Annotated in this window: 46 protein-coding genes and 1 riboswitch (1 of these 47 only partly in view); of the genes, 29 read left to right on the top strand and 17 right to left on the bottom strand. The window is 47.0% G+C overall.

Annotated features, from left to right (window positions below; all coding sequences use genetic code 11):
• Positions 1-182: 182 nt before the first annotated feature.
• Positions 183-707, bottom strand: coding sequence for a DUF3087 domain-containing protein (locus H735_RS13375; protein WP_020195167.1), 525 nt, complete (start codon positions 705-707; stop codon positions 183-185).
• A gap of 158 nt (positions 708-865) precedes the next feature.
• On the opposite strand from H735_RS13375, the gene trmY reads away from it, so the two are divergent.
• Positions 866-1,465, top strand: a complete 600-nt coding sequence (gene trmY, locus H735_RS13370) for a tRNA (pseudouridine(54)-N(1))-methyltransferase TrmY (RefSeq protein ID WP_005374282.1) — start codon at positions 866-868, stop codon at positions 1,463-1,465.
• Between the two features lie 66 nt (positions 1,466-1,531).
• Here the strand turns inward: trmY and H735_RS13365 are convergent, their stop codons facing one another.
• On the bottom strand, positions 1,532-2,875 hold the full coding sequence (locus H735_RS13365) for a TldD/PmbA family protein (RefSeq protein WP_020195166.1): 1,344 nt from the start codon (positions 2,873-2,875) through the stop codon (positions 1,532-1,534).
• Positions 2,875-4,260, bottom strand: a complete 1,386-nt coding sequence (locus H735_RS13360) for a TldD/PmbA family protein (RefSeq protein ID WP_020195165.1) — start codon at positions 4,258-4,260, stop codon at positions 2,875-2,877. Before H735_RS13360 ends, H735_RS13365 begins: the two co-directional genes overlap by 1 nt.
• A gap of 481 nt (positions 4,261-4,741) precedes the next feature.
• A riboswitch (TPP riboswitch) is annotated at positions 4,742-4,852 on the top strand.
• A gap of 109 nt (positions 4,853-4,961) precedes the next feature.
• On the opposite strand from H735_RS13360, the gene thiD reads away from it, so the two are divergent.
• From thiD to H735_RS13320, 8 genes are all read left to right on the top strand, one after another.
• A complete protein-coding gene (gene thiD / locus H735_RS13355) occupies positions 4,962-5,834 on the top strand; it encodes a bifunctional hydroxymethylpyrimidine kinase/phosphomethylpyrimidine kinase (protein WP_020195164.1) in 873 nt (290 codons plus the stop codon).
• The gene (locus H735_RS13350; protein WP_020195163.1) at positions 5,824-6,579 is read left to right on the top strand and encodes an ABC transporter ATP-binding protein; all 756 of its coding nucleotides are present in this window, start codon (positions 5,824-5,826) and stop codon (positions 6,577-6,579) included. Before thiD ends, H735_RS13350 begins: the two co-directional genes overlap by 11 nt.
• Complete coding sequence (locus H735_RS13345) at positions 6,572-7,372, top strand: ABC transporter permease (protein ID WP_020195162.1); 801 nt, start codon at positions 6,572-6,574, stop codon at positions 7,370-7,372. Before H735_RS13350 ends, H735_RS13345 begins: the two co-directional genes overlap by 8 nt.
• A gap of 47 nt (positions 7,373-7,419) precedes the next feature.
• Positions 7,420-8,370 carry an ABC transporter substrate-binding protein gene (locus tag H735_RS13340; protein WP_020195161.1) on the top strand — a complete coding sequence of 317 codons (951 nt, stop codon included), beginning with the start codon at positions 7,420-7,422 and terminating at the stop codon, positions 8,368-8,370.
• 54 nt (positions 8,371-8,424) lie between these two features.
• On the top strand, positions 8,425-9,093 hold the full coding sequence (gene tenA, locus H735_RS13335) for a thiaminase II (RefSeq protein ID WP_020195160.1): 669 nt from the start codon (positions 8,425-8,427) through the stop codon (positions 9,091-9,093).
• A gap of 12 nt (positions 9,094-9,105) precedes the next feature.
• On the top strand, positions 9,106-9,897 hold the full coding sequence (gene thiM / locus H735_RS13330; RefSeq protein ID WP_020195159.1) for a hydroxyethylthiazole kinase: 792 nt from the start codon (positions 9,106-9,108) through the stop codon (positions 9,895-9,897).
• A 64-nt stretch (positions 9,898-9,961) separates the two neighbouring features.
• The gene (gene thiE, locus H735_RS13325; protein ID WP_020195158.1) at positions 9,962-10,576 is read left to right on the top strand and encodes a thiamine phosphate synthase; all 615 of its coding nucleotides are present in this window, start codon (positions 9,962-9,964) and stop codon (positions 10,574-10,576) included.
• A 188-nt stretch (positions 10,577-10,764) separates the two neighbouring features.
• Positions 10,765-11,490, top strand: coding sequence for a phosphatase PAP2 family protein (locus H735_RS13320; protein WP_020195157.1), 726 nt, complete (start codon positions 10,765-10,767; stop codon positions 11,488-11,490).
• Between the two features lie 77 nt (positions 11,491-11,567).
• Here the strand turns inward: H735_RS13320 and H735_RS13315 are convergent, their stop codons facing one another.
• The gene (locus H735_RS13315) at positions 11,568-14,015 is read right to left on the bottom strand and encodes a molybdopterin guanine dinucleotide-containing S/N-oxide reductase (RefSeq protein WP_020195156.1); all 2,448 of its coding nucleotides are present in this window, start codon (positions 14,013-14,015) and stop codon (positions 11,568-11,570) included.
• A gap of 23 nt (positions 14,016-14,038) precedes the next feature.
• Positions 14,039-15,133 (bottom strand): NapC/NirT family cytochrome c, encoded by a 1,095-nt coding sequence (locus H735_RS13310; RefSeq protein ID WP_020195155.1) that lies wholly within the window; start codon positions 15,131-15,133, stop codon positions 14,039-14,041.
• Positions 15,134-15,364: 231 nt separating this feature from the next.
• Between H735_RS13310 and H735_RS13305 the strand changes: the two genes are divergently transcribed.
• From H735_RS13305 to H735_RS13280, 6 genes are all read left to right on the top strand, one after another.
• Positions 15,365-15,916, top strand: a complete 552-nt coding sequence (locus tag H735_RS13305; protein ID WP_042979977.1) for a GNAT family N-acetyltransferase — start codon at positions 15,365-15,367, stop codon at positions 15,914-15,916.
• 28 nt (positions 15,917-15,944) lie between these two features.
• Entirely contained in the window at positions 15,945-16,676 is a 732-nt protein-coding gene (locus tag H735_RS13300) for an SDR family oxidoreductase (protein ID WP_020195153.1), read from the top strand.
• A 9-nt stretch (positions 16,677-16,685) separates the two neighbouring features.
• A complete protein-coding gene (locus H735_RS13295) occupies positions 16,686-17,150 on the top strand; it encodes a GNAT family N-acetyltransferase (RefSeq protein WP_020195152.1) in 465 nt (154 codons plus the stop codon).
• A 118-nt stretch (positions 17,151-17,268) separates the two neighbouring features.
• Entirely contained in the window at positions 17,269-17,739 is a 471-nt protein-coding gene (locus H735_RS13290; RefSeq protein ID WP_020195151.1) for an HAD family hydrolase, read from the top strand.
• 60 nt (positions 17,740-17,799) lie between these two features.
• Positions 17,800-18,300, top strand: a complete 501-nt coding sequence (locus H735_RS13285) for a GNAT family N-acetyltransferase (RefSeq protein ID WP_020195150.1) — start codon at positions 17,800-17,802, stop codon at positions 18,298-18,300.
• A 74-nt stretch (positions 18,301-18,374) separates the two neighbouring features.
• Positions 18,375-18,824, top strand: coding sequence for a GNAT family N-acetyltransferase (locus H735_RS13280; RefSeq protein WP_020195149.1), 450 nt, complete (start codon positions 18,375-18,377; stop codon positions 18,822-18,824).
• 14 nt (positions 18,825-18,838) lie between these two features.
• Here the strand turns inward: H735_RS13280 and H735_RS13275 are convergent, their stop codons facing one another.
• Together H735_RS13275 and H735_RS13270 are read right to left on the bottom strand one after the other, a co-directional pair.
• Positions 18,839-19,498 (bottom strand): hypothetical protein, encoded by a 660-nt coding sequence (locus H735_RS13275; RefSeq protein ID WP_020195148.1) that lies wholly within the window; start codon positions 19,496-19,498, stop codon positions 18,839-18,841.
• A 68-nt stretch (positions 19,499-19,566) separates the two neighbouring features.
• Complete coding sequence (locus tag H735_RS13270; RefSeq protein WP_020195147.1) at positions 19,567-20,010, bottom strand: c-type cytochrome; 444 nt, start codon at positions 20,008-20,010, stop codon at positions 19,567-19,569.
• A gap of 132 nt (positions 20,011-20,142) precedes the next feature.
• Between H735_RS13270 and H735_RS13265 the strand changes: the two genes are divergently transcribed.
• Positions 20,143-20,784: a cytochrome b/b6 domain-containing protein gene (locus tag H735_RS13265; protein WP_020195146.1), complete on the top strand. Its 642-nt coding sequence runs from the start codon at positions 20,143-20,145 to the stop codon at positions 20,782-20,784.
• Positions 20,785-20,794: 10 nt separating this feature from the next.
• The gene (locus H735_RS13260) at positions 20,795-21,223 is read left to right on the top strand and encodes a MarR family winged helix-turn-helix transcriptional regulator (RefSeq protein ID WP_020195145.1); all 429 of its coding nucleotides are present in this window, start codon (positions 20,795-20,797) and stop codon (positions 21,221-21,223) included.
• Positions 21,224-21,319: 96 nt separating this feature from the next.
• Here H735_RS13260 and H735_RS13255 read toward each other — a convergent pair whose 3' ends face one another.
• From H735_RS13255 to H735_RS13240, 4 genes are all read right to left on the bottom strand, one after another.
• Positions 21,320-21,847 (bottom strand): hypothetical protein, encoded by a 528-nt coding sequence (locus tag H735_RS13255; RefSeq protein ID WP_020195144.1) that lies wholly within the window; start codon positions 21,845-21,847, stop codon positions 21,320-21,322.
• A 278-nt stretch (positions 21,848-22,125) separates the two neighbouring features.
• A complete protein-coding gene (locus H735_RS13250; protein ID WP_020195143.1) occupies positions 22,126-22,497 on the bottom strand; it encodes a c-type cytochrome in 372 nt (123 codons plus the stop codon).
• A 67-nt stretch (positions 22,498-22,564) separates the two neighbouring features.
• The gene (locus H735_RS13245; protein ID WP_020195142.1) at positions 22,565-22,852 is read right to left on the bottom strand and encodes a hypothetical protein; all 288 of its coding nucleotides are present in this window, start codon (positions 22,850-22,852) and stop codon (positions 22,565-22,567) included.
• A gap of 62 nt (positions 22,853-22,914) precedes the next feature.
• A complete protein-coding gene (locus H735_RS13240) occupies positions 22,915-23,832 on the bottom strand; it encodes a DMT family transporter (protein ID WP_020195141.1) in 918 nt (305 codons plus the stop codon).
• 109 nt (positions 23,833-23,941) lie between these two features.
• Between H735_RS13240 and H735_RS13235 the strand changes: the two genes are divergently transcribed.
• A complete protein-coding gene (locus H735_RS13235; RefSeq protein ID WP_020195140.1) occupies positions 23,942-25,378 on the top strand; it encodes an aminotransferase-like domain-containing protein in 1,437 nt (478 codons plus the stop codon).
• 112 nt (positions 25,379-25,490) lie between these two features.
• Here the strand turns inward: H735_RS13235 and H735_RS13230 are convergent, their stop codons facing one another.
• Both H735_RS13230 and H735_RS13225 read right to left on the bottom strand, forming a co-directional pair.
• Positions 25,491-26,624 carry a glycerate kinase gene (locus tag H735_RS13230; RefSeq protein ID WP_020195139.1) on the bottom strand — a complete coding sequence of 378 codons (1,134 nt, stop codon included), beginning with the start codon at positions 26,622-26,624 and terminating at the stop codon, positions 25,491-25,493.
• A gap of 148 nt (positions 26,625-26,772) precedes the next feature.
• Positions 26,773-27,903 carry a sugar diacid recognition domain-containing protein gene (locus tag H735_RS13225; RefSeq protein WP_020195138.1) on the bottom strand — a complete coding sequence of 377 codons (1,131 nt, stop codon included), beginning with the start codon at positions 27,901-27,903 and terminating at the stop codon, positions 26,773-26,775.
• 237 nt (positions 27,904-28,140) lie between these two features.
• Between H735_RS13225 and H735_RS31385 the strand changes: the two genes are divergently transcribed.
• Positions 28,141-28,314, top strand: coding sequence for a hypothetical protein (locus H735_RS31385; RefSeq protein ID WP_009706819.1), 174 nt, complete (start codon positions 28,141-28,143; stop codon positions 28,312-28,314).
• 58 nt (positions 28,315-28,372) lie between these two features.
• Here the strand turns inward: H735_RS31385 and H735_RS13220 are convergent, their stop codons facing one another.
• Positions 28,373-30,061, bottom strand: a complete 1,689-nt coding sequence (locus H735_RS13220; protein WP_020195137.1) for an amidohydrolase — start codon at positions 30,059-30,061, stop codon at positions 28,373-28,375.
• A gap of 130 nt (positions 30,062-30,191) precedes the next feature.
• Between H735_RS13220 and H735_RS31900 the strand changes: the two genes are divergently transcribed.
• A complete protein-coding gene (locus tag H735_RS31900) occupies positions 30,192-30,326 on the top strand; it encodes a hypothetical protein (protein ID WP_020195136.1) in 135 nt (44 codons plus the stop codon).
• 10 nt (positions 30,327-30,336) lie between these two features.
• Here the strand turns inward: H735_RS31900 and H735_RS13215 are convergent, their stop codons facing one another.
• Entirely contained in the window at positions 30,337-30,708 is a 372-nt protein-coding gene (locus H735_RS13215) for a hypothetical protein (protein WP_020195135.1), read from the bottom strand.
• Positions 30,709-30,950: 242 nt separating this feature from the next.
• On the opposite strand from H735_RS13215, the gene H735_RS13210 reads away from it, so the two are divergent.
• The 9 genes from H735_RS13210 (at position 30,951) to H735_RS13170 (ending at position 39,839) form a co-directional block, all read left to right on the top strand.
• Complete coding sequence (locus H735_RS13210) at positions 30,951-32,798, top strand: M3 family metallopeptidase (protein WP_020195134.1); 1,848 nt, start codon at positions 30,951-30,953, stop codon at positions 32,796-32,798.
• A gap of 58 nt (positions 32,799-32,856) precedes the next feature.
• Positions 32,857-33,393, top strand: coding sequence for a DUF924 family protein (locus H735_RS13205; protein ID WP_020195133.1), 537 nt, complete (start codon positions 32,857-32,859; stop codon positions 33,391-33,393).
• 143 nt (positions 33,394-33,536) lie between these two features.
• Positions 33,537-33,827 (top strand): putative quinol monooxygenase, encoded by a 291-nt coding sequence (locus H735_RS13200; protein ID WP_005435368.1) that lies wholly within the window; start codon positions 33,537-33,539, stop codon positions 33,825-33,827.
• Between the two features lie 204 nt (positions 33,828-34,031).
• Positions 34,032-34,742, top strand: a complete 711-nt coding sequence (locus H735_RS13195; protein ID WP_020195132.1) for an HAD family hydrolase — start codon at positions 34,032-34,034, stop codon at positions 34,740-34,742.
• Positions 34,743-34,913: 171 nt separating this feature from the next.
• A complete protein-coding gene (locus tag H735_RS13190) occupies positions 34,914-35,231 on the top strand; it encodes a DUF4144 family protein (protein WP_020195131.1) in 318 nt (105 codons plus the stop codon).
• A 315-nt stretch (positions 35,232-35,546) separates the two neighbouring features.
• Positions 35,547-36,755 (top strand): NupC/NupG family nucleoside CNT transporter, encoded by a 1,209-nt coding sequence (locus H735_RS13185; RefSeq protein ID WP_020195130.1) that lies wholly within the window; start codon positions 35,547-35,549, stop codon positions 36,753-36,755.
• Positions 36,756-36,906: 151 nt separating this feature from the next.
• Complete coding sequence (locus tag H735_RS13180) at positions 36,907-38,097, top strand: hypothetical protein (protein WP_020195129.1); 1,191 nt, start codon at positions 36,907-36,909, stop codon at positions 38,095-38,097.
• A 154-nt stretch (positions 38,098-38,251) separates the two neighbouring features.
• Positions 38,252-39,190, top strand: coding sequence for a LysR family transcriptional regulator (locus H735_RS13175; protein WP_020195128.1), 939 nt, complete (start codon positions 38,252-38,254; stop codon positions 39,188-39,190).
• 157 nt (positions 39,191-39,347) lie between these two features.
• Positions 39,348-39,839 carry a VOC family protein gene (locus H735_RS13170; protein ID WP_005428296.1) on the top strand — a complete coding sequence of 164 codons (492 nt, stop codon included), beginning with the start codon at positions 39,348-39,350 and terminating at the stop codon, positions 39,837-39,839.
• Positions 39,840-40,169: 330 nt separating this feature from the next.
• Here the strand turns inward: H735_RS13170 and H735_RS13165 are convergent, their stop codons facing one another.
• Positions 40,170-40,961 carry a hypothetical protein gene (locus H735_RS13165; RefSeq protein ID WP_020195127.1) on the bottom strand — a complete coding sequence of 264 codons (792 nt, stop codon included), beginning with the start codon at positions 40,959-40,961 and terminating at the stop codon, positions 40,170-40,172.
• A protein-coding gene (locus H735_RS13160; RefSeq protein WP_020195126.1) for an NAD(P)-binding protein crosses the window boundary here: on the bottom strand, positions 40,958-41,096 show its final stretch. 1,424 nt of this gene lie beyond the right edge of the window; 139 of the gene's 1,563 nt are visible here — the last part of the coding sequence; its start codon lies beyond the right edge, outside the window; the stop codon is at positions 40,958-40,960. Before H735_RS13160 ends, H735_RS13165 begins: the two co-directional genes overlap by 4 nt.

Below are 41,096 nucleotides of genomic sequence, written 5' to 3'. Positions count from 1 at the left end.
TATTGTTAAAGAGCTTGCTTCGTAAGCTTTGCTACCGAAGCGGAGGCGTATTTTAAGGAATTAATTTTTAGTGTCAAACACTTTTTTAGAAAAAAACCTAAAAAAAAGCGTCGAGTGGTGAAATCTCACTCAAACGCTTATTTTTAGCACTTAGTTGTTAATTTAACGTAGCAAATAGGCAATCAATATGTGTCAATCCAAGACTCTTCAAAGCTTGTGATATCAAGCTCCAATGACTTCGCTGCTTCTATTTGCTCAATTGCCTCTAATTCTTTATTTACACTGCTCATCGTCAATGTGTTGTTGTCTAACTCAAACACCTGGCTTTGAGTCGTATAGTAGAACTTAAGGATCGTCAGCGCTTTTACATCGTGCTTAGCAGAAGCGGCTTTAATGCTTTTCAGTTTGCGAAAGATCTTGTTGTGCAGCTGCTTGAGTTTCCAGACATACAACACTTCTTCCATATAAGGGCGTGTTTTGAATTGGTTCAGCAAAGACAGTGAAGTAGCTAAGGCAAGCACAACACCAATTAAGTTCCAGTGAAAGTTCCCCGTCGACTGTTCAGGTACTACATCTGTATTACCGAACAAAACGATCAATAGCGTACTAAAAGCAAGAGAAGAGATAGCAAGCAAGGCAACAAAGCCACCAATCACTAGGTTGACCTTCTTTCTATAGACTTGTTTGTTTATTTTTTTGATTTCCATATACCGCTCCTAACAGGTTGCCTCTATTCTAACCAGCACACTCCGCACGACAATCGAAGCTTTGTAAGTAAGTTCACATTTGCTATTAAACTCGCATCCCTTCCCTGCTTGGGTATATACTTCCGCGCATTCACTCTTCCTATATAGAGGCTAAATTCATGCGCTCTTTTGTTTTACGAGCTCGCGCGGCGCCAACCACCAGCAAAGCACTGTTAGAAGGTGTTGGTAATGAAGCGCATACAGAGATTCTTGCTCATACCATGATGAACACTATGTTCGTTGCTCAATCACACCGTGAAGATGTGGTTGTTCACTTGGTTTTAGAAAGCACAAAAGACTTCTCACGCACCATTACTATTCGCTCCAATGACATCACTAACATTGGCGGCTTCCATGAGTCAACCTTGATTGCAGCAGTGGCTCGCGCTTTGGATGCATCGGTTGGTATGGGCAAAGAGCAACTTCGTGAAGTCGAACCTGGTATCACCGTTCGTACTGTCAGCTTTGAACGTCTAGTGCAAGAACTGGCAGAAGATCACCAACTATATATGTTGGATAAAAAAGGCGAATTTGTTCGTGATGCAGAAATCGGTGGAAACCCATGTTTCTTGCTAACCGACCATATTCCGATGCCGAAGAAGTCTTTTAACAGCTTAAAGCGCCTTGGCACAGAGAAGATCAGCTTAGGTCCTAAGATGCTGTTCGCTTCTCAGTGTGTGGTATTGATCCACAATGAGTTAGACATTCGCGAATTTTAATTCTCACGAGTTAAAAGAAAGAGGACTCCATTGAGTCCTCTTTTTGTTTCTATAGGAATGCCGGAGTTATTTACCGCCAATGCTCAAACGAGCAAAACGAACGTCTGGCGAGAAGAAAGTGCGGCTATCGTTAATTAACTGAGCATCACCCACAGCCTCAACTTCTTGCAGCATCTTGTAGAAGTTACCCGCTACAGTGATACCACGCACTGGTTGAATGCGCTCACCATCACGGCACAAGAAGCCACTCGCACCAAACGAGAAATCACCACTCACCGCATCCGCGCCAGAGTGAACACCCTGCAGTTCGACTAACTCTAGGTACTCACCCGCTTTTACTTCTGACGCACTACTGTTGCCTGTCGCAATCACTTTGTGATTCGCTGATACTTCTAGGCTCGATTTTGCACCGCGAGCGGCACTTGCTGTCGAGACTGCACCCAAGTAACTTGCGGTCTGGCTGTTGTGTAGCAAGGTTTTCAACTCACCATTAGCAATCATCACATTGTCTTGAGTAGCAAAGCCTTCACTATCAAAACTTGCGATTGCCATACCATTTGGCATGTAAGCCGTATCACTAAAGGTAATTAAATCACTCGCAACACGTTGACCAAGCTTATCACCCAGTGGCGTAATGCCTTTCATCGCGCTTACGCCAGAGAAAGCACTGCCGAAAGCACCGAATAAACTTGCTAGCGCATTGATATGGAAGATAGCAGGGTAGTTACCCGTCGCAACCGGTGCACCTTCAAGAAGATCTCGAGCAAGGTTGTAACCGCCTTCTATACAGTAAGCTGGATTCAACTCATCAAAACGGCGACCAAGTGACATTCTCCCCGCCATTGACTGTTTGCCGTCTTTTTCAAACAAGGTATACGCGTAACAAGTGAACGAGCGCTCGAAGTGTTGACACAATGTGCCTTGAGTATTGGCAATGATTAGTTGTGTTTCGCCATCGCTGTAACCATTGTAAGGTGCGCTAGAGGCGTGAGGCAGAGCTACTACGCCTTGTTCAAGTGCGAGAGACAGTTCAATTTTTTCATCAACAGAAGTCGTATCTTCTTGTGAAATCTCAGCAACATCAGTCGCAATTTGGCTGTTCACGCAACTAATTGTCTGATGTTCATCTTGCTTGGAAAAGCGAGCGCTTTGCAGTGCGTTGGTCAGCATCAAATCTAAGCTTGGTTGCTCTAACGACTCAGAATAGCTTGTTGCAACACGCGCATCTTTCACAACACGAACACCCAGAACTTGGCTTGAGCTTACTTTGTACTCATCCAGCTTTCCTTGGTTCGCTTTCAAAGAAAAGCTGCTGTTGCGGTTTACAATGACGTCCGCTTCTGCACCTTGGCGTTTTGCTTCTGATAGGACGTAATCAACCGCATTAAGAAGTTGTTGTTCTTGGCTCATTAGTTACCGCCTCCTACCAGAATGTTATCTACTTTCAGCGTTGGCTGACCGACTGTTGTTGGCACTGAACCACTCACGGAACCACACATGCCCGGCGCAAGCGCCATGTCTTTGCCGACCATGCTGATTTCTTTCAGCACTTTTGGACCCGTGCTGATCAGCGTTGCAGTTTTCAGAGGTTTGGTGATTTTGCCATTTTCAATGAGGTAAGCTTCACGAACGGCAAAGTTGAACTCCCCCGTACCCGGTTGAACCGAGCCGCCGCCCATCTTCTTCGCATAGATACCACGCTCGATGCCTGCCAGCATGTCATCAAGTGAATGCTCGCCTTCTTCGATAAAGGTGTTACGCATACGCGAGGTTGGTGCGAACTTGTAGTTTTGACGACGACCTGACCCCGTAGGCTCATAACCTGTCTTCATACCACCCATTTGATCGACCATAAAGCTGGTTAGCTTACCGTCTTTGATCAATTGGGTGCGCTGAGTCTTCATGCCTTCATCATCAACATGAATCGAGCCCCATTCGTTGGTCATGGTGCCATCATCGACTGCATTCACTGCGGTGTGAGCAACCATTTCGCCCATCTTGTCGTGGAAGACTGATGCTTTCTTCGCAACTGAAGTGGTTTCTAGTAAGTGACCACATGCTTCATGGAAGATAACACCACCAAAGCCGTTACCAATCACCACCGGCATTTCACCCGATGGACAAGCATCGGCGCCAAGTTTAACCAACGCTTGCTGCGCGATAGTTTGACCTAGCTCTTTGGCATCAAGCTGCTCACTAAACTCCCAACCAGCAAGAGCGCCAGGACCTTCCATACCAGAAGACTGCTCATTACCTTTTTGAGCCACGGTATTACCAGCAACTCGTATGTAGTGACGAGTATCGTCAACGTGTAGACCTTCTGAGTTGAAGATAGACACTTGTTGTTCGCGCTGAAGCACACTGCCGATGAACTGGCTGATATGTTCACTCTCTGCGCGTGCGGCTTGGTCAACTTGCAATAAGAAAGCAATTTTAGAATCTAGGTTAGCGTCTTTGCCAAGTGGCATACGACAACCATGTTGAATTGGGTAGCGGTTCAGATTGAGAGAACCTGCTGACACGATTTGCTCACGCTTGTCTTTTGCTGCAAGCAGTGAGGTTACGCGTTTAAGCTCGGCTTCATCGGTGCTGTTGGTGTAACCGTAAAGCACTTTATGACCGAAGAAGAGACGAATACCGATACCAAAATCGATACCCGAGTTCACCTTGTCCACCTCACCAGATGCGATCTGGACAGTGTTGGTTTGATGGTGTTCAACGAATAGCTCAGCGAAATCAGCCCCTAAAAAGAGGGCATGATCGATCACCGCTTTCGCTGTTACAGAATTAAGCATGAAATCTCCTTGCTCGTTGATCGTCCTAGCCTTCCCCACCTTTGAGTTAGACTTTGTGTATAACAGTCACAACCTAAATTGGATGACTCAAAAGCATATTGGCAACGCGTTAAATATTAACACTTTTTTAACCTTGTTTTATGCTAATCCTTGCTAAATCAAAGAACGAATCGTTACGTATTATGTCGACATCTCACTATTAGATAGTGTCTTGAACTGCCAGTTTCAATGCAGCACGTTATTTACACTAAATTCTGCCACCACATTGCTGTTGGATTCACAAAATAATAAGGGTTCCAGCTAGGCAACAAGCGAAAGAGTCCCATGAGCATAGTTAGCCTATGTGATTGGGCGAGTGAGCGCAGTTAACAACGCTGGGGCTCTAATTACGAAGAGAATCCAGTTCTCATATTTAAATGATGACTCTCTCTAGCCATAAAAAAACACGTGCACCGTAACTGAGTGAACTGCTATTATCTTGACGAAATAGTCGGGGGGCCCATGCAGTGAATGCATCGGCTGAGATCGAAATTCGAGACCCGTTGAACCTGATTCAGTTAGCACTGACGTAGGGAACTATCATCACTTTGCCACTAGCTTGCCTTGAGTCTCTACCAGTGCAGCTAGCCCAATGGATCCGATCACCGATCTTCCCTTGCTTGGCCAAGTCAGTTCCTGTACGTCTTGTAATAGGAGCGACCATGGCGCAGCAGTCAAGCCAAGAAAAACCATCAACACAGCCACAAGCAGCAACTTCAACAGACACACCGATTGTGTTAACGATTGCAGGTTCTGATAGCGGTGGCGGCGCAGGCATTCAAGCCGACATAAAAGCGATGTCCGCAACCGGCAGTTTTGCTTGCTCGGTAATCACGGCGATTACTTCGCAAAATACCCAAGGCGTTTCTGCGATTTTCCCAATCCCTCTCGACCATGTAGAGAGCCAACTTGATGCGGTATTTACCGACCTCAACATCGTTGCAGTTAAAGTGGGCATGCTGGCCGATTCCAATATCATCAAAGTCGTTGCAGACAAAATTAAACAATACCAGCCAAAATACCTCGTGATTGACCCTGTTATGGTGGCCACCAGCGGCGATCTATTACTGGAACAGTCGGCAATCAGCACTTTAAAAGAAGAATTGATTCCGCTCGCAGACATCATTACCCCTAACCTACCTGAAGGTGCTGCATTGACAGGTAAACCAGTTCCTCAATCAGAATCTGAAATGAACGATATGATTGCTGACTTGCGCGCATTAGGGGCAAAAGCGGTGCTGTTAAAAGGCGGCCACTTGGAAAAAGATGAAAACAGCAACGATCTGCTGATCATGCAAGACAGCGCCGAGTTAATCAGCGCTAAACGCTTTCCAACCAAAAACACCCATGGCACAGGCTGCACGCTGTCTTCTGCTATCGCGTCTTACCTTGGCCAAGGCAACAATCTGCACAAAGCGGTGCACCTTGGTAAGCAGTACATCAGCCAAGCTATCGCGCACGCTGACGAATTGGATGTCGGTAAAGGTCATGGTCCTGTGAACCATTTTTTTGCAGGTCACACGCATGTGCGCTAATGCACTCGGCATTCAGCTTAACGAAGCAAGTCTGCAATACAAAGACAGCCAAACACCAACATTAGCAGGGTTGAGTATGACTATCCCTGCTAATCAATGGACTGTGTTACTTGGTCGCAGTGGTTGCGGAAAAACGACGATCCTTCGTTATCTAGCTGGGTTGTTAGACGACAAAGTCGAATGGCATGGTGAATTAACCACAACGGATGGCATCGCCCTAAACGAACGTACTGCCTACATGGCGCAGCAAGACTTGTTGCTGCCGTGGTTAAATGTGTTAGACAACATCTGCCTAAGTTCTCGATTTTCTCAAGATCAAGCACCAGAACAAAATAAACAACGTGCACTGACTTTACTCAGCCAAGTGGGACTCGCCGATTACGCGGATGCTAAGCCAGCTCAGCTCTCTGGCGGCATGAGACAACGTGTTGCCCTTGCTCGCACTCTGATGCAAGACAAGCCTCTGGTTCTGATGGATGAGCCTTTCTCTGCGTTGGACGCGGTTACTCGCCATAAGTTGCAAACCTTGTCTGCCGAATTATTGAAAGATAAGACGGTTGTTCTTATTACCCACGACCCACAAGAAGCGGTGCGATTAGCTCACCAACTCTATGTATTGCAAGGCACGCCTGCACAAGCTCAGCACTTGGTTGTTCCGGATTCCAAGCCACCACGAGTTCTCGATGGAGAGTGCGCCGCGCTTCAACAAGCGATTTTGGATCAATTGGAGAAAGACTATGAGTGATATGACTCAGTACAACTCCGTTTCGGCACGTATTAATAAAAAAGAACGCGTGACCCATCCGGCTCTGCGCTTGGTCATAAGCACTGCGGTGATCTTGGGATTGTGGCAGTTGGTCGTGGTGATATTCGATATGCCAAGCTTCATCTTACCTTCACCTATTGAAGTGCTGGATAGATTGGTGGCTCGTTACGATGTCTTGCTCAAACATACTTGGGTTACCGCGCAAGAGATCTTACTTGGCTTGGCGCTTGGATTGTCGATGGGTTTGCTGTTCGCATTGCAAATGCTGATGTTTGAGCCGCTGAAGCGTTGGTTACTGCCCGTTCTGATTGCTAGCCAAGCGATCCCTGTGTTCGCCATCGCGCCAGTGCTCATGCTTTGGCTTGGTTACGGCATTGCGTCGAAAGTTGTTATGGCGGCGATCATCATCTTTTTCCCCGTCACGATATGTTGCTACGACGGCTTACGCAATACACCAACAGGTTACCTCGATCTTGCCAAGACCATGGGCGCGTCTAAATGGCAGCTACTTCGTCATATTCAATTGCCAGCCGCACTACCAACTTTAGCCTCAGGTATTCGTGTTGCCGTCGTTATTGCGCCAATTGGAGCAGTGGTCGGTGAGTGGGTAGGTTCAAGTGAAGGCTTGGGTTATCTGATGCTCCAAGCTAACGCTCGCATGATCATTGATGAGATGTTTGCGGCGCTGTTTATCCTCGCCGTGCTGTCTATCGCACTCTACTTCATCACCGATAAATTATTGAAAAAAGCCATCCCTTGGGAAAGCAAGTAATTGCCGAAAATAACCAAAGGAAATTGGGAAAGAAAAGGAAGAACCCCTTGAATAAAAACAAACTTATGAGCGCTGCTGCTCTACTCGCTTCAGTGGTATCAACCAACGTCCTTGCCGCTGAAAAAGAGATGACACTGATGTTGGATTGGTTCGTCAATCCAAATCATGGTCCTATCGTGATTGCCAAAGAGCGCGGTTACTTCAAAGAGCAAGGTTTGAAGGTCAACATTCAAGAGCCGGCAGATCCAAGTACACCACCTAAGTTGGTCGCAGCTGGCAAGGTCGACATGGCGATTTCTTACCAACCAAGCCTGACCATCGATGTCGCGGCTGGTTTGCCACTAATCCGCTCTGCGACTTTGATTGCTACGCCACTCAACACGTTGATGGTGTTGGACAACGGTAAGAATGAAAACCTTGGCGACTTGAAAGGCAAGAAGATCGGTATTGCGATCGCAGGCAACGAAGAAGCAACAATCGGCACCATGCTAGCTCAAGAGAACGTGAAGTTTTCTGACGTACAAATCATCAACGTAGGTTGGGCGCTTTCTTCGTCTCTTGCGTCTGGCAAGGTGGATGCGATTTGGGGCGGTCTACGTAACTTCGAAACCAACCAACTTGCACTAGAAGGTTATAAAGCTAAAGCCTTCTTCCCTGAAGAACACGGAGTACCAGCGTATGACGAGTTAGTCTTCGTAGCCAATGCAAAAACCTACGACAAAGAAGCCATCAAGGCATTCAACAAAGCACTAGAGCAAGCGACCACTTACATCGTTAACCATCCAAAAGAGTCGTGGAAAGAGTTTGTGGCTTATTCACCAGACACACTCAACAACGAGCTTAACCAACGCGCTTGGAATGACACGCTAACTCGTTTCGCTCTTCGTCCATCTGCAGTGGATCTGAAACGCTACGATGATTATGCCGAATTCATGTATTCACAAAAAATCATCGAAACACTGCCAAAAGCGAAAGATTACGTACCGAGCTTTGACTAATTCTACTGACCTTAGGCTCTAAGCCTAGGGTCTTTTGATAACGAGATACCCATAATGAAATACCAAGATTTGATCGACGCTTGCCGCCAAGATTGGCAAGAATACACTGAGCATGCTTTCGTGCAGCAATTGGCGCAAGGCACTCTGGCTCAGCCTTGTTTTCTGCATTACCTAAAGCAGGATTTTCTTTTCCTAAAACAATACGCACGAGCTTACGCATTAGCGATCTACAAAGCACGTACTTTGGATGACATGCGCCGTGCCCTACCAAGCGTACATGCATTGCTCGATTCTGAAATCGCCCATCACGTGACTTACTGTGAGCAATGGGGACTGACGGAATCCGACCTAGAAAACGAGCCAGAAGATTTCGGTACGGTAGCTTATACCCGTTACGTGTTAGATGCTGGCATGACGGGCGATCTTGTTGATCTATACGCGGCACTAGCGCCATGCTCCATCGGTTATGCCGTAATCGGTAAGATGCTGATTGAAGATGAAAAGACAGTAATAGAAGGCAACCCATACGCAAGTTGGATCAACCTCTACGGTGGTGAAGAGTTCCAATCTGGTGTCGCAAAAGGTGCTGAGCACTTTAACCAGTTATTGGCGGAAATCGATATCAATAGCCAGCGTGGTCAAAACCTGATTCAGGTATTCAAAACCGCAACACGTATGGAAGTGGCATTCTGGCAACAAGGTCTGAACGCTCAGCAAGATTAATCGGAGAGTCTCATGTTAATTGAACAAATCACCCAAGCATTAACCGCAGTGCGCCAGCAAAAACCATTAGTCGTCAACATAACTAACTACGTGGTGATGAACAACACGGCAAACGCCCTATTGGCCATCGGCGCTTCTCCAATCATGGCGCACTCCAAGCAGGAAATGGCAGAGATGATGTCGTTCGCTGGCGCATTGGTTATCAACATTGGAACCCTAGACAGCGTTTGGACACCGCGTATGAGCTATGCCGTAGAACAAGCCAATGCCAATGGTAAAATCGTTGTACTCGACCCTGTCGGTTGCGGAGCAAGCTCACTACGTACAGAGACATCACGTGAGATCGCACGCCGTGCAGACAAACTCATCATTCGTGGTAACGCCTCAGAAATCATTGCACTCGCTGGCGAGCAAGCACAAAGCAAAGGCGTCGATGCGTTAGACAGCAGCGACACAGCACTTGGCGCTGCCAACTTCTTAGTCACAGAGTATGATGCAAGCGTGGTGATTTCTGGCGAGACCGATTACATCGTCACGAAAGGGCAAACCGTGCGACTGAACAATGGTCACGAGATGATGCCATACGTAACCGGAATGGGCTGTACGCTCACGGCACTAACGGGCGCTTTTGCTGCCGTTGGTGATGACACTGGTCTCGCAGCAGCAGCGGTACTGGGTGTTGTTGGCGAGATTGCAGCGGAACAAGCTCGTGGTCCAGGTAGCCTGCAAATGAACCTGTTGGATGAGCTTTACCAGTTGGATGAAGAAACATTGGCGAAGCGCCTCAAACTGCACGTGCAATAAGCTTTTATCTCTTTTAACACTAGCCTCTCAATCCTCTTTCAATGAGAGGCTTAAAGGAAACCCAATGAACGCCTATCGTTTATATTTGGTCACCGATGACCAACAAGATTTAGCCACACTAAAGCGTGTTGTGAGAAAAGCGGTGGAAGGTGGCGTGACTATGGTACAAGTCCGCGAAAAACACGGTGATGTGCGTGCGTTTATCGAACGAGCTCAAGCCGTGAAAGACATCCTTAAAGATACCGATGTGCCTTTGATCGTCAATGACCGCGTAGATGTCGCACTGGCTGTCGATGCTGATGGGGTCCACCTTGGGCAATCAGACATGCCAGCAATCATTGCTCGTGAGTTGATTGGACCAAACAAAATTCTCGGTTTATCTATCGAAAATGAAGAGCAGCTTGCAGAAGCCGACTCTCTGCCGATTGATTACATCGGTTTGAGCGCGATCTTCGCGACGCCAACCAAAACCAACACAAAAAAACACTGGGGTATTAATGGTTTGAAAATGGCGTTAGAGACGACTTCACTGCCGATTGTTGCCATTGGCGGCATTAACGAGAGTAACATTCCGCAGCTTAGCGCCACTGGTGTTCATGGCTTGGCTTTGGTTTCGGCAATTTGCCACGCTGAAGATCCAAAAGCCGCATCGGAGTACCTATTGGGTTTGATTAGCTAACCTTGCTCACTCCAGAGCAAAGCGCTTATGGATGAGCGCGTTCACCTCTCAAAACTTTCAAAAGTCCCTACTTTCACAGCGAAGACCTGCAATGTCACTTTCACACTCGAATTGACAGAGCGTTGATAAGTTTTTCACATCAATTGTCGTAAGATAGCCGCCTATTTTCGACTGCTGTATGACTTTTCATGAAAACTAAAAAATACGGTTTGATGATGCTCGCCTTGTTCATTCTTGGCATCATCCCACTTTCGCTGTTTGCCTCGTATCACGATCTTACTTCTCACGTTTCTGACGGCACTGGCATTCTCTTTACTCTGCTAACCGATTCTGCGGGCAGTAAAGGCTTTTTGATCACTCTAACGCTGTTGGTGTTGTCGCTTTACCGCTTCAAGCCGAGCCAGTCTGACTGGATGCAAAAACTGTCCATGCTGGGATTGTTACTGGTGATTGGTTTTGCCAGCAAAACAGGCTTAAAGCTGATGACAGAAAGCCCGCGTCCCTACACAGAACTGCTTGCCGCAGAGCAATTGATTGAACACCCAGAAGCGTTTTATCAGTTGGAGACTGAACAACAAGCGAGTGTGATCGGAGAGATCTCAGAAAAAGTTAGCGAATGGCGCACTCGTCACTGGCAAGGTGAAAAAGACTATTCCTTCCCATCTGGTCATACGATTTTCGTTTCTATCTGTTTAGCCTTCTTTGGTGGGTTATTTTTGCAGAACAAGTGCTACTTCTCTGCTGCTACCCTATGGGTCTGGGCAATGGGCGTGGCGTACAGCCGCTTGTGGCTCGGCATGCACAGAATTGAGGATTTGATTGGTTCAGTGGTATTTGTCGCCATCGTTTTTACTTTGCTGCCGGCATTTCAAATTACTAAAAAAGCGCCTTTCGTTGCCTTAACGACCAAGTAAAGAGCTGAAAAATAGATAAAAGAGAAGCCAGCAAGTTGCTGGCTTCTTTAGTTTTGTATCTTAGGTTCTGACTGAGCTTAACCGTTCTTAGGCGGTGTAAATGCCGTTAGCTCAAGCACTGGACCTTCGTACTTCTCGATACGAACCAATGCAGAGTTCGCCGCACAACCGTTCGCAAGGCGAGAGGTTGGAATATCGAGCGTTAGAACGTTACAGCCACCGTTTTTACAGATGCCTGTTTTAGGGTCTAGATCTGGCCAGCCACCTTCGTGGATACATACTGAGCCTTGCTTGATGCCATCAGTCACCAATGCACCAACCAGAACTTGACCACGGCCATTGAAGGCACGAACAAGATCGCCGGTCTTAATACCACGCGCTTTTGCGTCTTCTGGGTGGATAGAAATCGGCTCACGGTCAGCAATCGCGTACTCTTCACGAATCTTCGCGTAGTTGAACTGGCTGTGTAGACGATGCGCCGCGTGCGCTGTCATTAGCTGAAGTTCACCATCTGTTGCATTACCCGTGTACTCTGTTGGTTCCATCCATGTTGGGTGTGGAGGACAGTCTTCAAGCTGGTAGCCTTCAATCGTCTTAGAGAAGATCTCGAACTTACCACTTGGCGTACCTAGTGGGCTCATGATTGGGTTTTCACGGAATTCAGCGTAACGAACGAACTGCGCGTTCTTCTCGTTCCACTTCATTTCGATCAATTGGTTATCTTCCCAGAATTTGCTGAAGTTTGGCATTGCGATGCGTTGGCCACGACCGCCTTGCTGAGCGGCTTTGTAGAAACCGTACAACCATTCCATTTCAGTCTTGCCTTCGGTGTAAACATCACGGCCACCCGGAGCAAGCAACTCTGCCATGTCCGCGAATACATCAAAGTCGTTACGAGCTTCACCTTGAGGCTCAACCACTTGCTTCATCGGCACTAGGTGTTGGTTACTGTAGTCACCTGTCATGGTCATATCGTTACGCTCGAACGATGTGGTGATAGGTAGAACAATATCCGCGTGCTTCGCTGCCGCTGTCCAGTATGGTTCAGAGATAACGATAAGCTCTGGTTTTTGCCACGCTTTGATCAGACGGTTAGTGTCTTGGTGGTGAGTAAAGTTCGCACCGCCTGCCCACCAAATCATCTTGATCTCAGGGAACGTTAACTCATGACCATTGTGGTGGTAGCTCATACCTGGGTTTTCTAGTGCTTCAACAATACGAGCCACTGGGAACGCGTTAACAGAACCAGAAACCGCCCAGTCGTTACCTGCAGAAGAACCGCCGCCTAGAGACGCAGAAATAGCAGGAAGTACACCCGCATCACGTGAAGGGTTACCGCCGTTTGAGTAGTGGTAAGAGAAACCAAAACCACCACCCGGTAGACCAACGTGGCCCAGCATGGTAGCTAGCGTTACTAGCATCCAGTGACGTTGTTCACCGTATTGCTGACGCTGCATACCCCAGCCCGCCATTAGCATTGTGCGGTTTTTGCTGAAGATGTCTGCAAGCAGCTCAAGTTGCTTAACTGGCACGCCACAGATCTTAGATGCCCATTCTGCAGACTTCTCAACGCCGTCTTCTTTACCCATTAGGTAAGCTTCGAACACGTCGTAACCTGTAGTGTATTTCGCTAGGAATTCTTTGTCGTGCTTACCTTGTTTCACAAGCGTATGCGCGATACCCATCATCATCGCCACGTCCGTCATTGGGTGCGGAGCGATCCACTGTGCGTTGTCACCGAAGAACTCGATGGTCTCTGAACGCATTGGGTCGATAGCGATAACCGTCTTACCTGATTTCTTAAGCTGATGGAAGAACTCAAGGCCCGCACAGTCTGTTGAGCTCCAAGCGATTTTCAGTGTGTTGATTGGGTTAAGACCCCAAAGCACCACAACGTCACTGTGCTCAAGAACCACTGGGTAGGTCGTTTGCTGTTCGTAAACTTCAATAGAACCTACCACGTGCGGCATGATCACCTGCGCAGCACCCGTAGAGTAATCACCAAGGTGACCTGAGTAACCGCCCGCCATGCTCATGTATCGTTGTAGAAGCGTTTGTGCTTTGTGCAACACACCACTTGAACGCCAGCCGTAAGAACCAGCAAAGACAGATTCAGCACCGTGCTCTTTACGAATGCGCATGTGTTGTTCGTGAATCAGTTTGTAAACTTCATCCCAAGACACGCGAACGAATTCATCGCTACCACGCACGCCTTCTGGCGCAGATGGGTTTGCCAAGTAGCCTTTACGTACCATTGGGTACTTAACACGAGCTTTAGTATGAACTTGGTCAGGGCCCGTAGTTTGAAGACTGTTTGGTACCGTTTGTGGCAATGCGTTCGTGGTTGAAACCAGTTTACCGTCTTTTACTTCACACAGCATTGGGCCCATGCGACCCGCTGTAAGTACACCTGAACCACGCTTATCAGACGCTAGCGCGCTCATTGGCGTCAATGAAGTGAAAGCCAGAGCACCAGCAGTTAGACCAGTGCCTTTTAGAAATCCGCGACGAGTTAAATTAGTCATAATCTTATCCTTCTATCTCTCTATTAGTGACCAACCACATCTTTCGCGTGGTGCTGGAAGAACTTAGTCAAAATTTCTAGGTTTTCTGCTGAAATATCAGTGCGATCACCCATACTCTTCGCTACAGGACCCCATGCGTTCACAGTAAAGTGATTTGAAGGAATTTTCGCGTGACAAGTTGCACAGTAAACGTTGTCCAACTCTTCTGCGTATGACCAAACCGGCTCTAGCGTATCAACCACTGGAGAATCGATCGTTGCCGTTAGAGAAACAGGACGCCACTCGTTGCCGTATACGTCTGCTTTGAACTCGCCAGCTTCAACTGCTTGTTGGCCTTGTTCAGATAGTGTTGCAACAATCGCGCGTTGACCTTCACCCATGTAAAGCACTTGCTCTGCGCCTTTCATTTGGAATGCATTGATCTTAACGGTGCGGTTGTCACCTTCCGATTTCACAACGTTCAGTTTGGTTGTTGGGTTCACTGTACCAAAATCACCCATGCTGATAGACGTCACTGGGTAAACCACTTTCGCGTCTGCTGCTGTTTTGGTAGTGAAGCTCATCAGTGTTTCAAACGCCTTGCTATCAAGTTCCGCTTCTGGAGCGAAGTGCGCTACACCTTTGTGACAGTCGATACACGTTTGGTCATTCGCTTTGCCGTATGCGTGCATCTTCGCCGCATCACGTGATTGCTCGAACTCTTCCATTGCATCGAAGTCGTGACAAGAACGACAGGTTGCCGAATCGTTTTCACGGAACTGCTCCCAAACCATCTCAGCAAGTTCAGTACGGTGTGCTTCGTACTTCTCTGGCGTGTCGATCTTACCTGTTACAAACTCATGGTAGATGTCTTTTGAAGCGCGGATCTTAGTGACCAAGTAATCCATTGGCTCTTTCGGAATGTGACAGTCCGAACATTCTGCGCGAATACCTTTGGCGTTACTGAAGTGCACTGAGCCTTGATACTCTTTGTAAGGGATTTCCATAGAGTGACAAGAGAGACAGAACTCAGTGTCGGATGTGTAATGCATCACTGCTGCGGTGCCACCTAGAGTTAGCCAGCCCACACCAATACCCACTGCCACCATTGCGGCGATATAACGTTTTTTAATTGACATAATTAGAAATAAATACTCACAAATTCACATGCTTTGTCGCATATTTACCTCTTTAGTAGTATCTGGTAATTGATCTGAGTCATACGTACACCCTAGGTGGTGACTTATTTTTCGTTATTGAGAGACTCCTTGGCATATTCCATTTTTCTGAAAAATCTTTCTTGACCGAACCTATTCGTCATAACGATAGATGTTGTTTATCAAAGCACTTTTGATATGTTTGTGTGAGATATGAAAACTCGATCACATGGAGGCGATTCAAACGTGTTATCTCTACCCATTTCCACCCCAAGAACTGAGCTTAAACCGCTAACGAAAAGTGATTGGGATTTGTATCGCCGCTTGAGTAGCGAACCACAAATCATCGCGCTTTGTTTTGACCCGCCGACCGAAGAGGAAATGCGCCAAAAGTTCGAATCACGGCTACCTGTATGGACACCGCAAAGCGAGCATTGGTTATGTTTGGTGATTTATGAAAAACAAAGCGTACGACCAATCGGCATCACAGGCTTTGTGTTGCAAGATGGCATTGCAGAAGTCGGGTATTTATTACTGCCAGAATTTTATGGCCAACAGTTTGGTACGGAATCTCTTACCGGTGTGATTGAGTGGGCGTTTGAGCAGCACAAGATTTCTCAGTTTTCCGCCACGGTCACAGAGGGCAATATTGGCTCTGAGCGAGTGCTGGAAAAATGTGGCTTCAAGCTCACCGAGACCATCCCCGAAGCCTATGAAATAGGTGGGAGAAAGTACGCAGATAAGCTCTATTCATTAAAAAAATAATATTCACGACAAAAAATAAGGACGTGTTTTGCAGAAAGTAGTCATCATCACAGGCGCAAGCCGAGGCATCGGAGCCGCAACCGCCAAATTACTCGCCAAACAAGGCTATGCCGTATGCGTTAACTATCGCGCGCAAGCCGAGGCTGCCGCGCAAGTTGTTCGTGAGATTGAGGAGGTTGGCGGTAAAGCCATCGCCATCAAAGCGGATGTTTCCGATGAGCAGCAGGTACTCTCATTGTTTGAACAAACCGAACAAGCACTCGGAAAAGTCACTCATCTCGTCAACAACGTGGGCATCTTATTCACCCAGTCTCGTCTTGCGGACATGACCCTTGAGCGATTTCAAACTGTTATGAACGCTAATGTGACGAGCTGTTTTCTTTGTTGTCGAGAAGCCGCAAAACGATTTGAATCTGGCAATGCGATTGTTAATGTTTCTTCTGCCGCATCCCGCTCTGGTGCGCCGTTTGAGTACGTTGATTACGCAGCCTCGAAAGGCGCAATGGACTCGCTCACCAAGGGATTATCGTTAGAGTTAGCGGAGCAAAACATCCGCGTAAACGGGGTTCGTCCCGGCTGCATTTATACCGACATCCATGCCGATGGCGGCGAGCCGAATCGAGTCGACAGGCTCAGTGAAAAAATCCCTCTCAAGCGAGGAGGCACGGTAGATGAAGTGGCCAATGCCATCGCGTGGCTACTCAGTGATGAAGCATCTTATGTCACAGGTTCGTTTATCGATCTAGCTGGCGGAAATTAAGGAACAGTAATGAAAATTAGATCAGCGACACCCGACGATCTCAATGCGCTCTTTGTATTAAACACGCAAATTAGCGAACTTCACTTTCGTCATGCGCCACACACTTTTGTACCACCTTCTGAAGAAGACAAAACCTTTCTCGCAGATGCGCTGGCCGATGATGCTCGATTGGTGCTCATAGCCGAAGAAGGTCAACAAGCACTTGGCTTTATCACTGCGACCATTACCCAAAATGAAACTATCAGCTTTTTAATCAAAGACCCGATTTGCCGCATTGGCACCATCGTCGTCGATGAAAATCAGAAGTCAAAAGGCGTTGGCCGAGCCTTAATGACGGCCGTTGAGCAATGGGCACGCGAGTCAGGTGCAACTCAAGTCCGCTTAGAAGTCATGGAGTTTAACCACAATGCGCAGCAGTTTTACGACAAACTGGGCTTTGCTCCCAACTCCCGTCTTATGATGAAATGTTTGTAACGATCACGGCATTTAAGCGAATTTCAGCGTTAAAGCTAACGTGAATCGCATTTATCTTTCACGCTTTCCTCCCCTTTTCGAAAAGACGATATGATGTACGAATAAAGGAGATTCGAACATGATTTATCTTTTCGATTGGGGAAACACCTTGATGGTCGATTTTCCTCACGCACAAGGAAAAATGTGCGATTGGGAACACGTTGAAACCGTTCCTCAAGCCAAAGAGACTCTGGCTCAACTCACACAAGATCACCAGGTTTATATCGCGACCAGTGCATCAGATTCCGCGATGGAAGATGTGCAAAAAGCCTTTCAACGAGTCGGGCTCGACCAATACCTTTCTGGCTACTTTTGCTTTGCAAACCTTGGTATTGCCAAGAATCAGCCTGATTTTTATCTTGCGGTAGCAAAACAATTGAGCGTTGAGCCGAGCCAACTCACCATGGTTGGCGACTTACCAGAAAAAGACATTTACCCAGCAATGGACGCAGGGTTAAACGTTATTTGGTTCAATCCTCAAGACCTCCCTGCGCCAAGCAAACCCATCCCAAATCAAATACGTTGTTTGTCTGAGTTGCTAAGCACCTAACCGACATACGCACAAATACACTTGAGCCACTAAACTTTATGCACCAATCAAGGAAGATGAATGCAGATTAGACCGATTACCGTCAACGACATTGACCACTTTATTTCGCTCTGGAATCGCGTTTATGAGGAAGGAGAATACTTACGCTCGCCAGCGCCAGACAAAGCGATGCTGATTGAGGTAATCACTCGTGTAGAAAAAGAATCCATTCCCCAATTTGTGGCCTTCGATGGAAAACGCCTAGTTGGCAGTATCGAAATCTTCCCGGCCGAAATGTGTGGCTACGAAGGAGGAGAGTTCGCTAAAACGGGCATTCTCGGCATTCATATTGACCGCCACTATCGAAACCAAGGGTTAGGAAAAAAGCTACTCACCACCGCCATTCAAAGCGGTTGGCAATATGGCTATGACACTATTGCGTTGAATGTTTACAAAACCAACCACCCTGCGATTGCTTTATATGAGAAGTTTGGCTTCGAGCATTGTGGCGAGTTAGGTGAAGTGCTATTGCCTAACGGCAAATATCTGATGAGTCAGAAAATGGTCTTAAAGCATCCGTAAGTTGATTCTAGTAGCAAGACCACATTGCCTTTGCGATATACTGATCGGAACTCAATATTTACCGCGTACTTGTGATGATTGAATATAAATCCTTATCGCCAAATCAAATCCCGATGGCTTTGCTATTAGAAGCCGATCCAGACCAAGATAATGTTAATCGCTATCTTGCCAATTCATTGAGCTTTGCGGCGGTGGAAGAGAACCAGATCGTCGGTGCATGTGTGGTGTTACCGCTTTCAGAAACGCAGGCTGAAATCATGAACGTCTCAGTCGCACCTACGCATCAACAACGTGGTATTGGTTCAGATCTATTGCGATTTGCCATTGAGCAGTTAAAAGACCAATCTTTTCAAAAGTTGATATTAGGAACGGGGACGTTTGGTTACCAACTGACTTACTATCAACGCTTGGGTTTCAGGGTAGAGAGCGTGGATAAAGATCACTTCTTACTCCACTACCCAGAACCAATTTGGGAGAACGGTATCCAACACAAAGACATGCTGCGTCTGTATCTAGACCTTTAAACATAAAGGCTTAGTTAGCTTTTCATATCCAACTTTTTACCCAAGTATTCAATTTCAAAAGTCGCATACCCAAGCTGTACCGCTTCAAAAGAGTACATCAGGTTTTGCGCCTGCTGGGCATCTTTCGCCAATACGGCGACGGAGTAAATCGGACGCTCAACACCATTGTCCAACACTTGGGTATTGATGTAAGACGAGGTGACTAAGCCAGAGTTGTTCAAGCTGATCACTCGCTGCAGATCGACACCCAATACACGGTCCATTTCTAACGCCTCAATGCCCTCTTTCCAACGCAACGTCACACTGTAGTTATCACTTTCTGGCGTGTTATCTAACCATTTGGCGCCTAGTGGTTGAATGCTCGCGATCTTCACCAAGTCTTGCTGGTACATAGGTAAGTCCTGCAATTTAGTCGCAACTTCCGCCTCGTTATCAGCCGACAACACGAAACGCAAAATCTGTACTGGTTTACCATCGATACTGCTTGGTAAAACAAACATGTCTTTCACATCACCTTGTTCGATCAGTTGGCTAAAGGCCACTTTCTGTTCTGGCAATGTTTTGAGAACCTGTTCGGAGTCATTGGTGTTCCAAGCCAGTTCCACGCCGTAATCAGCAGCCAAGCTAGAGAAAGAAGCCACAGCAAGTGTGCTTAATAGAATGAGTTTTTTCATAAGGTTACCTTTCACTTAACGATTTTCTTTTTTGCTTCGATATAAATTCAATGTTGTGGTTCGCTTGATTACCAACGACTGCGGTATGCACGATGACAGCTTCGGCAAGTACTCTGAGCTTGCTTAAGTCCTGCCTCAGCCGATGAAACTTGTTGGTTCTGCGCAGCTTGATACAACTGTGCAAACCCTTCATCCATTTGCAGCATCAAGCGATTGAAGTTATCTGGTTTGCTCCACACTTCTTTCTTCGCTTTGCTCTCAGCTTGGCTTCCCTCTGGAAACGCTTGTTGCAGTTGTGCGCTGTGGCGAGTGAGCTCAACACCAATCTGCTCTAGCGCGTGCCAATCGGTATTGCTGCCTTTCAATGTTTTATCGGCTTGTTTCGACAGGGACTCTATTTGCTCAAATGCATTCTGACGCGTTTCGATTTGAGCGCTGAAGTCTTGGGCAAACACTGTTGTTGATACAAAGATGGTCGGTAAAAGTGCAATCAGTGCCAATGTCTTTTTCATTTCATTCTCCTGGTTTTTCGTTATTGCTGTGTAGTTGCAAATAAATTTACACAACAATCATTGCGTACGCAACTATTGTTGTGTAAATTACCGTAAAGAAGATCATCACACCGAGAAAAGATCGAGGTAATTATGAAAATTTGGGATTTAGCAACGCGACTTTATCACTGGGCTCAAGCCCTACTGTTTATAGCCTTGATGGCATCTGGATTGTCTGGCAATGGGCCCCATGTTCAATTGGGGTTAGCGTTATTTACTTTGTTGTTATGGCGATTAACTTGGGGAGTTATCGGCAGCGAAACCAGTTTGTTTCGACAGTTTCTCCGCTCACCTAAAGGTGTCATTACTTACTTAAAAGGTAAATCGGCGGCGACAGTGGGTCATAATCCTGCAGGCGGCTGGATGGTGGCGGCGCTGCTGACGACATTGCTGCTTCAATGTATCTCGGGAATGGCGCTTGGCGGCTTATTCGATACGTGGCCGTATTCCGATGTTTGGCTTAACGACAACGTATTTGTAGGGATTGAGTGGTTACACCTGACCTTGGCCGATCTTTTGCCTTTACTGATCGTCTTACATGTTGGTGCGATCCTTTTTTATAAACTAAGAGGTAAACCCTTGTTGAAAGCGATGATCACAGGTAAACAAACCCAAATGAACAAGCAAGCGCTCATCACGGAACAGAAAATTGTCTATCTCGCGCCGCAAAGCCGTGCTTTAGGGGTGCTAGTTGCTGCAACATTGGTTACCATGGCAATCGTTGCTTTATCATAAGAGTAAGAAAATGAGCGAACAGTTTGACAGACAAGACAGCTTTGGCTGGATGATCAATGTCGTTGCACACGATGCAGCGAAAAGATTTGAAGCCGAGCTCAAAAAGCACGGACTTACCGTTGCACTTTGGCCGACCATGATGTGTTTGTGGGAAGAAGAAGGCGTGACGCAGCGCGATATCGCAGCGAAATCTAAGGTAGAAAACTCAACCACGACTCGTACCTTAGACAAGTTGGAGAAGTTAGGTTTGGTAGAGCGCCATCCCGATCCAAACAGCCGCCGCTCGTTCCGTATTTATCTAACGGAAGAGGGACGAAGCCTCAAAGAAACCTTGCTGCCAGTCCCACTGGCTGTCAATAAAGAGCTGATGAGTCCGCTAGAGCCAGCAGAACAAAAAGAGATGCTTCGCTTGCTAAAAAAGTTGGTCGCAGAGATTTAGCGCTTCGCTAAGTTTTTCCAACTTAAGAATAAACAAAGCCCTAAGTTCTGCACTTAGGGCTTTGTACTTTTCTGCTCACGTCAGTTTGCTTGATGTCTAGCAACCTTCTGTAACATGCCCTCTAACCACCGAGCGCGTCGACGCTTGATTAACGTAATAGAAATAGCAGGCTTCACGCTCCAAGGTGTAACCTTGCGGCCAAATATACACCACACGATCTAAGCCAGAATGATCAGCGAACTGATACTCAGGAATCGCAACAAAATAGGCACTGTTTGGGAATTGATTCCCCATGATGCAAAAATCGCTGCCTTCACACGGCTTATCAATTGGTGAATTGCCTTTGGCAGGCAGACCAATCTCTAGTAACGCTCGTATGCTATTTGCACTTGCTTCTGGCATCCCACTGAGCATGTTCACTTGATGATCAATGTACGTCATTTGTCTGCGCTCCTGCGCATCATCAATCATCACTTTGGCATGGAAGAACTTAAGAGACGTCCCCAGAGAAGACTGCGAACTGTGCAGCATAGAAACGTAAGCTTGACGGTTAATATCGAGCAGAATTGGCAAGGCAGCGAGAGCGATGGAACCCAAGGTTGCTAAGACGATGGTGATTTCCATCAACGTAAATCCTTTTGTTTTCACTTTCGACTCTCAGCATACAGACAGATGATAGGGGTTCGCTCCCACATCCATGTGAGAACCGAGCCAATATATCGCTGAAATTACGCAGAGAAACGCGCAAACGATAAGAAAAAACGAGGGAATCGAGAACTTGAGAGTGACCGCCAAATTACCTTGAAACAAGCGGCTAAAGTAACGTAGAAATTCGACTGAATTCAAAACCTTGAAGCACACCAAAAGCCAATAAGTGTCTGTTTCTAAAATAAGAATTAAGCTCAGTTAATACTTTTTATGTATTCAAAAATGTCATTTACTTGCTTTTCACTCAGCACAGATTTGAATGATGGCATTGCACCGCTTTGACCATTCTCTCCTTCCAATACCGTCCCTATCAACTCCACTTTTGTTCCGAATGGGTTGGTCAGTTCATCAAAAATATTATCAGGTTTGATGTTCGTCGCCTTGGTCACCATTCCATCTCCATGCCCTTTGTCACCATGACAAGAGACACAGTAAGATTCAAAATACTGCTGACCCGCAGCAAGATCCGCTTCGCCATATTGGTTGTCAGTGAACCATTTGTAACCCGCAAAACCAGAACTGGAAGCCAGTAATAACAAAACAGCAGAGAAAAAGAATTTGCGCATGAGAGCCCCTTGTCTTCGTTTAATCAATGAAGACAAGGTAACGAGGGAGATGTCGAAAAAGTGTTGATTAGGCGTTGAGCAACGGCACGTTATTGCGGATTAAACCTCGACGTACGCTGGTGCACATTTTGCCAAATCGGCGGATTTCATCAAACTGAGGCGTGATACCGCGATCCATTGCAGATTCCCAATAGCTCAGTTCAGAATCGACCATTTCCAACAGTTTTTTAGGGCAACCAATGCATTTACCATCAGGGCCACAAGCAAAGGTCTCCGATTCATAAATCGGCAATTCTGCTTTCACTTGTTCAATGATATTGCGCATCGCGCTCATTCGATCTGGCTTGACGGTCATCATCCGACTCCACAAACATGTAAGGAGCCGGATTGTACTCTCTGGCACGCAAATGTCCCTACCTAATTTAGGTATATTTTACGTTTCTGCTTTGCAACCTTTGATTTAAACATTGGTAGCTCAGGCTTTTTCACCACTAAGTAGACTGCCGTCGCCGCTAATACAAAGCCAATAATGCCCATCCAATCAAACGACTCACCGAAGGCAAACCAAGCTTGAAGCGCCGTGGTCGGAGGCACAAGGTAGAACACAGAAGCAACACTCGATGCCGCACCATTTTTCACCATGTACAGCAACAACAGAATCGCCACACAAGACAGCACGACCACAAGCCAGATTAAAGTAAGAATGAATTCCGTCGTCCATTGCACCTGCATGGTTTCAAACTGCATCGCGATTGGCAGGAACATGGCCAACGCCGCCAAATACTGCACCGTCGCGCCACCTACCATATCCACTTGTTGGCAATATTTCTTTTGATACAAAGTGCCAAGCGTAATACCAAACAGCGACGACAAGCACACACCAATCGCTAAGGTTTTGTGCAAATCGGATTGCCACTCCATCTTACCCATAAGCACCATAGCAATACCAACAAAACCCAAGGACAAACCAATCCACTGTGATGGTTTGAACTGCTCAGAAGCGAACGCCACCAGCAATACGGCCGTTAAAATAGGTTGTATTCCGACTAATAGCGAACTTAAGCCCGCTGGCATTCCCAAACTGATGGCAAAGTACGTTCCGCCTAGGTAAAAGCCGTGAATCGATATCCCGACAACGCAGCTGTGCCAAAAGTATTTTCCCGTTGGAATGCGACGACGCAGAAAAGCCACAATCACCAAAAACAGCAGGACATTGAACGCCATGCGAATCGACAACAAGGTCGCAGGCTCGGCGTATTGCAATCCAAATCGCGCACCAACAAATCCAGAAGCCCAAAGGATCACGAACACAAAAGGAATGGCTCTGATTAACATGATTCGCCCTCACTCTACTTACTGTTAAATCTTGAATGTTTTTAATCTCGAATGTTGCTAATGTAGTTAGGTACAGTGTTTTCAAAAAGTGACAGATGGAAGTGTTTTTATGGGTACAGATTTAGCAAGTACACTTGATGCCAATAAGTATTTGATCGTCGAGAAGCATCTCAAACAAGCGATCAGCAATGGGGTTTATCAGCCAGACGACAAATTGCCTTCCATCCGTCAATTGAGCACTGAACTCAAGGTAAGCAAGAACACAGTGATCCGCGCTTATCAGGAGCTAGAAGCACAAAGCATGGTTTACTCGGTGCCAAAATCTGGTTATCGAGTAAAGCCAACTGAGCGACATGAAGCCAAGATCGCTAAGCCTACGCGCGTGGATTTGCTCTCGGTGTGCAAACAAATCCTTACCTACCCCGAGTATCAAGAGCTGCTTCCGACGGGTTCAGCACACCCAAATATTGATGCGCCAGCCATCAAAAGCCTGTATGCCGAAATTGGCCGCCAGAGTCGTCAACAAAGCCATATTTCCAGCCATTATCAACTGCCACCGGGTGATGACTTATTGGTCAAACAACTGGCGAAGATCACCCAAGATCTAGGAACGCCGGCAAACGTGGATGATCTTTTGGTCACCCATGGTGCGCAGCAAGCGATCAGTCTTGCCCTCAGAGCAACAACAAAGACAGGGGACATTGTTGCGGTGGAATCACCCTGCTATTTCGGCAACTTATTGATGCTCGAATCGCTCGGTTTGCAGGTGGTAGAGATCCCTAGTTGCCCTCGTGATGGTATGGATCCAGACGCGCTGGAAAAAGCCATGGCAACGTGGGAGATCAAAGTCATTGTTGTCACGCCAAACTTCACCAACCCAACAGGCTCAATGATGCCCCTTGAAAGACGTGAGCGACTGCTTAAGGTTTCTGGAGATATTCCAATCATTGAAGATGACGTCTTTGGTGCGTTGAGTTACGACAAGCCGTTGCCAAGTTTGCGCAAATTGGACGAGAAGCAACGGGTGATTTACGTCAACTCCTTATCGAAAACGCTCGATTCACGCCTTCGTATTGGTTGGATGCTGGCGGGACGTTATCGCGCTCAAGTCGAGCAATACCTATTGTGTGAAAACATGGGCAGTTTGAACTTGATGCAATCGGCAGTGGGCACTTTCCTAACCTCAGGCAAATACCGCACTCACACTGCGCGTATGTGCCGTGTTTACCAAGCGAATGTAAGACGATATTTGCAGATGCTCAATCAATGCTTGGATGCACACTTTGAGCTAAAGAATCGCTATCAAATCAATGCGGTGCAAGGTTCATTCTTGCTTTGGTTACGCTTGCCACCCAAAACTGACAGCTATGCGCTTTATCAAGCCTGTAACGAACACAAAATCAGTATTCTGCCCGGCTCGGTATTTGGCACTCAGGGACAGTATCAAAACTGCATTCGTCTTAGCGTGGCGAACTTTGGAGCGGAGAAAAACTGGCTCCCTGCAATGGAAACACTGGCAACACTGATTGCTCAACACACTAAATAGTCGCTGCAGACATTTCGTTCCAAGCATTCAGCCCCAGAAACAACAAAGCCTCCGCAATTGGGAGGCTTTGATATGAGTTCTCTGAGCTATCTGCTCAACCAAACACGGAGTGTTAGCGAGGTAATTGCCATAATCTGGCTACGTTTTCAGCCAAGTTCGCAAGGTTCACCTCCGCCTCTTCCAAAGCTTCTGGCAAGCTCATTGCACGTGGTACACATACAAATACTGCGTCAATGCCACACTCGTAGACTGCTTGGAAGTTATCACCTGTGCAACCTGCTAGGGCAATGACGGGCAAACCATACTCTTTCGCCACTTTCGCCACACCCATTGGGGTCTTGCCATGCACAGTTTGGTGATCAATACGGCCTTCGCCAGTAAAGACAATATCAGCGTCTGCTACGTGCTCTGCGAGCTTTACGGTTTCTAGCACAATCTCAATACCCGGCTTAAGTCGTGCAGGTAGGTAACCAAGTAACGCCGCGCCCATACCACCGGCGGCTCCTGCGCCTTTTTGAGTCAGCACATGCTTGCCTGTCACTTGCTCTGTCAGTTCACCGTATTTGCTTAGAGCAGAATCTAACAGCTCCACATCCGCCGGCGTCGCGCCCTTCTGTGGGCCAAAAATCGCTGACGCACCTTTCTCGCCACATAATGGGTTGTCCACATCGCATGCCACCAGCACTTCGCAGTCCGCTAAGCGAGCGTCAAGCCCAGACACATCAATGCTTGCTAGCTCAACTAAGCCGCCACCGTTGGGTGTGATTGGCTGACCATCACTGTCCAGAAACTTAACACCCAACGCCGCCAACATACCCGTGCCGCCGTCATTAGTTGCGCTGCCACCCAAGCCGATGATCAAGCGTTGAATACCGCGATCAAGCGCATTTAGAATTAACTGGCCAGTGCCAAAGCTGCTGGTGTTTTTTGGGTCTCGTTGCTCACTTGCCACAAGGTGCAAACCACTTGCCTCTGCCATCTCGATCACTGCGGTTTCACCGTCACCTAGAATGCCGTAAAACGCCTCAACATCATTGCCAAGTGGGCCTTTTACGGTCACGAAAACCTGCTCGCCCTCAGTCGCATCAATCAAAGATTGAACTGTCCCTTCACCGCCATCAGCAACAGGTACCGTAACGAATTCGGCATCGTGCCAAACACGAGACAAACCCGTCTTGATCGCGTCACTCACTTGTTTGGCAGTCAAGCTCTCTTTAAACGAATCTGGGGCAATCACAACTTTCATTTCATTCTCCTGAAAACAGCACGCTGCGAGCGACAAGTCGCAGGTCATCAATGTGGCCATTCTCACTTAAAAACTTGGCATATTCTTTAGTCAAACATCCAAATAATACTGACTATGCTTGAATTATTTTGTTCATTTGCACAATTAGCTAATTTAGCTTTCTTAACTGGCTTGCGATATAAAGCTCGGTCAATCCCGTAAAATCTTGCGTCGAAATGCCCGTCACTTCACTGATTCTATCCAGACGATACCTCAGGGTATTTCTATGAATATACAGAGCCTTAGCACAATCATTGGCATTACCATTGGATTGAAAATACCCCTCTAAAGTTTTTACCAACTGTCCAGATTTGTCTGCCGAAACCAAAGTAGCCATCGCTTGAGCGAGTTGTTCACCTTGCCAAGAGTCGGCTAAAGGAGCGAGTAACACAGGTAAGCGATATTCAGAAAAGCCCAGCATGGTTTGTTCTGGATGGGAGCGACGACCAACAGCAAGCACCTGCTTGGCACTTTGGTAGGAGAGAGGAAGCTGTTGTGCGCCATCAAAACGTTGCCCAATCGCGAGACGGACATCATCAATTTGATTGGTCGTTAAGCGGCGCTGAATGCTATCGAGCACACTTTGGTCGCTATTCGAAGAAGAACGTAAAGACTTGAGAACGACAATTTCATTCATCGACATGATCGCCACCAACGGCTTATCTTCAGAGCGATACAACACGTCAACTAGGTTGCGTACGCTGTTCAAACTAACAGGCGCATTCTCTGCTTTAAGCTCGATCACGACAGCAACTCGGGGGGGGGCTAAATCGATGGAAAGGCGCTGCGCCCAGTCGTGCAGCTCAGAATCACTAAGTTGTTGGTTCAACCATGCTGAGACAAACTCTTCTTGATGGCGCCGACCCCATTGCAATTGCTCCACCAGCGAAGCTTGTTCAATCGTCAGTTCCGCTGTCATCTTCACTAACTGAGCGAACGCTCGGATGTGTTCAGGGTTACCAGTCACACCCACCACGCCAACGACTTCACCTTTAAAGTGCAGCAGCATATTGATGCCCGGTTTCACGCCTTGCAATGATTGGCAACTTTGCTCATCCAACTCTAACGAGTCACCATGATTCAGCGCCAGCACTGCACCATCGTGCTTTTGACCAATACGCTCAGCATCGCCGCTGCCAATAATGGTTCCTGCCGCGTTCATCACATTGATGTTATGACCAATGATCGACATGGTGCGATCGACAATTTGCTGCGCGAGTGTGTGGTCGAGAATCACCATTTCCGTTCCTAAAATCTCCACGATTGAGGCGTCAATAAATCACACTTTGTCTTCTATCGCCATGATATTGAACTGGTATCGACGCTAAAGTGTTATACCGACCAATTAACCTTAAATAAATTATGGCTATTAACCCAAAAAGTCCTTCATCACTGCTTATACTTATAACCGAGCCACCCAAGTTTTTATGCTTGGCGCGACTTGAACCGACAACCAAACAGTGACCGGAGGGAAACCATGGAACTGCGGAACAAGGCGGGCGACATTGCCAAAATTGCTGACAACCTCACCCTGAAAGAAATTACCGAAATGGGCTACACCGTTGATCTATGCGATGAAGCCTTTGATCCAGGCGAGCATTGGAAAGCAGAAGGGCAAACGCAAGGTATGGGCGAATACCCTGAGCAATAGTCTCTAAATACGCTTCTAAAACACAACAACCTTTCAGCCGAGTGAGTCATCGCTCGGCTTATTCGTCATCCAATTGCTCGTAGACCACTTCCCCTCTCAACACCGTCATGAGGACGCGAGCTTGGGCGATGTCTTCCGCTTTCAGTTGGGTGATGTCTTGATCCAATACAGCAAAGTCTGCCGATTTCCCGATATCTATTGAGCCAATTTCCTTTTCTAAACCCAAGCTGTAAGCCGGATGAATTGTGTAGGCATCGATCGCAGCTGAGACATTTGGCAATCCGGTTTCACCCATTACCAAACTATTGGAGATACCAACCAATGGGTTCAAATCATGCACATTCCAATCGCTGCTTAACGTCACGTTAGCTTCGGCATTATAAAGCGCGCGCAGGTTCATCAAGGCTCTGGTTCGCTTAGCACCCAAGAAAGCTTCTGCCCACTGGTGATCATGATAAGCCACATAATCGGAGCCAACTTGAAAGTCTGCCGTGACACCTAACTTGGCGAACCTTGGCACGTCTTTGCTGTTCACCAATTCCACATGCGTCAAAGTGTAACGTCTCTGATTGCCCTGACTGCGCACCTTCTCAATCGCATCGAGTGATTCACGAATACCACCGTCACCGATAGCATGAATATGAGCGCTATAACCCAGTTTATCGAGCTTGCTTAGCCATTCAGGCATCGCTTGTGGCGAAATGTAATTCAGCCCATAAGGAGAATCAGGCAGGTAAGTATCAAGATAAGGCGTAAGGGTTTTGGCAGTACCATTGATGAAGATGCCATCACTGTACATTTTGACTTGGTTCACCAGCAGCAAGCGAGAAGTATCGTCGGACTGAATGCCTTTCAAATACGACAGCTGAGAGTCCATGCTGTCAGTCGGATAGATCCATGGTCGCAAAGAGACACGAGCGGTCAGATCACCTCGTTTTTCACTCTCCTTCCATACTTCATACCAACCTCGCTTCCAGTACATTCGCCCATCACCAATTGTGGTAATGCCGTAGAGCGCGGCTTCTTCTAATCCAGTCAACAAACCTTGGTAGCTAACCGCAAACTGCGCACTCATGCTGTTCCAAGCCAGTTCCATCACTAAATCACCCGCGTTATCGAGCAAGATGCCATTCAACTCACCGGTATCCGGATCTTTGAGAATACGACCACCTTGCGGATCGAGCGTGCTTTTATCAATGTTCGCCGCTTTCAGCGCAACCGAGTTAACCCACATCGAGTGAGAGGTTTGCTCCATTAACACCACCGGCGTCTCAGGAAATACCTCATCGATCACTTCTAAAGGCGTGCGCTGGTTTTCTTCTGACAAGGTCGCATCAAGCGTAAAACCGTACCCCATCAACCATTCGCCATCTTGGACAAACTCTTTACAGCCTTGCAGTTGTGGGATTTGCTCATCCAACAAGGTGCCAGCTTGCAACAAGCACGTACCGCCTGCTTCGGAAGCCGCCTCAAACACATGATTGTGGTTATCGACAAAACCTGGCAACAAGTAGGTATCAGTCAAATCCACCACTTCAGTGCCCTCACCAACCCACATTTGTGCCTTGGCTTTATCACCAACAAAAGCAATCCGTCCATCATGCACGGCAACAGCGTCTGCTTTTGGGTGACCATAAATACCAGCGTTGATGTACACCACGTCTGCGGTTTGCTCAGCAGCATTCGCCCACGCGCTAAATACAGGCAGCAACGCAGCACCAAGAATCAGTCTATGAGGAGTTAACATGACACCTACCGTTGTATTCGCTAACACATTGAGTATATGCAAATTGGTTTAGTTTGCTGTTGATGTCGTAATTTCTGTGGGGTTGGTTTAAAATTACAGAATAATAGACTGTATAACAAGAAGGTGAACAATGCGACTATACGACCAAGGCGATTTATGCCCTCATTGTGGTTTGATCATCATGATGCCAACAGACCTCTCGAACCAATGTTTAGGGTGTGGTAAAGAGATCAATCAGCACCAAGAATCGGATGAAGACGAGTAAGGCGCAGGTCTTACTCTGATTTGCTCGCTTGTGTTTCCTTCACAAATAAGTACATCTCTTCAAGGTAATTGCCATTTGCGCAGCCCCAGTCACTCACTTCGATAAATTCTTTGAGTAATTGATGACTCTCATCGCGAATCAGTTTTTGACGAAATGAGTTCCATCGAGCCAATTCCAAGCAGTTCTTATCAGATACATAATGGTCACCATAACTTTCAATAAGCTTGTTGTAGGCGCTCCAACGTTCTTCTGGCGTCACTCCTTCACTCATAATGACGGCGCAGTTTTCCTCGATATTAAAAACTTGGTCATTGGTTGGTGTTGTCGCTGAACACCCCACCAAGGTTAGCCCCATTATTAGAGCTGCGATTCTTGTTTTCATTATTGTTTTCCTTACTTTCAGCACCACTGCGAAAGACCGGATTTTATAAATAGAGAACGGCCATTACTAATCAAAAACGGAAAAATTTTGTGACTGACGTCTGCACATGTAAAAAGTGCGGTAAATTCCTGTTTACAAGCCATAAACATGACAAATGGATTTCGCATTCCTTTCTGCTGCTCATGCGTGCCATAATCAATGACGATAAAAACCTCAATAAAGCAAACATTTGAAGGATCAAAATGACTGCAACGGAATACCTAAACGATCTCAACCAACGTTACCTCGCTATCCATCGCACCAAAGAAGATTTCTTTTGGGAGACGTACATGGGCATCAGCGACGACCACGATGGTTCGACAAAAGCACAAACCGCTTGGACCAATTTCTTAAGCAACGCCGAGCAAATCTCAGCTATCAAAGCACAACTTGAAGCGACTGAAACAATCGCTGATCCACAAGAGAAGCAACAAACGCAAATTGGTCTGCAAGGCTGGTTAGCAACGTTTGAATCGCATGCGATTGAAGGCGAGCAAGCTCAAGCACAAAAGAATGCTCTGATTGCATTTGAAGCCGAGTTGTTCGAGAAAAAGCAAAACCACGTTCTGACGTTTACCAATGAAAACGGTGAACAAACCGAGGGCTCTTTGCCAGTATTGTCTTCGACCATTCGTGCCAACAATCACGAAGAAGTGCGTCAATCTGCGCACCAAACGCTGCTCGACCTTGAGCAATGGTTGCTGCAAAACGGCTTTATTGAGCTGATCAAACTGCGTAACCAATTCGCACGTTCTTTGGGCTACGAAACCTTCTTTGACTACTCAGTGATGAAGACAGAAAAGATGAGCTCAGAGCAACTGTTCAGCATCTTGGATGACTTTGAACAACGCACGCGTGATGCCCACCTAAGCAGCTTGGCAAACCTTGCAGAGCAAAAAGGTCAAAGCGCACTGACTGGCTACAACTTTGTTTACTCGTTCGCGGGTGATGTCATGCGTGACTTAGACCCGTACGTACCGTTCTCAAAGTCGCTACGTCGCTGGGTGGAATCGTTCGGTCGTCTTAACATCGAATACTCAGGCGCAGAGCTGACGCTAGACCTGCTTGATCGCAAGGGCAAATACCCGAACGGTTTCTGTCATGGTCCTATCCCATCGTTCTACAACCAAGGCGAATGGGTTGCCGCGCAGGTGAACTTCACCAGTAACGCGAAGCCAGACCAAGTTGGCAGCGGCTACGATGGCATCAATACTCTGTTCCACGAAGGTGGTCACGCTGCGCACTTCGCTAACGTGAAGATGAACGCGCCGTGTTTCTCTCAAGAGTTTGCACCAACTTCCATGGCATACGCAGAAACACAATCCATGTTCTGTGACAGCCTGCTGACCGATGCCGATTGGCTCAAACAATACGCGTTGGACGCAGAAGGTAACCCAGTACCGGATGAGATCATTCAAGCGATGATCAACAGCCGTCAGCCATTCAAAGCATACGAAGAGCGCAGCATTTTGGTCGTGCCGTATTTTGAACGTGCACTTTACCAATTAAGCGATGAAGAACTGACGCCAGAGCGCATCACTAAACTGGCACGCGATTGTGAAAAGCAAATTCTTGGTTTGGAATGCAGCCCACGCCCATTGATGGCAATTCCACACCTTCTGTCTGATGAAGCAGCGTGTGCCTACCACGGTTACTTGCTAGCACACATGGCGGTTTACCAGACCCGAGCTTACTTCCTCGACAAGTTTGGCTACCTGACTGACAACCCAGAGATTGGTCCGCTACTGGCGAAACATTACTGGCATGCGGGTAATCACCTATCGCACAACGAGACTATCGTTAGTCTAACGGGTGAGGGCTTTAACGCTAAGTATCTGGCAGACGTGTGTAACCTATCGCCAGAACAAGCATGGGAAGTTCAGCAAAAGAAAATTGCTTCGCTGCAAACTCGTGAACGTGCTTCGGTAGCTTCTTTAAATGCTGGCATCAAAGTAGTGGATGGCAGCAAAGAGCTTGCGAGCAATACGGTCTCAGACGAGCAGATGTGTGAGCAGTTTGAGCGCTACATCGAAGAGACTTACGGTCGATAAGCCAAACCAAGAGCTAGGGGGTTATACTCCTAGCTCTTTTTCTATCAGGGAAGCAACCATGTACCAAGATATCCTGACTTTCTGGTTTGAAGAACTGGAACCAAAAGACTGGTTTGTGAGTAATGCCGACGTCGATAAACAAATCGAAACCCGCTTTCTCACCACATTAGAACAAGCCGCTCAATCTGAATTGTTTGGCTGGCGAGACACAGCGCAAGGCCGTCTGGCAGAGATCATCGTGCTCGACCAATTCTCTCGCAACGTTTACCGCAATACGCCAAAAGCGTTCGCTCAAGATGCTCTCGCGCTTGCCTTGGCACAAGAGGCAATTCGTCTAGGCTTAGACCAAGAATTGACGGACGTTGAACGCAGCTTTTTGTACATGCCATTTATGCACAGTGAATCTATGCGAATTCATGAAGAGGCAGAGAAGCTGTTCAAAGCACTAGGGCGAGAATCGAACTACGAGTTCGAACTAAAGCATAAAGTGATCATTGATCGCTTTGGTCGCTACCCACACCGCAATGCGATTTTAGGCCGTGATAGCACCGTAGAAGAAGTGGAATTCTTACAACAGCCGGGGGCCAGTTTTTAAACACAGCTAGCACAAGATTGAAGTTCGATTATCAATTTATATTTGATAATAAATCAATCATTGTGCTGTTTATCATTTGGTGATTCGCGACTAATCTTTACCTCGTCAACACGATACATCACGATCAACAGAGGATTTCCATCATGGCTAAATTGACTATCGTCGCTAACATCATCGCCAAAGCAGACCAAGTAGAATTGGTAAAAGCCGAGCTACTTAAACTGATTGATGTCACTCGTGCCGAAGAAGGTTGCATCAACTACGACCTTCACCAAGATAACGAAAACCCAGCGCATTTCACTTTCTACGAAAACTGGGAATCACGCGAACTATGGCGCACGCACATGGACAACGAGCACCTAGCGCAATACATGAAAGCAACTGAAGGCGCGGTAGACACCTTCACTCTAAACGAGATGTCGCACATCGCTTAACGCTTTGTACAACGCAGCACACACTAGAAAGCCAGCAACCACCACCTTGCTGGCTTTTTGTTATTCTCTCGCTTGTTCTCTCTTCCCTCTCTTCCGAGCGATTCAAAGCAAGCTTATGAAAACATGAGCAAGATCTGATTATCTCCCCATTAAGACTGGCAAGATTTAAAGCCACTCACCCTTCGCTATATCAAAAGGTTTTGCATGAAGTTAGACGCCGTATTGTGGGATTACGATGGCACCCTAGTAAATTCTGTTCCGAAAAATATCGACATCACCAAAGCGATATTGTCCGTTATAGCACCGCACCTGACCGGGGATAACTTACCGAAATACCTACGCAGTGAAGCAGATTACCATCATGCCAATCACGCGGCGAAAAACTGGCAAGATCTGTACGTAAACTACTATGGTCTGTCCCATGATGAGATGATCGTCGCGGGCACCATGTGGGCTGAGCACCAAGAGCAAAACCAAACACCAGTGAATCTGTTCAGTGGCATTGCTGATGTGGTGAATGCGTTCGAACACCTGCCACACGGAGTCTGCTCTCAGAACTCGCAATCCAACATTCGTAACGTACTCAGCACCAACCAAATCAATGCACCGTTTAAAGCCGTCGTGGGCTACGATGATGTATCTAATGGGCATCAAAAACCGGACCCTTTTGGTGGCATTAAATGCATTGAGTCCATCTTTGGACACTCCGATAAACAACTGCTGATGTACATTGGTGACCACGAGGCAGACACGCAGTTTGCTCGTAATATCGAGCATCACTTAGGTGGCAGCTGCAAAGTGATTGCCGTAGCAGCAGCGTACAGCGGCGCTCAACCAGAGCACTGGAACGCCCAGCCCGATTATGTGGCACATCAAGTGGCAGACTTGCTCCGCATCATTGGCAAGTACGCCTAGCCTCTCTCAATAAACGCAAAGCTAAAGAAACGCACAGCTAAAGCTCTTAAATACATAGCAAGGCAGAAAGCCTTTTGCTCTCTTAAGGCTTTGTGTATCGTACTTGCCTTGCGCCGCTCATTTAGCGCGTAGATGATTTTAAATGACCCACTCCAATATTAAGGTAACGCAATGACCACATGGCCTTGTTTACTCAAACTCGATGGCGACGACGAACTGGTGTATTTGGCTTCGCCAGAGCAGTTAAACGCTGAATGCCAAGCTTTGATTTGGGGTCAGGATGATATTGTGATTGATACACAAGGTCACTGCTTTGCATTAAAAGCGGGTAGCCATAACACGGTGGAATTGGGTCTATTGCCACAAACATTGAACGTGCAGCAAGTGACAGAGCTGATCCAAAAACACGAGTTTGCTCAGGCACAGCGCTGCATCATCAAAATCCATTTTACTTCCGTCCAACAGGCGATTGAGGCCTTAGCTGATTAACAATTGCGCCCTTGCTTTCGTACAACGAAAAATCCCCTCAATAACCATTGTCAGCACCGAAAACCGTGCGTATACTCCGCGCCCGGTTAGATAGGTTCTCCTTTCACGATGAAATGGAACCGAACCAGCTTTCAATCGGCTGCAAAATGGAAACTTGCCCCAAGGAACAGGGCCCAGCGTAACTGTTAGCGTTTACGGGCTTTGAATTCGACTTCGGGTAAAGACAACATTTTGCACTCTCCGCAATGTTGCCTCTGCACGCGTGCGTCTTTTTCACGGCTCGCTCAAATACAGATACAATCGCAAGGTAACATAATGCAAATCATCTTCAGCTTGGCCGGCGTATTGGCCTTGTTGGCGTGTGCTTACGCACTTTCTGATAGTCGTCGCGACATCAACTGGCGCACCGTAATCGGCGCATTCTCTCTTCAAGCCGGTTTTGCGGCACTGGTGCTCTACTTCCCTATCGGGCAATCCATGTTAGGCTCCATCAGCAACGGCGTATCCGGGCTCCTCTCATTCGCAGACGAAGGCATCGGGTTTGTTTTTGGCGAACTCGCAACGGGCAATTTCATCTTCGCAATTCGCGTACTCCCTCTTATCATTTTCCTCTCCGCTATCATCTCAATGCTCTACTACTTGGGCGTGATGCAAGCTCTTATCAAAGTCATCGGTGGTGCTATCCATCGCCTACTGGGTACTTCTCAAGTCGAATCTCTTGCTGCAACCAGCAACATCTTCCTATCCATGTGTGAAGCCTCTTTGGTGGTTCGTCCGTTCTTGGCCAACATGACTCGCTCTGAACTGTTCGCAGTAATGGTTGGCGGTATGGCGTCTGTGGCAGGTTCCGTACTAGGCGGATACGCGGCACTGGGTATTGAACTGAAATACCTTATCGCAGCGAGCTTTATGGCGGCACCGGGTGGCTTGTTGATGGCGAAGATCTTAGTACCAGAACGTGAAGTATCGGCGCATCAAGGCGCGATTCAGCTAGAGAAAAGCGAAGATTCCAACATCGTTGATGCCTTAGCTTCTGGTGCGATGAACGGCGTGAAAGTAGCAGTTGCAGTGGGTACTATGCTGATTGCTTTTGTCAGCGTCATCGCGATGGTCAACGCAGGCTTTGAAACCGTGGGCAACTGGTTTGGCTACGAAGACGTAACGCTGCAATTGATCTTTGGCTACCTGTTCGCTCCACTGGCGTTTTTTGCTGGCATCCCGATGAATGAAATCCTCACTGCAGGTTCGCTGATCGGTCAGAAGACGATTCTGAATGAGTTCGTGGCCTTCCTTGACTTCGTCAACGTGAAAGAAACCCTTTCAGCACATAGCCAAATCATCATCACTTTCGCACTGTGTGGTTTTGCTAACATCGGCTCTATCGCGATTCAGCTGGGTTCGATTAACGCAATGGCACCAGAGCGCCGCCAAGAAGTAGCGAAACTTGGCTTCCGTGCTGTGATTGCTGCGACGCTTGCCAACATGATGAGTGCAGCGCTGGCAGGGTTGTTTATCGCCTTGTAATCACCCTCTCATTCCAATTGAAGCCCACCATCGCGTGGGCTTTTTTGTATGACTCACCGAATACAGAACTTAAAATTCCGGGTTTATCCCATTATTCCTGAGCGTATTTTTGCTAGCCTGTTGGTGAGTGCAATTGGGATAAGGGGAAGTGATGAACAAGGTCGTATTGGTATTTGGTGGATTGGGGAACGCTAAATCGTCTGTGGTAGGTTTGTATGAGAAACTTCTACACACCTTAAGCTCTCGCTTTGATGTCGTCGCCATTGACCCTGCAGTTCAACATCCCAAGTTCTGTGCATCGCAGTTCCAATTCCCTTACTCCGCTCGCTACGCCGATCTTGATGCGTTTCTACTGGCTCACTCACACACTGATGTTGCTGCCGCCTTCGCTTTAACTCCGGTTGGCACACACCTCTCCATTATTGAACAAGTGAGTAATGCACTCGATATTCAAAGCCTGTTGTTTGTGGTTGAGAAGCCGTCCTTCTCCTTGGCTGAAATCAACAAAGGCTTTAACCAAGTCATCCCAGAGCTTAAACGTCGCGGAGCGCAATTTTACTTTATTGATACCGCTTTGGTCTCTCCTTCGTTGGAAGCGCTCTTTGCTGATTCATCTATCGCACTCCCTGATTCTGCCCCGCGCAAGATTATCGCTATTGCAGCCGACAACCCGATCGACAGTCACGAAGCAATCCAAGACTTCCGTTTTGAAAATCGAATTGCGTTACTCAACGCCAGAAAGTTACTTAACTTAACCACCAGCGGCGGCGGAGGTTATGGCTTTGATATGGGCATTCATGCGATTGCAGGGCTAGTTCGCTACCTGCATAAATTCGGTATAGGAGACTCGCAAGTTGAACTGAAACACGTCCGTGCCGAACGTATCAACAAATCGAAATTGGAGTACACACAAGGCGCTGAAACTCATCTCTATGTCGAGGGCGAACTTACATCGACCGAGGGCAATATTGAAGTAGTGATTGAGGCAGGAAAAGCGGGGGATATTTGGGACAGAAGATTAGAGCTGCACTATCCAGAGCGCGTCATCGCAATTGGTTTTGGCACACTCAAGCATCCGCCGTATCTGTGGGAGAGAAGCCCCAATGGCATCAAGAGCACCACATTTGATGTCTCTGGCTCAGGCTATGCGATGCACTTTAACGACATTCTCTGCGCACTTGGTTTTGACGCAGAGCCTTTACTCTCACAACAAGAGAGCGAAGCTTTGATGTCACACTCAATGAACTTGCTGCGCAGCGTATTTGACGCCATCGGCGATACCCATCAAGTTCGCGAGCAAAACATTGCCGAGGTTGAGGCACACACCCCCAAATACCTATAAGAAGCAGAGCTAGAGGTTCGGGCAGAGCTTAGCCGATACCTCAACAGTTTGATTCATTAAATGGGCAACGAGTCAGTATTTCTGGCTCAATTCAATTAAGTGATATAGTTTCTATTCATACCCTTCAATTTGTAAGTTGAATGATAGGAATATCATGATAAATCTATCCCACTTAATCAAAAATGATATGAACCTGCTGATTTGTCTGTACGTTTTACTGCAAGAACGCAGCGTGAGCAGAACCGCAGAGAAACTGTTCTTATCTCAATCGGCCGTCAGTAAACAGCTTACTAAATTACGCCAAGAGTTTGATGACCCCTTATTCGAGCGAGAATCCAAAGGTTTATTGCCGACCCCAAAAGCGCTAGCATTAGAAAGCAAGCTGCAACAAATCCTGATGCAAATTGATCAGCTTCGTGAACCAGAAGAGTTTGACCCAGAACGCTCGACTCGCATTTTCAGTATCGATCTTATTGAAACCGCCTACTCCACGATTTACCCACGTTTTCTACCTCAAGCGTTATCTAGTGCGCCAAAGATCACCATCAAAAGTGCAGATTGGAGCAACAGCAGCATTACTCGATTACAGAGAAGAGAGATCGATTTTGGTGTGGGTATCTTTGAGTTTGATGATCGCTCTAAAACCCATGTCGATACCATCCCTGACACTCTAAATTACGCAGAACTGATGCGTGACACCTCGGCGTGCATCTTGCGAAAAGGACACCCAGCATTAGAGGAAGAATGGAATCTCGACGCATTCTTGAAGTACCGCCATATCCAAGTCATCACTGGCGGTGTGTCTAGCTGGCTATTACATGAGGTGCTCGACACGCAACGCCTGCGCATCGACAACGCCGTCAATATGTCCGACATTTCCAGCGCTGTAAAACTGTGTGAGAAGAGCGACTTGATACTGACTTACCCTTACAAAAGCATCCGCGAGTTCGAAGGTAAATCGGACATAGTGATCAAACCACTCCCAATAAAAATGGAACCAGGTGGGTTCTTTCTACTTTGGAACAAGCAACTCGACAATGACCCAAGCCATAAATGGTTAAGAGAGCTTATCGTCAGTCAGTCTTATGCTTAACTGAAAATAAAATGAGTGATGCCTAAGAAATGCTGATAACGAAAAATTATTATCTTAAAAATTATTGATAATTTCATGTAATGAAAATTTCTCCATATACTCACCTCCATCGAAACGAAACACGAATTAAACACCACAGTTTTTTTGGAGCAGAATTATGAAAATGAATCACGTAGGCATCATGGTTGGCGATATGGACAAAGCAGTAGAGTTCTACACTAAAGCGCTTGGTCTTCGCATCGTAATGAACAACACAAAAGTTATCGAAGAGCGCGAATCAGCAATCGGTCGTATGTGTATCGCCGTATTCGGTGAAGGCTTCAAAGGCTTCAACATCGCTCACCTAGTGACATCTGACGGCATCGGCGTTGAGCTATTTGAAATGAAAGAGCGTCAAGAGCGTCACGAAGTAGACTTCTCTCGCCTAGGCATCTTCCACTTCTGTCTACAAGTAGCGAAAGAGCAGTTCCCACAAACTATCAAACGTATTGAAGAGTTTGGCGGTAAAGCTCGCATGGACATCATGCGCTACCACCCAGAAGACGACAGCAAACAAGCTCAAATGATCTACATGGAAGACCCGTTTGGTAACCTATTCGAGCTTTACTCACACACTTACGAAGAAACTTACGCGTCTGATTACGAATAATTGAATGCTTAAGAATCAGAAAGGGTTGGCCTAGTGCCAACCCTTTTTTGTTTTTGGTTAGTTTTGATAAAACAACCCCTCCTAACCTCCCCTTGGCTTTAACTTCGGAGAATTCCGGTAAAGGAGAGGAACTGTCGGAGCGTGTTAAAGCGAGATTCTTGATGTAGCCTAGGCTCGTCGAAATCACACCAAAAGCTTGGAACGAAATAGGATAATGCACCAAAGGACAGCCCTCCCCCTTGGACAAGAAATGCAAATGCTGAGCAAACCATGTCAATACAAGGGGGAGTTGGAGGGGGTTGCTAGTGAGAAACACATAACTCCAAGAGACTACATCAGAAAAATCCCAAGATAAATGATAGCAACAACGCCAAGTAAAAACTCAGAAAATGGCTCTCTAACGATTGGCGATTGAATGAAACGGCTCAATCGATTCGATATTGCGAATTCACTTCCGCCCCAATCTAAACTCTTTAAGTTGAAACACAGACTGAGGAAAAGAAGGTGACTGGCTGTCACGATGCGGGCGTGGAAGAAATCCTCCGCACCAATTGCAATAACAAAAGACGCAATGTGGCAGATAGCCAACGTCAGTTTTGGCAACACAGAGCGATATTCGACAAGCAGCAATTGCGCCAGCCACAAACCGTAAATCACTTTTAATTGCCAAGGAACAGGCTCTCCAAATAAGACGATCCTCCCCTCTCCTTGCAGTGTGGTTTGCATCCCTGAATGTACCCAGTAGGCGATCGCCGCAGCCAGTACCATCGATATAAACATCGACAAATAAGCCCGCTTTTTCAACTGCACCAATAAAAACCCCGCTGACTGGAGAACGAAAAATACGACCAAACCCTTATCAACATGTTCGATGCTAACCCATTGACTCACCGCTAAAAAACACAACACGTTAAAACCAGTTTCTAAACAGAGGATTCGCTTTATCTCTCCTGAATTTTCGACCGGTTGCGTTAACGGCCAGAACACCACAGGTAATAGCACTGTCAATGCTAACGCGAGCCAAATCGAACTTTGCACTAGTAGATAAAAACCACTGCTGTACACCAAACACAGCAACAGAAAGAGCCCCGATGACAAGGGTGAATAAATTCGGGACTTCATTGGCACATCTCATGTTCAGAGTCTGCATACTCGGCTAAATCCGCCGAGCATAAATTAGCGGTTTCTATACATCGCTCCAACGTAACTGGTACTCGCCAAGTTTGGCGGGGATCAGATAAATACTCACCGCTTAAA

Origin of the sequence: Vibrio owensii CAIM 1854 = LMG 25443, from assembly GCF_000817815.1 — a bacterium.
GTDB classification, from domain to species: domain Bacteria; phylum Pseudomonadota; class Gammaproteobacteria; order Enterobacterales; family Vibrionaceae; genus Vibrio; species Vibrio owensii.
This window is presented reverse-complemented; position numbering and strand designations above follow the sequence as displayed.

Coding starts and splice junctions, on each gene's coding strand:
- H735_RS13375 (WP_020195167.1), bottom strand. CDS start 707: ATGGAAATCAAAAAAATAAACAAACAAGTCTATAGAAAGAAGGTCAAC.
- trmY (WP_005374282.1), top strand. CDS start 866: ATGCGCTCTTTTGTTTTACGAGCTCGCGCGGCGCCAACCACCAGCAAA.
- H735_RS13365 (WP_020195166.1), bottom strand. CDS start 2,875: ATGAGCCAAGAACAACAACTTCTTAATGCGGTTGATTACGTCCTATCA.
- H735_RS13360 (WP_020195165.1), bottom strand. CDS start 4,260: ATGCTTAATTCTGTAACAGCGAAAGCGGTGATCGATCATGCCCTCTTT.
- thiD (WP_020195164.1), top strand. CDS start 4,962: ATGGCGCAGCAGTCAAGCCAAGAAAAACCATCAACACAGCCACAAGCA.
- H735_RS13350 (WP_020195163.1), top strand. CDS start 5,824: ATGTGCGCTAATGCACTCGGCATTCAGCTTAACGAAGCAAGTCTGCAA.
- H735_RS13345 (WP_020195162.1), top strand. CDS start 6,572: ATGAGTGATATGACTCAGTACAACTCCGTTTCGGCACGTATTAATAAA.
- tenA (WP_020195160.1), top strand. CDS start 8,425: ATGAAATACCAAGATTTGATCGACGCTTGCCGCCAAGATTGGCAAGAA.
- thiM (WP_020195159.1), top strand. CDS start 9,106: ATGTTAATTGAACAAATCACCCAAGCATTAACCGCAGTGCGCCAGCAA.
- thiE (WP_020195158.1), top strand. CDS start 9,962: ATGAACGCCTATCGTTTATATTTGGTCACCGATGACCAACAAGATTTA.
- H735_RS13320 (WP_020195157.1), top strand. CDS start 10,765: ATGAAAACTAAAAAATACGGTTTGATGATGCTCGCCTTGTTCATTCTT.
- H735_RS13315 (WP_020195156.1), bottom strand. CDS start 14,015: ATGACTAATTTAACTCGTCGCGGATTTCTAAAAGGCACTGGTCTAACT.
- H735_RS13310 (WP_020195155.1), bottom strand. CDS start 15,133: ATGTCAATTAAAAAACGTTATATCGCCGCAATGGTGGCAGTGGGTATT.
- H735_RS13305 (WP_042979977.1), top strand. CDS start 15,365: ATGAAAACTCGATCACATGGAGGCGATTCAAACGTGTTATCTCTACCC.
- H735_RS13295 (WP_020195152.1), top strand. CDS start 16,686: ATGAAAATTAGATCAGCGACACCCGACGATCTCAATGCGCTCTTTGTA.
- H735_RS13290 (WP_020195151.1), top strand. CDS start 17,269: ATGATTTATCTTTTCGATTGGGGAAACACCTTGATGGTCGATTTTCCT.
- H735_RS13285 (WP_020195150.1), top strand. CDS start 17,800: ATGCAGATTAGACCGATTACCGTCAACGACATTGACCACTTTATTTCG.
- H735_RS13280 (WP_020195149.1), top strand. CDS start 18,375: ATGATTGAATATAAATCCTTATCGCCAAATCAAATCCCGATGGCTTTG.
- H735_RS13275 (WP_020195148.1), bottom strand. CDS start 19,498: ATGAAAAAACTCATTCTATTAAGCACACTTGCTGTGGCTTCTTTCTCT.
- H735_RS13270 (WP_020195147.1), bottom strand. CDS start 20,010: ATGAAAAAGACATTGGCACTGATTGCACTTTTACCGACCATCTTTGTA.
- H735_RS13265 (WP_020195146.1), top strand. CDS start 20,143: ATGAAAATTTGGGATTTAGCAACGCGACTTTATCACTGGGCTCAAGCC.
- H735_RS13260 (WP_020195145.1), top strand. CDS start 20,795: ATGAGCGAACAGTTTGACAGACAAGACAGCTTTGGCTGGATGATCAAT.
- H735_RS13255 (WP_020195144.1), bottom strand. CDS start 21,847: ATGGAAATCACCATCGTCTTAGCAACCTTGGGTTCCATCGCTCTCGCT.
- H735_RS13250 (WP_020195143.1), bottom strand. CDS start 22,497: ATGCGCAAATTCTTTTTCTCTGCTGTTTTGTTATTACTGGCTTCCAGT.
- H735_RS13245 (WP_020195142.1), bottom strand. CDS start 22,852: ATGACCGTCAAGCCAGATCGAATGAGCGCGATGCGCAATATCATTGAA.
- H735_RS13240 (WP_020195141.1), bottom strand. CDS start 23,832: ATGTTAATCAGAGCCATTCCTTTTGTGTTCGTGATCCTTTGGGCTTCT.
- H735_RS13235 (WP_020195140.1), top strand. CDS start 23,942: ATGGGTACAGATTTAGCAAGTACACTTGATGCCAATAAGTATTTGATC.
- H735_RS13230 (WP_020195139.1), bottom strand. CDS start 26,624: ATGAAAGTTGTGATTGCCCCAGATTCGTTTAAAGAGAGCTTGACTGCC.
- H735_RS13225 (WP_020195138.1), bottom strand. CDS start 27,903: ATGGTGATTCTCGACCACACACTCGCGCAGCAAATTGTCGATCGCACC.
- H735_RS31385 (WP_009706819.1), top strand. CDS start 28,141: ATGGAACTGCGGAACAAGGCGGGCGACATTGCCAAAATTGCTGACAAC.
- H735_RS13220 (WP_020195137.1), bottom strand. CDS start 30,061: ATGTTAACTCCTCATAGACTGATTCTTGGTGCTGCGTTGCTGCCTGTA.
- H735_RS31900 (WP_020195136.1), top strand. CDS start 30,192: ATGCGACTATACGACCAAGGCGATTTATGCCCTCATTGTGGTTTGATC.
- H735_RS13215 (WP_020195135.1), bottom strand. CDS start 30,708: ATGAAAACAAGAATCGCAGCTCTAATAATGGGGCTAACCTTGGTGGGG.
- H735_RS13210 (WP_020195134.1), top strand. CDS start 30,951: ATGACTGCAACGGAATACCTAAACGATCTCAACCAACGTTACCTCGCT.
- H735_RS13205 (WP_020195133.1), top strand. CDS start 32,857: ATGTACCAAGATATCCTGACTTTCTGGTTTGAAGAACTGGAACCAAAA.
- H735_RS13200 (WP_005435368.1), top strand. CDS start 33,537: ATGGCTAAATTGACTATCGTCGCTAACATCATCGCCAAAGCAGACCAA.
- H735_RS13195 (WP_020195132.1), top strand. CDS start 34,032: ATGAAGTTAGACGCCGTATTGTGGGATTACGATGGCACCCTAGTAAAT.
- H735_RS13190 (WP_020195131.1), top strand. CDS start 34,914: ATGACCACATGGCCTTGTTTACTCAAACTCGATGGCGACGACGAACTG.
- H735_RS13185 (WP_020195130.1), top strand. CDS start 35,547: ATGCAAATCATCTTCAGCTTGGCCGGCGTATTGGCCTTGTTGGCGTGT.
- H735_RS13180 (WP_020195129.1), top strand. CDS start 36,907: ATGAACAAGGTCGTATTGGTATTTGGTGGATTGGGGAACGCTAAATCG.
- H735_RS13175 (WP_020195128.1), top strand. CDS start 38,252: ATGATAAATCTATCCCACTTAATCAAAAATGATATGAACCTGCTGATT.
- H735_RS13170 (WP_005428296.1), top strand. CDS start 39,348: ATGAAAATGAATCACGTAGGCATCATGGTTGGCGATATGGACAAAGCA.
- H735_RS13165 (WP_020195127.1), bottom strand. CDS start 40,961: ATGAAGTCCCGAATTTATTCACCCTTGTCATCGGGGCTCTTTCTGTTG.